This is a genomic window from Bradyrhizobium sp. YR681 (assembly GCF_000282615.1).
Taxonomy (GTDB): Bacteria; Pseudomonadota; Alphaproteobacteria; order Rhizobiales; family Xanthobacteraceae; genus Bradyrhizobium.
Genome location: NZ_AKIY01000242.1, coordinates 1 through 50,700, shown reverse-complemented (window position 1 = coordinate 50,700; position 50,700 = coordinate 1). Strand labels below are relative to the sequence as shown.

Here is a 50,700-nt window from a genome sequence, read left to right as displayed (position 1 = left end):
GGCGGGGGGGAGCCGTACCGGGAATTTTCCCCACGCGCTCACGATCCTGAATCGCAGGACTGCCGCAACAAGCAACATTTGCAGGAGTGCAAAGTCGTCGAGGATCACTCACATGAACGTCGTCATTCAGAAGCTCAATGGCCTATGGCACCTCATCATCGGATCGAGCCAGATCCGAACGCCCTTCCTGGCGACCCAGGAGCGCGCGCTGGTCGTGACTTACGCCCGGCGCGTCTATCCCGGCGCCAGGATCTTCCAGCGCGACTGACGTGAACGGTTGCGCCTAATCGTCGTCCGCCGGACCGCACCAGCCGGGCAGATAGACCGCATCCTTGCTCTTGGCCGCAGCCAGAGCCTTCTCGAGCGCCTTGTCGAAATTGGCATCCACCGCCTTGCGCGTCAGTTTCCGGCGCAGAAAGTCGGCCCAGAGGAATTCAGAGAACGGCGTGGTGTCCTTGGCAAAGCCTCCCATGCGGCGGAGCTCGCCGGCAAGGCTGCGGAACGGATCGTCCTTGAGATCGGCCACCGATTTCGGCAGGTCGCGGAACGGACGCCGCTCCCCCTTGGAATCGTAGGGGTAGACCCAGCGCTTGTTGTCCATCACGCCCCAGAAGGCCTCGCGCTCGACCATCCTGAGGTCGCCGACCACGGTCACCAGCACCTCCTTGACGCCCTCGTCGTGCAGCGCGCGGCCGAGATGATGATGGTCGATCACGTAATAGCGCTGGTCCGGTCCAGACACGACAGGGATCATGTGACTACCGAGCAGCTCCGACTGCTTCTTCTTGCCGTGCTCGCGCCAGCGCTTGCGCTTCTCCTTGACCTCGCGCATGCCGACCGTCATCTGCGTCGGCCGCAGCGACAGGATCGGCACCGGATGCACTCTCGGCTCGCGCGCGTTGGTGGTCATGCTCAAAAGGCCCCTCGGGTGGCTGCAGGTGTGATCCGGGTTCCCGGGATTATGCCACGGGCCCGACGGCGGTAAAATGCGCTCGGCGCGGCGCCGGGATCACAAGGCCGATGGTCGTGTGAACGCATCATGCGCTGCACGGCCGTGCTGCAACGCACCCCCGCCTATTCCTGATACGGGAATGACGGCTGCAGCCGACATCGTTCGCACCCCATGAAAGATAGTGCGAAAGCGCAATGCACGTGCGCGTTGAGAAGATTTCCTGCAACGCTTTCACGACGTATGCTATTTAAAAATTGCTGCTTCGGAGTGATCCTCGCCCCATGAAAACCCAGCGGCCCATAAGCTCGGATGACGAGCACCGGGTGCTCCAGTTCAGGCCGCGCACCTCACCCTCTCCGGCGATCCACCGGGGCAGCGGCACCGTGCAGCCATTGCGTGCCGCGCCCGAGCCGCTCGACCTCTCACGCTACGAGCAGCCCCGCGCCGAGCCGGACGATTTCCGCCACCGCATGCTCGCCAATATCGCCGCGCTCGCCTTCACCATCGCACTGACCGCGGTCGGAATCTGGCTCGCGGTCAGCATCGCCGACCTCAGGCGGACGCAGGATTGCGTGCTGATGGGCCGCCGGGACTGCGTGAAGATCGTGACGCCGCAGATCTAGGGCCGGCCGGCCGCCCGAATGGGTTCAGGCGGGCATCCCCAGCCCTGTCCTTTGACCCGCCCGGCTCCATTGAACTCAGGGCGGCGCTCCGTTATACGGGCTCTCGACCCGGCCAGAGGGGGGTTTGAGGGCGTCATCGGGGCGCGATGCCCACCCACCGTTCCACTCTGGAAAACCTGACAAATACCCGCAATATATCAAAGGCTTAGTGATGTCCTCCACATTCGATCAGGTCGCTACGATCATCGCTGAAACCTGCGACATCCCGCGCGACACGATCACGCCGGATAGCCACGCCATCGATGACCTCGGCATCGACAGCCTCGATTTCCTCGATATCGCCTTTGCCATCGACAAGCAGTTCGGCATCAAGCTGCCGCTGGAAAAGTGGACCCAGGAGGTCAACGACGGCAAGGCGACCACCGAACAGTATTTCGTGCTGAAGAATCTGTGCGCGCGCATCGACGAGCTGGTTGCCGCCAAGGGCGCGAGCGCCTGATCGGGCGGTCATGCAACTCGAATACTTCCACATGATTGATCGCATCGTCGACCTCAAGGTCGACGAGAAGACGATCGTCGTCGAAGCCCTGGTCCCGAAGGAGAGCACCATCTTCGAGGGACACTTCCCGGGCTATCCCCTGATGCCCGGCGTGCTCCTGATCGAATCGATGGCGCAGGCCTCGGGCTTTCTCCTGCTTGGCGTCCTGAAGTTCGAGCGCATGCCGATCCTCGCCGCCGTCAAAGAGGGCAAGGTGCGCGGCTCGGTGTTCCCCGGCGACCTCATGAGCATCGAGGCAAGCCTCACCTATGAGGGCTCGGGCTATGCCATGACCGAAGCCAAGATCAGGGTCGGCGGCAAGCTGCGCGCGAACTCGGCACTCACCTTCACGCTGATCCCCTTCCCCAATGCGGATATGCGCGGGTACATGACGAAGGTCGCCGAGCGCGTCAGCTTTCCGCAACAGGTCGTATCGCCATGACCGACACCGTTTCGAAGTCCGGCCAGACGGAAGTCTGGATTACCGGCATTGGTCTGGCCACCTCGCTCGGCGAGGGCCTCGACGCCAGCTGGGCCGCGCTTCAGGAGAAGCGCATCAATGTCGATGAGAAGGGCTTTGCGCCCTACATCGTGCATCCGCTGATGCCCGTCTCCTTCGACAGCCAGATCCCGAAGAAGGGCGACCAGCGCCAGATGGAAGCCTGGCAGCGCATCGGCACCTATGCCGCGGGGCTTGCGCTCGATTCCGCCGGGATCAAGGGCAACAAGGACATCCTGTCGAAGATCGACATGGTCGTGGCCGCCGGCGGCGGCGAACGCGACCTCAACGTCGACACCGGCGTGCTCACGGCCGAAGCCAAGGGCGCCAACGCGCCGGGCTTCCTCAACGAACGCCTGATGAGCGATCTCAGGCCGACGCTGTTCCTGGCCCAGCTCTCCAATCTCCTCGCCGGCAACATCGCCATCGTCCACGGCATCGGCGGCACCTCGCGCACCTTCATGGGCGAAGAGGTTGCCGGCGCTGATGCGGCTCGCATCGCACTGTCGCGCATCGCCTCGGGCGAGAGCGACATTGCGCTGATCGGCGGCTCGCATAATGGCGAACGCAAGGACCTGATGGTCCTCTACGAATTCGGCGACTTCAATTTGAAGGACAAGTTCGCCCCCGTCTGGGCGCGCAAGGATCACGCCGGCTTCGCGCTGGGATCTGCCGGTGCGTTCCTGGTGCTGGAATCGAAGGCCCACGCGGAATCACGCGGCGCCAAGCCGTTCGCAAAGCTGTCGAGCGTCGTTGCCGACCTCGCCCGCCGCAAGCAACCGGGCGACATGGCCGCGACGCTGGAGAAGCTCTGGGCCCAGCTGCCCAGGCGCGAGGGCAAGGGCGCCATCATCACGGGCGCGACCGGCGCGGAGCCCGCGACCTCCGAGGAGCGCGGCTTCCTGAAAGGCCACGCCGAATTCCCGGTACGCTCGACCGGCACCATGTTCGGCCACACCATGGAAACGCAATTCCCGCTCGGGCTTGCGCTCGCCGCCCTGTCGATCTCGCGCGGCGCGCTGTTCCCGCCGAACGATTCCACGGGGACCGAGATTGAAATGCAGGGGGCGCCTACCCAGATCGTGGTGGTGGGGGCCGGACACTGGCGCGGCGAAGGCATGGCGCTGGTCGAGGCGGTCGGCTGAAGCGCGGCGCGCCTTGGCCGGATGATGCTCTAGCTTGATCGGGGAAACGACATGACTGCACCACGCGACAAACTCGGGCGCCCCGTCGTCGTCGTCACCGGCATGGGCATCATGACCTCGCTCGGTGCCGGCAAGGCCGACAATTGGTCAAAGCTGGTCGCGGGCGAATCCGGCATCCGCACCATCACGCGTTTTCCGATCGACGGCCTCAAGACCACGATGGCCGGCACGGTCGATTTCGTCAGCGTCGATCCGTTCTCCTCCACCGGCCTGTCCGAGCGCATGGCTGAGCTCGTCACGCAGGAAGCGCTGGAGCAGGCCGGCATCGGCGCCAAGGCCGATTTCCCGGGCCCCCTCTTCCTCGCGGTCGCACCGGTCGAAGTCGAGTGGCCGCAGCGCCGCGAGCTCGGCCGCGCCGTCGGTGCGCAGGACTTCACCTATGACGATCTCTTGCGCATCTCCGGTGGCGGCAAGTACAGCGCCTATCATCACCGCTTCATGTTCGGCTCGGTGGCCGCCTACCTCGCCGAGACCTTTGGCACCAAGGGCTCGCCGATCTCGCTGTCGACCGCCTGCGCCTCGGGCGCGACCTCGATCCAGCTCGGCGTCGAGGCGATCCGCCGCGGCGAGACCGATGCTGCGCTGTGCGTCGCGACCGACGGCACCGTGAACCCGGAAGCGCTGGTGCGCTTCTCGCTGCTCTCGGCGCTGTCGACCCAGAACGATCCGCCGCAGGCTGCCTCCCGCCCCTTCTCCAAGAACCGCGACGGTTTTGTCATGGCCGAAGGCGCCGGCGCCCTCGTGCTCGAAAGCTACGAGGCGGCGACCGCGCGCGGCGCAAAGATCCTCGGCGTGATCGCCGGCTGCGGCGAGCTCACCGATTCCTTCCATCGCACCCGCTCCTCGCCCGACGGCAAGCCGATCATCGGCTGCATGAACAAGACGCTGGCCGACGCCGGCATGACGCCGGACCAGATCGACCACATCAACGCGCACGGCACCGCGACGCCCGAGAACGACAAGATGGAGTTCAACACGACGTCGGCCGTGTTCGGCGATCTCGCGCAGAAGATCCCGGTCACCTCCAACAAGTCGATGGTCGGACACACCATCTCGGCCGCGGGCGCGGTCGAGGCGATCTTCTCGCTGCTGACGCTGGAGCATCAGCGCATTCCGCCGACGATCAATTACGAGACCCCGGATCCCACCATCCTGTTCGACGTGGTCGGCAACAAGGCGCGCGATGCCCGCGTCACCGCGGTGATGTCGAACTCGTTCGGCTTCGGCGGCCAGAACGCCTCGCTGATCCTGACCCGCGAACCGGCCTGACCGGACGCATGGCGCTGATTCCTATCAGCACGAAGATTCGCGCGCGGAATGCAGCCAAGTCGATCGGCGGAAGCCTGATCGGCGCGGCCACCGTCGGCATGCTGCGCACCACGCGCTATTTCGATCCGGTCAAGACCTCCGACTTCTTCTCGCGTGCCGTGAAGCTGATCGGCCCGCGCCTGCGCGAGCACCGCATCGGCCACGCCAACCTCACCGCGGCGTTTCCCGAGAAGTCGCCGGAAGAAATCGAAAACATCCTGATGGGCGTGTGGGACAATCTCGGCCGCGTCGGCGCCGAATTCGCCCATATGGACCACGTCTGGGATTACGACCGCGAGCATCCGGAGACCAGCCGGATCGAATTGCCTCAAGCCAGCATCGAACGGTTCGACCGCATCCGCGACGACGGCAAGCCCGCGCTGATCTTCGCAGCCCATCTGGCCAATTGGGAATTGCCCGCACTCGCCGCCGTCGCGCATGGGCTGGATGCGGCGATCCTCTATCGCCGGCCGAACATCGCCTCTGCCGACCGCATCATCCAGGAGATGCGCCAGGTCAACATGGGCACGCTGATCCCGGCGGGCCGCGACGCGCCGCTGCGGCTCGCGCAAGCGCTCAAGGACGGCAAGCACGTCGCCATGCTGGTCGACCAGTATCTCACCGGCGGCGTCGAGGTCACCTTCTTCGGTCGCAAGACCCGCGCCAATCCGATGCTGGCCCGCCTGCTCCGCCAGGTCGAATGCCCGATCCACGGCGTCCGCGTCATCCGCCTGCCCGGCGGCCGCTTCGCTGCGGAGCTGACCGAAGAGGTCCAGCCGGTGCGCGATGCCGACGGCAAGATCGACATCCAGGGCACGACGCAGGCGATCACGAATGTGGTGGAAAGCTGGGTGCGCGAGCATCCCGAGCAGTGGCTTTGGCTGCATCGCAGGTGGCGGTAGGCCAACCTCGCTCATCTGCTTTGTGAATGCGGACCACGAGCATCAAGAGTGATACGGCGTATCTGGATACTCCGGAAAGTCGCGATCTAGCTCTTTAAGCAATTCACCTCGAAGTATACCCCATAGAGCTAAGATTGTGCTGCGAGCAGTGGATGCCTGCGGAGCCGTCACTGCACTACCAAATCCCAACGACGAAACTGTCCCATGAATCTGTTTAAGGGATTCAAACGGGTAAAGTCCAATCTCAGTTCGTTTCGGTAGCTTCTTGAGGGCCGCTATAACATCCTCCAACGACTTAGCCTGTTTGACGGACAAAACGAACGACTTACTCTCTTCAGATAGCCTTGGTTGCCCCTCACCAGGGTTTCTAAATACACCGCGCAAGTCATCTATGCGGCAACTTAGGCTATGCATCACCTTCGCAAAATCGGCTTGCGTGGGACTAGTTAGATGAGTGTATTGAACCGCGTCTTGGATCGTAACCACGATCTTCTGCCAAACGTCGAACAACGCTTTTGTGAAAGCAACTCTACGCTGGACGCAAAACGCCAGCCAACCAGCACCAATCGGAATGAACACGGTCGGTCCAGACCTCAACGCGGCCTGATAATGCTTCTCTGAAGCATAACAACTAAGAGCCAATGATAGAATGGATAGGCAGAGCGCAAGAACAATCGTACCAATTACTTGAAATCTAAAGGTCTTGCCCGTCATCAGCAGCATCCAAAAAAGGGCCAAACGGCGACCCACAACTTGGCATCTAATCTCTTAAATATCAACTATAAGTTGCATATAGTCTAGCAGGATTATTTCCACTTCTTTATTCTGCCGACAGAGATGAGCCGTCTCGCTACCGCCCCGTCTTCACCTTCGTCCACAGCCGGTTGATCACCCGCTGCGTCGCCGGTTCACGCGCCGTGATGACGAACAGTTTTGCGAGCGTCGCCTCGTCCGGATAGATGTTCTTGTCGCCGAGAATCTTCGGATCGACCAGCTTCTGGCTGGCGAGGTTGCCGTTGGCGTAGGACAGGAAGTCCGAGTTCTTGGCGGCGACGTCGGGGCGGTAGAGATAGTTGATCAGCTCGTAGGCTTCCGCGACGTTCTTGGCATCGGCGGGGATCGCCAGATTGTCGAAGAACATCTGCGCGCCCTCCTTCGGGATGGTGTAGCCGATCTCGACGCCGCTCTTGGCCTCGGCCGCGCGGGCGCGGGCCTGCATGATGTCGCCGGACCAGCCGACCACGAAGCAGATCTCGCCGGTGGCCAGCGCGCTCAGATATTCGGAGGAGTGAAACTTTCGCACCGAGGGACGAACCTTGGCGACGATGTCCGCGGCCTTCTCCAAGTCGGCCTGCTTGGTCGAGTTCGGATCGAGCCCGAGATAGCTCAGCGCCGCCGGAAAGATGTCATCGGCGGAGTCGAGCATGTGCACGCCGCAGTCTTTGAATTTTGCGAGGTTCTCCGGCTTGAAGACGATGTCCCAGCTGTCGATCTTAGCGTCGGGTCCGAGGATCTGCTTCACCTTGGCGACGTTGTAGCCGATGCCCGTCGTGCCCCACATGTAGTTGGCGGCGTAGACGTTGCCGGGATCGTAGATGGCGAGCCGCTCGGTCACCACCGGCCAGGCATTGGCAAGGTTCGGCAGCTTCGTCTTGTCGAGCTTCTGGAAGATGCCGACCTTGATCTGGCGCTGGAGGAAATAGGCCGTCGGCACCACGACGTCATAGCCGGACTTGCCGGCCATCAGGCGCGTCTCCAGCGTCTCGTTGGCATCGAACGTGTCGTAGACCACCGTGATGCCGGTCTCCTTGGTGAAGGCCTCCAGGACGTCAGGCGCCATGTAGTTGGACCAGTTGTAGAAGTTGACGACCCGCTCCGCGGCCCCGGCGGGGGCGGAGAGCAATGTCAGCGCTGCGGCGATCGCGAGACCGAAGGGAAACCCCGGGCGGCTGACATTCGTCATCGTCATCTACCTCTTGCGTCCACGCACCGCGTCCGACAGCCGCTCCAGCGCGGTGTCCAGCGTCTCGTCCTTCTTGGCAAAGCAGAAGCGCACCACCGAAGTCACGGGGTCCTGCTCGTAGAACGCCGAGACCGGGATCGCGGCGACCTTGTAGTCTTTCACGATGCGCCAGCAGAACTCGGTATCGCTCTCGTTGAGCCCGAGCGGCGACAGGTCGACGGTGAGGAAGTAGGTGCCCTGCGACTTCAGCACGGGGAAGCCGAGGCTCTCCAGGCCCCTGGTCAGGCGGTCCCTGCTCCGTGTCAGGTCCTTGCGCATCGACAGGAAGTAGTCGTCGGACTTGCCGAGGCCGTAGGCGACAGCCGCTTGCAGGTTCGGCGCGGTGGTGAATGTCAGGAACTGGTGCACCTTGGCGGCGACGCGCAAGAGCGGCGGCGCGGCGCAGACGAAGCCGATCTTCCAGCCCGTCAGCGAGAAGATCTTGCCGGCCGAGCCGACCTTGATGGTCCGGTCGCGCATGCCGGGGATGGTGATCAGCGGGATGTGCTTGTGCTCGTCGAAGGTGACGTGCTCCCAGACCTCGTCGCAGATCGCGATGACGTCGAACTCCTGGCAGTACCGCGCCAGCAGCTCGAGGTCCTCGCGCGGATAGACCACCGCGGACGGATTCAAGGGGTTGTTGAACAGCACCGCCTTGGTCTTTGAATTGAAGACGCTTTTCAGCATGTCCTCATTCAGCCGCCAATGCGGCGGCTCGAGCCGGACGAGGCGCGGAATGCCGCCGGCCTGGCGGATGATCGGCAGATAGGAATCATACACCGGCTGGAAGCAGACCACCTCGTCGCCGGGCTGGACCACAGCGAGGATCGCCGAGGTCAGCGCCTCGGTGCCGCCCGACGTCACCATCACCTCGCTCATCGGATCGAGCTTGAGGCCGTGCCAGTGGCCGTAATGGGTCGCGATGGCCTGGCGCAGCTCCGGCAGGCCCATCATCGAGGGGTACTGGTTGTAGCCGTTCAGCGAGGCCTCGGCGGCGGCGCGACGGATGTCCTCGGGGCCGGGATCGTCGGGAAAGCCCTGGCCGAGATTGATGGCGGCATTGTCGCGCGCGGCCTGCGACATCGCCTCGAAGATGGTGACGGGAAGGTCCGAGAAGACCTTGTTCAGTGACGAGCTTTTTGACATCGGCCCGGTCAGCCACCGACCTTGCTGGGAAGACCGGCCGCCTTCCAGCCCAGCATGCCGCCGGCCAGATGCTTGTCGTAAGGCAGCCCCGCCGCCTGCGCCGCGAGCGAGGCCGTCACCGAGCGTTTTCCGGAGCGGCAGGCGAACACGACCTCCTTGCCCTGGGGATCGGGGATCGCCTTGGGATCGAAGGTCGAGAGCGGCACGACGACGCCGTAGGGATAGGCCTCGGCCTCGACCTCGTTCGGCTCACGGACGTCGACCAGCAGATAGCGCCCTTCCGCGACACCCTTGGAGACCTCGTCCGGGGTCAGATCCTGTACTTGATTTGCCACATCATCCTCCAACGTCGCGGGCCGCTGCCGGGGCGATCCCGGCGGCCGGCAACCTCGCCTCTCGGCAGGCGAAAATCAAGCGCTACAAAGGCTTGAGCCGCATGCCGCAAGTTAAAGCTAAATCGCAGCGACTTGAAGTGCGGCTTTCAGAACCCGCACTCGATGTCATCCCCCGCGAAGGCGGGGGATCCAGTACGCCGCGGCCTCTCGGTTCAATCACTGGTGTCACGGAGTACTAGGTCGCCGGTCAAGCCGGGCGACGACAGCGGAGCTAGATCGTGACCTGGGTGCCGACTTCGACCACGCGGCCGCTCGGGATCTGGAAATAGTCGGTGGCGTCGTTGGCGGATCGACTGAGCGAGATGAACAGCCGATCCTGCCAGCGCGGCATGCCGGAATGGGCGGCGGGCTTCAACGCCCTCCGCGACAGGAAGAACGAGGTCGACATGATGTCGAACTGCCAGCCGAGCTTGCGGGCGATGGCGAGGGCCTTCGGCACGTTGGGCGATTCCATGAAGCCGAACTTCAACGTCACCTTGGAGAAGGTCGGCGAGATCTGCTCGAGCCGCACCCGCTCGGCCGGATCGATGCGCGGGGTCTGCGCGGTCTCGATGGTGAGAATGACGTTCTTCTCGTGGAGCACTTTGTAGTGCTTCAGACTATGCATCAGCGCGGTCGGGGCACTGAGCGGGTCCGAGGTCAGGAACACGGCGGTGCCGGGCACGCGCTGCGGCGGCCGCTTCTCCAGCATCGCCACGAGGTCGGCAAGCGGGAACTCAAGCTTGCGCGACTTCTCGAACAGCAGCCGGCTGCCGCGCCGCCACGTGTACATCAGCATGATCATGAGCGCGCCGAGCGCCAGCGGCACCCAGCCACCCTCGAACACCTTCAGCAGATTGGCGGCGAGGAAGGTCAGGTCGAGGAACAGGAACGGCGCGATCAGCGCGGCGGCCGCGAAGGGCGACCACTTCCAGACCTTCCAGATCACGACGAAGCCCATCATCGCCGTCACCACCATGGTGCCGGTGACGGAGATGCCGTAGGCCGAGGCGAGCGCGCTGGAGGAGCGGAACAGCAGCACCAGCAGCACCACCGCGACCAGCAGCAACTGATTGATGCGCGGGATGAAGATCTGGCCGGAATGGGCTTCAGATGTATGGCGAATTTCAAAGCGCGGCAGCAGGCCAAGCTGAATGGCCTGGCGCGTCAGCGAGTAGGCGCCGGTGATGACGGCCTGGCTGGCGATGACGGTCGCGGCGGTGGCGAGAACGACCATGCAGCCGCGGAAAAAGCCTTGCGGGAAGAGCTGGAAGAACGGGCTGACGATCGCGCCGGGGTCGCCGAGCACGAGCGCCCCCTGCCCCAGATAGTTCAGCGCCAGCGACGGCAGCACGATGAACAGCCAGGCGGTCTGGATCGGCCGCTTGCCGAAATGGCCGAGGTCCGCATAGAGCGCCTCGGCACCGGTGACCGCCAGGAACACCGCGCCCAGCGTCACGAAGCCGATGATGCCGTGGTGGAACATGAAGGACACGGCGTAGAGCGGGTTCAGCGCGAACAGGATCTGCGGCTGTTCGATGATGGGGTGGATCGCCGCGACCGCAATGACCGCGAACCAGACGCACATCACGGGACCGAAGAACGCCGCGACACGGGCGGTACCGCGCGACTGCACGGCGAACAGGCCGACCAGGATGATCACGGTCAGCGGCACAACGTAGGGCTCGAAGTGCAGCGTGACGTCCTTCATGCCTTCGATCGCCGACAGCACCGAGAGCGCCGGCGTGATCACGGCATCGCCGTAGAACAGCGCGCCCGAGATGATGCCGAGCAGCACGATGGTCGCCCCGCCGGTGCCGACCGCGCGCTGGGCCAGCGCCATCAGCGCCAGCGTGCCGCCCTCGCCGTTGTTGTCGGCGCGGAGCAGGATCACGACGTATTTGAGCGTCACCACCACGATGAGCGCCCACAGGATCAGGGAGACCACGCCGAGGATGGCCGCCGGTGTCGGGGCGCCCTCCGCGCCCGAGGCCGCCATCACCGCCTCACGGAAGGCGTAGAGCGGGCTGGTGCCGATGTCGCCATAGACGACGCCGATGCTGCCGAGCGTCAGCGCGCCGAAACCGGCAGTGGTGTGGGCGTCGCCATGCCCATTGGCCGCCGCCGTTTCCGGGGCGGGAACTGCTACGTCACTTGTCATGGGAGAGCCCAGTGGCCTCTAAAAATGCTTCACTGCACAACGGCGGAGGAGCGCGCGGCTTATAGTCCTGCGCTGCCGGCATAGCCTAGCCCGATTTTGGGCCCTCACCATGCAAAATTCGCATAGGTCCGCCGATTGCGTTCAAATGGTAACTTGGGTGCCGACTTCAACCACCCGTCCGGTGGGAATCTGGAAATAGTCGGTGGCGTCGTTGGCCGAGCGGCTCAGTGCGATGAACAAATGGTCCTGCCAGAGCGGCATGCCCGACTGAGCCGAGGCCTTCAGCGAGCGGCGGGACACGAAGAACGAGGTCGACATGATGTCGAACTGCCAGCCCTGCTTGCGGGCGATCGCGAGCGCCTTGGGCACGTTCGGCTGCTCCATGAATCCGAAGCGGAGGCGCACCTTGGAGAACTTGTCGCTGATCTTCTCCATGCGGAACCGGTCGGACAGATCGACCCGCGGCGTGTGCGCGGTCTCGATGGTCAGGACCACGTTGTGCTCGTGCAGCACCTTGTTGTGCTTGAGATTGTGCAGCAGCGCGGTCGGCACGAAGGAGGGATCGCTGGTGAGGAACACCGCGGTGCCCTTGACGACGTGGGGCGGCCGCTTCTCCAGGCTCCGGATCAGATCGTCCAGCGGCACCTCGATCCGGCGCGTCTTCTGAAGCAGGATGCCGGTGCCCTTGCGCCAGGTCCAGATCGTCCCGGCCATGGCCACGCCGAACAGCAGTGGCACCCAGGCGCCCTCAAACAGCTTGAGGAGATTGGCGCTGAAGAAGCTCAGGTCGACGACGACGAACGGCACGATCACGGCGGCCGCCGTCGCGGCGCGCCAGTTCCACAACTTCCAGATCACGACAAAACCCATGATGCCGTCGGCGACCATGGTGGTGGAGACCGCGATGCCGTAGGCCGACGCCAGATTGCTGGGGGTGTGGAACAACAGCACCAGCAGCATCACGCCGATCAGGAGCAGCCGGTTGACGCGCGGCAGATAGATCTGGCCGGCGTGGGTTTCGGAGGTGTAGCGCACCTCGAAGCGCGGCAGGAGGCCGAGCTGCACCGCCTGATAGACCAGCGAATAGGCGCCGGTGATCACCGCCTGGCTCGCGATCACGGTCGCCGCGGTCGCAAGTCCGACCAGCGGCAGCACCAGATACTCGGGCACCATGCGGTAGAAGGAATGCTCGATCGCGCTGGGATCGGACAGCACCAGCGCGCCCTGCCCGAAATAATTGATCAGCAGCGCGGGCAGCACGAAGAACATCCAGGCCGACTGGATCGGCTTGCGGCCGAAATGGCCGAGATCGGCATAAAGCGCCTCGCCGCCGGTCACCGCCAGGAACACCGCGCCCAGCGTCACGAGGCCGATCGTGCCGTGCGACAGCAGGAATTGCAGTGCATAATACGGATTGATCGCAGCCAGCACCGACGGATCGTCGGCAATGTGAACGATGCCGAGCACCGCCAGGACCGTAAACCACACCACCATGACCGGCCCGAAGGCCGAGGCCACCAGCGCAGTCCCCTTGCTCTGCACCGCGAACAGCAGCACCAGGATGATGACGGTGAGTGGCACGACATAGTGCTCGAATGCGGGGGTGACGAGCTTCAGGCCCTCGACCGCCGACAGCACGGAGATGGCCGGCGTGATCATGGAATCGCCGATGAACATGGAGGCACCGACCACGCCGAGCGCGAGCAGGAACCAGCTTCGCCGTCCCAGCGCGCGCTGGCCGAGCGCCATCAGCGAGAGCGTGCCGCCCTCCCCGTTATTGTCGGCGCGCAGCAGCAGCAGGACGTATTTGGCGGTGACGACGATCAGCAGCGCCCACAGGATCAGCGACAGCACGCCGAGCACCATGACCCGCGAAACCGGCTCGCCGTGGGCGGCTCCCCGGACCGCCTCGTGGAAGGCGTAGAGCGGCGAGGTGCCGATGTCGCCGAAAACGACGCCGATGCTCCCGAGCGTCAGGCCCCAGAAACCCGAGGTGACCGGCCCGTCCTGGGTCTCGGCCTGTGTGATGCTCGCCGTCATGAGAAACTGGAAACGCTTCTTCCCGAGAATTGATCCGGCGCCTTTTGACGCTTCCGGCGCGCGTGTCAATCGGCAGCCCACCTTAGCAGGCGCTGAGCCGGATGCTGTGACGGCGCGGCCACGTTCGTCGCCCGCGCGACGACATGCCTCAGGTAAGATGGTAGCGCAAGGGGGTTACGGCTTCAGATTCGGCGGCAGTGGCGGATCTTCGCGCATCAGGGTGATGGTCACGCGCCGGTTGGCGGCGAGCGAGGGATCGTCCGGAAACAGCGGCTGGGTGTCCGCCTTGCCGGCGACGGCGAAGATGTGGGACGGCGGCAGACCCTCGCGCTCGAGAATCTGGCGCACCGCGTTGGCGCGGTCCGCGGACAGGTCGAAGGCGCCGTAGTCGCTGCGGGTCGGCACGAATCCCGCCGCGGTGTGGCCGGCGATGGAGACACGCAGCGGCGTGGCTTTCAGCGGAATCGCAAGCTTCTCGATCAGGCGGCGGGTGCGGTCATACGGCACCTTGGAGCCGTCGGCGAACATCGAGCGCCCGTCCTGGTCGACGATCTCGAGGTTGAGGCCCTGCTTGGTCTCCTCGAACATGATGTGCTTGGACATCTCGGTCAATTCCGGCATGTCCTGCAACGCTTGGCGCAGTGAGGCTGCGGCCAGCGCGAAATTGCGGTCGATCTTCAGCTTCGCGCCCGAGGTGCGGTCGCGATCCTCCTGATCCGGGGTCGGTGTGTTGGAGGAATCCTCGGGCTGGATGTGGTCGACGTTCTTCAGCCGCGGGCGGGTCGGCAGGCCGTCGGACTCGACGATGCCGGCATAGCGCGCTTCGCTCTGTACGCCGAAGGCGTCGCGCATCGAGCCTGCGACGATCTTCAGCTTGTTGGCGTCCTGCGTCGAGAACGCGACGAGCATCACGAAGAAGCTCATCATCAGGCCCATCAAATCGGCGAAGGTCACGAACCAGCCGTGACCGCCACCGTGAGCATCGCCGCGCTTCTTCTTGGCCATCTCTCAAAATCCCGGCGGGCGGCCTCAGGCCGGCACCGGCTCGCCTTCGGCATGGCGATGCTTCTCCGGCAGATAGGCCAGCAGCATTTCGCGCACCAGCGTCGGGCTCTTGGAGTCGCGGATCATCAGGATGCCGTCGATGATCAAGGTGCGGTTGGTTTCCTCGTCCAGCAGCTTGCCGTGCAGCTTGTCGGCGATCGGCAGACAGAACAGGTTCGCAACCAGCGCGCCGTAGAGCGTGGCGAGCAGCGCGGTCGCCATGAACGGGCCGAGCTTGGAGGGGTCGGTCATGTTGGCGAACATCTGCACCATGCCGATCAGGGTGCCGATCATGCCGAATGCCGGGGCGCAGTCGCCGATGGCGCGGTAGATCTTGCTGCCCTCGTCCAGGTGCATCAGGAAGTTGTCGCGGTCGCGCTCGAGATTGTCGCGGATGAAGTCGAGATCGTAGCCGTCGGCGACGTAGCGGATGCCCTTGGCGAGGAACGGCTCGTCGGTCTCGACCTTTTCGAGGCCGACGGGGCCCTGCTTGCGGGCGATCTCGGCGATGCGGGCGAGCTCGTCGACGAGGTCGTGGGCCGACAGCCGGCTCATGGTGAAAGCGAACTTGGCGCCGAGCGGAAGGCCGTGCAGGAGCGCTGAGAGCGGAAAACGGATCATGGTGGCGGAGATCGAGCCGCCGAAGATGATGATCATCGCATGTTCGGAGATGAACATGTGCAGGTCGCCGCCCATGAAGACCATCGCCACGATGACGATAGTGCCCGCGATGAGCCCGACGCTCGTCATAATATCCATGGGATACTCCAACGCGTACGCAACAACGGCCGTCCTGGCCGCTGGCGCGGCCCAACCCCGAACCGCATCGGAAACCCTAGAGCGCCGCCCTTAAAGCCGCGTAAAGGTTAAGTTGAGCCGGCGCGCCCGCGGCGCGCAGCACGCTGAAAGGGGGCCGGCTTTGCCGTCCGCCGACAGGATTTTCAATACTTTGCTAACCATAATTGCGGCGCGTCAGGACGACAGTCCCGTCAGCTTCAGGCTGAGCGCGCGCAGACGCCTGCGCGCATCGGCATCATAGGCCAGCGGATTGGCGCGGGCCTCGTTCATGCCGTTGAAGAACAGGCCGCTCTTGCCCGCAACATCGTCGCCTTCGACCAGGTGCAGGATCGCGCCGCCGCCTTGCTCCACCGTCGAGATCGGCGTGATGCCGCCGGCCCGCACCATCGTGGTGTTCATGTAGGTCGCCGGGTGCAGCGAATTGACGGTGACGCCGGCGCCTTTCAGTTCTTCGGCAAGATCGATCGTAAACATGATCTGCGACAGCTTGCTCTGCGCATAGGCCCGCGAACCGCTGTAGCCCTTGGTGATCATGACGTCGTCGAAATCGATCGGATGCTGTCCGAGCGAAGCGACATTGACGATGCGCGACGGAGCCGCGGCCTTGAGCAGCGGCAGCAACAGGTGCGCCAGCAGGAAGCCCGAGAGATAGTTCACGGCAAAGCGCAGCTCGTGACCGTCAGCGCTGACTTGCCGCTGCGGTCCGTCATTCTGCGAGCCGATGCCGGCATTGCTGACGAAGACATCGAGACGTTGGTGATCGCGGATGACGGCGTCGGCGAGCGCGCGCGTACCCGACATCGACGAGAGGTCGGCCCGATAGAAGGTCGGAGCGGCATGGCCGGCCTTCACGATCTCGTCGCTCAGCGCCTGCGCACGTGCCGGGTCGCGACCATGGATCAGGACTCTGGCGCCTTCTTCAGCCAGCCGGCGCGCGACGTAGCGGCCGACGCCGTCGGTCGAACCCGTGATCAGTACGGTCTTGCCGCTCATCTTCATCGGTGCACCCTCCGGCTGCGGCCCTGCGCCACATCCGCGGCGAGGGACGATGCAGTATTCTGTGGCCGTGCCGCCTGCCCTATCGCAGGAGCGATTTGCAATGTTGACGCTGTTCAGTCTTCTCACCGCGCTGCCGGCGGTGCTGGCGCTCCATCTGCTCGAGCCCGAGCTCGTCCTGCCGGCATTCAGCGTGCTGTTGTTTGCCGAGGCCGGCTGTGCCGTGATCGCAGCGCGATGGGCTCACGTCTCCGATGATGCCGATGACATCACCCTGTGGGATCTCGCCGGCGGCTTCACACTGATCGGATGCGCCGCCGCAGTCTTTGGCGAGCCCGATCAGGCCGCCCTGTTTTTCGCTGAACAAGGCGGCCCTCGGCCGGCATCGCGACCGTAGATCGTCCAGTCGCGCGTTAGTGGATCTCGGCCGAGCGCTTCAGCGCGGCCTTCAGCTTCTCCAGCGAGAAGTCGGGGCTGCGGGCGATCTCCAGGATCGGCGTCTCGCGGCGGCCGCAGAGCTCGGCGGCCTCGGGCAGCTTTGCGGCGATGTCGAGCGGGATCACGATGGCGCCGTGCTGGTCGGCGTGGATCAGGTCGTCCGACTTCACGGTCATGCCGGCGACGCGCACTTCGCCGCCAAAGCTCTCCGCGTGCACCCAGGCATGCGACGGGCCGATCGAGCCGGCCAACGCCTGGAAGCCCGGGGCCCATTGCGGGATGTCGCGGATCGAGCCGTCGGTGATGACGCCGAGGCAGCCGAGGGCCTTGTGCACGTTGCTCTGCACCTCGCCCCAGAATGCGCCGTAGCCGACATCGGGGCCGTCGATGTCCTGGATCACCGAGATGCGCGGACCATGACCGGTGCCGACATATTCGTAATAGTCGATGCGGCGCTTCGACTGCTCTTCGGCCGGCAGCGACGATTTCAGCACCGAGCGGATCGCAACCGTGCGGGCATAGCCGACGATCGGCGGCAGATCGGGGAACGGGCAGACCAGTTGCTTGGTGGTGTAGCCGATCAGCCGGCGCTCGGGCGCCACGATCTCCATGGCGTTGCAGATCGTCGGGGTGTCGTAGCGGCCCAGCGCTTCGAGGACGGAAGCGGGCAGCGGCCCGGTCGCTTTTTCAGTCACGGCGTTCTCTCCCAGATTGGCGGCTGATTGACGCGGTGCCGCCGGCACAGGGCGATATAGCCGAGATCGGGCCTCAACCCAACTCGGGCCGCCTTCATGGCAGATATCCGTTGGAAACGCTCAGTGCAGCCGTCCGGGCCGATCGTCCTCGTGCGGCGGCTCGGACAGGTTTGCCAGCGTCGGCGCCGAGGGCGGCGACGGGACCTCGCCACCACCCGACGATGCGGCGGCTTCCATCGCGCGCGCCTGGTCGCGGTAGGATTTGTAGCCGAGCGGCAGACCAAGCAGATACAGCACCGTGCCGATCGACAGCACGTGCCAGGGATAGGCGATCAGGATCGCGATGAAGACGACCACCGCGACGAAGGCCGGCAGCACCAGCTCGGGCGACACGCGCATGCGCTTGGTCTTGCCGGAGAACACCGGCAGGCGCGACACCATCAGGAACGCGATGAGCAATGTGTAGGCCGCCGTCACCGCCGCGGGCAGCCGGCCGAGGTCGAGGAACGCCAGATAGATCGGCAGCAGCACCGTGATCGCGCCGGCCGGCGCCGGCACGCCGGTAAAGAAATTGGCGGCGAAGGCGGGCTTGTTGGGATCGTCCATGGTGGCGTTGAAGCGCGCCAGACGCAGGCCGCCTGAGATCGCGAACACCATCGCGGCGATCCAGCCGGCATTGCCAAGCTCGTGCAGCTGCCAGAAATACAGCATCAGGCCGGGCGCGACGCCGAAATTGACGAAGTCGGCGAGGCTGTCGAGCTCGGCGCCGAATTTTGACTGGCCCTTGATCATGCGTGCGACGCGGCCATCGATGCCGTCGAGCGCGGCTGCGAACACGATGGCGTAGACCGCGAGCGTCATCCGCCCCTCGATCGACAGGCGGATCGAGGTCAGGCCGGCGCAGATCGCCAGCAGCGTGATGACGTTGGGCACCAGCATCCGCACCGGAATCGGGCGGAACCGCCGGCGGCGGACGTCAGGGTTTTTGAAGTCATAGGGCGTCATGGCTCGTCCTTACCTTAAGGCGAGATATAGCAAGCCCCGTTCCCCTCCGCCATTGCGGCGGAAGGCCTCCACGGACCGACTATTGGTTAATTGGCGCGGTAGGCGCGGCTCGGGTCGTCGCCGGCAAGGTCGGCCAAAATGGTCTCGCCGGCGATCGCGGTCTGGCCTTCCGACACCAGCGCCTTGGTGCCGGCAGGCAGATAGACGTCGAGCCGCGAGCCGAAGCGGATCAGGCCGAACCGCTCGCCGGCGCCGATCGCCTGGCCTTCCCTGACGAAGCAGACGATGCGCTTGGCGATCAGGCCCGCGATCTGGACCACGCCGATCCGCGCATTGGGCGTCGTGATCACGAGCGAGTTGCGCTCATTGTCCTCGCTCGCCTTGTCGAGCTCGGCATTGATGAACAGGCCGGGCCGGTAGGCGATGCGGTCCACCCTGCCCGCTACGGGAGCGCGGTTCACGTGGCAGTTGAACACGCTCATGAACACCGAAATGCGCGGCAGCGGCCGGTCGCCGAGCCCGAGCTCGGCCGGCGGCAGCGCCATGGTGATCATCGAGACGCGGCCGTCGGCCGGCGACACAACGAGGCCCTCGCGCACCGGCGTCACCCGCACGGGGTCGCGGAAGAACAGTGCGCACCACACGGTCAGGATCGTGCCGATCCACCCGAGCGGCGACCACAGCCACATCAGGAAAATGCTCACCGCCGCGAAGATGCCGATGAAGGGGTAGCCCTCCTTGTGGATCGGCGGGATCTGACGCTGAATCGAATCGAGAATGGACATCGCTATTTGCCGATCGGGGTTAATGGCACGGGTGGTCGCGCGGGCTTGTTTAGGCCAGAGTTGGGACCGGAGACAAGGTCACTCCGCCGCCGCAGGCGTCGTCAGGACGTCATCGACCGGCGGCGGCGCCCGGTTGGGCGCCTCGGTGCTGTCGGCCATCTTGGCCAGCTTCTCGCGCGCGGCCTCGGCCTCGCGCTGCCTGTTCCACATGCTGGCATAGAGGCCGCCCTGCCCGAGCAGCTTGGCGTGGGTGCCGCGCTCGGCGATCCGGCCCTGGTCCAGCACAATGATCTCGTCGGCCCCGACGATGGTCGAGAGCCGGTGCGCGATCACCAGCGAGGTGCGATTCTTCGCCACGCGGTCGAGCGCACCCTGGATCTCGTGCTCGGTGTGGGTGTCGAGCGCCGAGGTCGCCTCGTCCAGCACCAGGATCGGCGGCGCCTTGAGCACGGTGCGTGCGATCGCCACGCGCTGCTTCTCGCCGCCGGACAGCTTCAAGCCGCGCTCGCCGACCTGGGTCTCGTAACCCATCGGCGCCATGCGGATGAAATTGTCGATCTGCGCCAGTCGCGCCGCCTCTTCGACCTCGGCATCGCTGGCGTCCCAGCGGCCGTAGCGGATGTTGTAGCGGATGGTGTCGTTGAACAGCACGGTGTCCTGCGGCACCATGCCGATCGACGCGCGCAAGCTGGCCTGCGTGACCTCGCGGATGTCCTGGCCGTCGATCAGGATTTTGCCGCCGGAAATGTCGTAGAGACGGAACAGCAACCGCGAGATGGTCGACTTGCCGGCGCCGGACGGGCCGACGATCGCGACCGTCTTGCCGGCCGGCACCTCGAAGCTGATGCCCTTCAGGATCGGCCGCGTCGGCTCATAGGCAAAGCGCACGTCCTCGAAGCGCACGATGCCGGCGGAAATGACCAGCGGCTGCGCATCGGGCTCGTCCTTGATCTCGGCCTCGCGGCCCAGCACGCCGAACATCTTCTCGATGTCGATGATGGCCTGCTTGATCTCGCGATAGACCATGCCCATGAAATTCAGCGGCTGGTAGAGCTGGATCATCATGGCGTTGACCAGCACGAAATCGCCGACCGTGTTAGTGCCGTTGCGCACGCCGATCGCGCACATCAACATGGTCGCGGTCAGTCCCAGCGTGAAGATCACGGCCTGGCCGGTGTTGAGCACCGCGAGCGACGTATAGGCCTGGACGCTCGACTCCTCGTAGCGCGAAACCGAGCGGTCATAGCGTTGCGCCTCGCGCGCCTCGGCGCTGAAATATTTCACGGTCTCGTAGTTGAGCAGCGAGTCGATCGCCTTGGTGTTCGCCTCGGTGTCGGAATCGTTCATCTTGCGGCGGATGCCGATCCGCCACTCCGTCGCGATGTAGGTGTAGTACATGTAGACCGCGACCGTGATCAGCGTCGCCACGACGTAACGCCAGTCGAACTGCCACAGCAGCACGGCGAGCAGCAGCGAGACCTCGACGATGGTCGGGATCAGCTGCAGGATCACCATGCGCACGATGACCTCGATGCCCTCGCGGCCGCGCTCGAGCACGCGCGTCAGGCCGCCGGTCTTGCGTTCGAGGTGGAAGCGCAGCGACAGCTCGTGCATGTGGATGAAGGTGATGGTGGCAAGCTTGCGCACCGCATGCATGGCGACACGCGCGAACAGGCCGTCGCGCCATTGCGTCAGCACCGCCATCAGGATCCGCGTCGCGCCGTAACTGGCGGTCAGCAGCAGGGGCGAGGCGATCACCCAAAGGTGCCAATTGTCGGCCTGCACCGGCGCGGTGTTCGCCCCGGTCAGCGCGTCGGTCGCCCATTTGAAGCTGAACGGCACCGTCAGCGTGATCAGCTTGGCCGCGAGCAGCAGCACCATCGACCAGACCACGCGCATTTTCAGGTCGAAACGGTCGCCCGGCCAGATATAGGGCCACAGATGCGCCAGCGTGCCCATCAGGGTGGCCCGCTCGAGCCGCCCCCCTGAGGGATCGGACACGTCGGGGACGTCTGGCGAATGAGGTGGACTCATCAAGAAACCTGGAGGCCCGCCGGATGCGGGCACGCTGCGATTAACTGTTTTCGCCCGTCATATAGAAGCTTCCGGAGGCGAGTGCACCCCGCCAGATGGCGAATCTTTGATTGTTTGTCGCCATTTACCGGTAGATTTCCGGGTAGTCCGAATCACCTGAAGGGCTTGACGCCCCTTCGCTGCAATGCATCATGGCACCAATGAGCACGATCAAAACCGTCTGTGTCTATTGCGGCTCCGGCCCCGGAACCAATCCCCGCTTCACCGAAGGCGCAAAAGCGTTCGGCAAGGCGCTCGCCGAGAACAACATCCGCCTGGTCTATGGCGGCGGCTCGCTCGGCCTGATGGGCTCGGTCGCAACCTCCGTGCTGGATCATGGCGGCAGCGTCACCGGCATCATCCCCGAATTCCTGCGCAAGCGCGAGAACGCCCTCACCCGCGTGCAGGAGATGATCGTCACCCCCGACATGCACGAGCGCAAGCGGCTGATGTTCGAACGCTCGGACGCCTTCGTGGCGCTGCCGGGCGGCGTCGGCACGCTGGAGGAGCTGGTCGAGCAGCTGACCTGGAAACAACTGGGCCGTCACGCCAAGCCGGTGCTGCTCGCCAATATCGACAATTTCTGGGAGCCGCTGTTCTCGCTGCTGTCGCACATGCGCCAGACCGAGTTCATCCGCGCCGGCCTCTCGGTCGACATCCTCAAGGCCGATCGCGTCGAGGACATCCTGCCGAAGCTGAAGGCGGCCGTGGCACAGCTCGCCGAGTCGGAAAAGCAGCTCGCTCCGGAAGTGGCGCGCAAGCTCTGACGGTCGGTTCTTTCGATCCGGCCGCGGGCTCCGTCACCTCTCCCGCTTGCGGGAGAGGTCGCCGCGTAGCGGCGGGTGAGGGTTCTCTCCTCATTGGGAATCTCTCTGCGGAAATACCCTCTCCCCAGCCCTCTCCCGCAAGCGGGAGAGGGAGCGCACCTCCGTGGTGGCGACATTAGCCTACTCAATGTCACGCTCTATTCGCTCGGGAACGTCACCGCCTCGATCCGGTTGCCGTCGGGATCGGTGACGAAGGCTGCGTAATAGCGCACGCGATCATGCGGGCGCAGGCCCGGCGCGCCGTCGGAGGCGCCGCCGGTCGCAAGCGCGGCGGCGTGAAACGCATCGACCTCCGCCGTCGTCTTCGCCCGCAGGCAGATATGCACGCCGCTCGAAGGGGCCACCGGCAGCATGCCCTCGCGCAGATTGATCCAGAATTCCGGATAGGCCTTGCCGAAACCGACGGTGCGCGGCCGCGTGACGAGGCGCGTGAGGCCGAGGGTCAAGAGCGTGGCTTCATAGAATTTTGCGGAGCGATCGAGATCGCTGACGCCGACAGAGATGTGGTCGATCATGGGTCGCGCTCCCCTCTCTCAACGTCATTGCGAGCGAAGCGAAGCAATCCAGAAATGCATCCGCGGAAACAGTCTGGATTGCTTCGTCGCTTCGCTTCTCGCAATGACGGCGTTTGTGGCACCGCCGCCGTCCTACATCACCGTCTCTTACGCCGGCGCGCCCGATTTCACGAGCTTGTAGATCACCGAATCCATCAGCGCCTGGAACGAGGCGTCGATGATGTTCGGGGACACGCCGACCGTGGTCCAGCGGTCGCCGTTCTCGTCCTCGCTCTCGATCAGCACGCGCGTCACCGCGCCGGTGCCGCCGTTGAGGATACGCACGCGGTAATCGATCAGCGTGAGCCCCTCGATGTATTTCTGGTACTTGCCGAGGTCCTTGCGCAAGGCGACGTCGAGCGCGTTGACGGGACCGTTGCCTTCGGCCGCCGAGATCAGATGCTCGCCGGCAACGTCGACCTTGACCACCGCGAGCGCCACGGTGACGCGTTCGCCGTGCGAATTGTAGCGCTGCTCGACATTGACGTCGAACTGCTCGACCTCGAAATAATGCGGCACCTTGCCGAGCGTGCGGCGTGCCAGCAGATCGAACGACGCGTCGGCGGACTCATAGGCATAGCCCTGTGCCTCTCGCTGCTTCAATTCCTCCACCAGCCGCGTCAGTTTCGGATCGCTTTTCTCATAGGCGATGCCGGCGCGGTCGAGCTCGGCGATGACATTGGAGCGGCCGGCCTGGTCGGACACCAGCACCTTGCGGTGATTGCCGACCAGCTCCGGCAGCACGTGCTCATAGGTCTGCGGATCCTTCAGCACGGCGGAGGCATGGATGCCGGTCTTGGTGACGAAGGCGCTCTCGCCGACATAGGCCGCATGCCGGTTCGGCACGCGGTTGAGCATGTCGTCGAGCGTGCGCGACACCTTGACGAGCGTCGCGAGCTTCTCAGGCGTCACGCCGATCTCGAAGGCGTCGGAAAACTGCTTCTTCAATTTCAGCGTCGGGATCAGCGAGCAGAGATTGGCATTGCCGCAGCGCTCGCCAAGGCCGTTCAGCGTGCCCTGGATCTGCCGCGCACCGGCGCGCACGGCGGCGAGCGAGTTCGCCACCGCCTGCTCGGTGTCGTTATGGGCGTGGATGCCGACGTGATCGCCGGGGATGTGTTTTGTGACTTCGGTGACGATGGCCTCGATCTCATCGGGCATGGTGCCGCCATTGGTGTCGCACAGCACCACCCAGCGCGCGCCGGCGTCATAGGCAGCTTTCGCACAGGCGAGCGCGAAGCCGGCATCTTCCTTGTAGCCGTCGAAGAAATGCTCGCAGTCGAGCATGACCTCGCGGCCGGCCGCCTTCGCCGCCGCGACGCTGTCGCGGATCGAGGCGAGGTTTTCGTCCTTGGTCGTCTCCAGCGCGACGCGCACCTGATAGGCCGAGGACTTCGCCACGAAGCAGATCGCATCGGCCTTGGCTTCGAGCAACCCGGCGACGCCGGGATCGTTGGAAACCGAGCGACCGGCCCGGCGCGTCATGCCGAAGGCGGTGAAGCGCGCATGCGAAAACTTCGGCCTGGTACCGAAAAACTCGGTGTCGGTCGGATTGGCGCCGGGATAGCCGCCCTCGACATAGTCGATGCCGAGATCGTCGAGCATCGCTGCGATGATCTGCTTGTCGGTCAGGGTGAAATCGACCCCATTGGTCTGCGCGCCGTCGCGCAGCGTGGTGTCGAACAGATAAAGGCGCTCCTTGCTCATTGCGGTGCTCCGAGCGTCTTCTTCATGGTGGTGTTGGCGAGCCACTCGTCGTTGATCGTGATGCTGTTGCGCTGCATGGCGACATAGCCGCGCTTGGCGAAGAAATTCTGCGCGGTGTCGCTGGCATCGACCGACAGGCTGGTCGCGCCGCGGCCGCCGGCCAGCTTCTCCAACGCATCCACCAGCAGCGTCGCAATGCCCTGCCCGCTGACGGCCGGATGCACATAGAGCATGCGGATGTGATCGGCGCCGCGCAGCGAGGCGAAGCCGACGGGCGAGCCTTCCAGCGTCGCGATCAGCGTCAAATCGGCCGCGAGCCGCTTGCCGAACTCCTCGGTTTCCGCCGCCTCCATCCAGGCCTGCTGTTGCGCTTCGTTATAGTCCTCGCCGGTCAGCTCCTCGATGCTGGCGGTGAAGATCGCGGCGAGCAACGGCACGTCATCAGGCAGGAAGGGCCGCAAGCCGGGCTTTGGCAAGGTCTGTCCCATCGTCGTCACCACATCCCATAGAGTTTCAGCACGATCGCCAAGGCGGCCCCGAGCAGCAGGATCTTCAGCGCGATGTAATAGAGCCAGTGCCGCGGGAACGGCGTGTCGGGCCGCTTCATCGCGAGAACTCCCATGTCGTTCCTTCCTTGGAGTCCTTGATCGCGACGCCCATCGCGGCAAGCAGGTCTCGGATGCGGTCGGATTCCTTGAAATCCTTGCGCGCACGCGCGGCCGTCCGTTCCGCGAGGAGGCGTTCGACCTCCTTGGCATCGACGCCGCTCGCCTGCTGCTTGCGGCCTTCCCACTGCGCCGCGCTCTCGGACAGGAATCCAAGCAGCCGCAATGACCCCGCCAGCGCGGCCACATCGCTGTTGCGCAGGCTATGCAGCGCCGCTATCGCCAGCGACGTATTGAGGTCGTCGAGCAGCGGCTCGACCACGGACGCAGCCGGCTCCCCCGGTGTAACGTCGGCCGCGACGCGATACCAGTCGTCAAGCGTCTTGGCGCTCTCCTCCAGCGACTTCATGGTCCAGTCGATCGGCGAGCGATAATGCGTCTTGAGCATGTTCAGGCGCAGCACCTCGCCCGGCCAGTCCGCGAGCAGCTCGCGAATGGTCACGAAGTTGCCGAGCGACTTCGACATCTTCTCGCTCTCGACCTGCAGGAAGCCGTTGTGCATCCAGTAGTTCGCCATCCGCTCCCGGTGGAACGCGCAGCAGGTCTGCGCGACCTCGTTCTCGTGATGCGGAAACACGAGATCGATGCCGCCGCCATGGATGTCGAAGTGCTCGCCGAGATGCTTCCAGGCCATGGCCGAGCACTCGATGTGCCAGCCCGGGCGTCCCTGCGCAGCGATCCCCGCCGGCGACGGCCATGACGGCTCGCCCGGCTTGGACGGCTTCCACAGCACGAAGTCGGTGTTGTCCTTCTTGTAGGGCGCGACGTCGACGCGGGCACCCGCGATCATTTCGTCGAGCGAACGATTGGACAACGCGCCGTAGCGCGGCAGCGAGGAGTTGGCCGCGTTCATCGCCTGCGGCGAGAACAGCACGTGGTCCTCGGCGGCATAGGCAAACCCGCCGGCGATCAGCTTCTCGATGATCTCGCGCATCTCGCCGATATGCTCGGTGGCGCGCGGCTCCACGCTCGGCCTCAGCGCGCCGAGCGCATCGACGTCGGCGTGAAACTGCTGTCCGGTCTGTTCGGTGACCTTGCGTATCGCCTCGTTCAGCGGCAGGCCGGGGAAGTCGCGCGCGGCGCGGTCGTTGATCTTGTCGTCGACGTCGGTGATGTTGCGGACGTATTTCACGTGCGCCTCGCCATAGAGATGGCGCAGCAGCCGAAACAGCACGTCGAACACGATCACCGGCCGCGCATTGCCGATATGGGCGAAGTCATAGACCGTCGGTCCGCAGACATACATGCGGACGTTGTCTGGATCGAGCGGCACGAACGGCCGCTTCTCCTTGGTCAGCGTATCGTAAAGGCGTAATTCCATATGGATACCCGTCGGCTGTTGGCCGGGCGTCCAGTGCTCTCAATGGTTTTGAGAAAAGACGGCTCCAGCCAGCGAATCGCTAGCTCGTAATCTCGCAAATGGTGCAAATGGCGAGGAGACCGTTCATGCGGGAACATATGGGCCACCAGAGGCCCTGACGTCAAGGGAGCCGCGAAAAAGCCGTCTTCCGTCCGCACAGCGCCACCGCCCGCCATAGCGGTTCCATTATCCTTAACCTTTTGAGCCCATTCTGGAACTGGCGGTTCCTTCTATTTGCCCCCCGGTGATTTCATGCGATCTCTGCTCGCGCTCATTGCCAGCGCCTCCATCCTTGCGGCATCCAGCGCTTTCGCCGAGACCCGCGTCTTCATCATCCCAAACCAGGCGGACGGCTACGGCGTCGATCACTGCCTGGCCAAGGGCGACAAATGCGGCGCACAGGTCGCGCGCACCTACTGCCAGTCACGCGATTTTGCCCAGGCATCCAGCTATCGCCGGGTCGATCCCGACGAAATTACCGGCTCTGTCCCCAAAACCGGCGCAAACTGCTCCCATGGCCATTGCGACGAATATGTCGCAATCACCTGCCAGCGCTGAATTCCTTCGGAGCTGGCAGACCTTAGGACCAGTCTTCGGCCCTTGAAACGACGTGACGATGCCGCAGGAAGCGGCTATTGGAGGGCGCGCTTCGGCCCCCCAATGTCACTTGGGCCGTGACCTCGCTAGAATGGCGGATATGCCTGAATTTTTGTCTCTCTCCCGTGCTCGCTTCCTCCTTGCCTGCACCGTGCTCCTCGGCATGGTCGTGCTCACTGGCTCCGCTTTCGCGCAGGCCGGCCCGCCCGGCCCGCCGCCGCAGCCCGGCCAGAACGGGCTCGGGCCGAACCCGATGTGCTCGCGGCTGGAAGGCCAGCTCGCAGCGCTCGATCGCGGCGGCGGCGGTGACCCCGCGCGCGAAGACCAGATCCGCCGCTACCAGGATTCCCAGGCCAAGCAGCAGGCCGAGCTCGACCGCGTCACCATGCAGGCCAAGCGCATGGGCTGCGATTCCTCGGGCTTCTTCTCGCTGTTCAACGGCCAGCAGGCGCAATGCGGTCCGGTCAACACCCAGATCCAGCAGATGCGCGCCAATCTGGACCAGATCACTGGCAATCTCGAACGCCTGCGCGGCGGTGCCGGCGGCTTCAGCCCCGAGCGCGACAACCAGCGCCGCTCGGTGCTGGCGGCGCTCGCGCAAAACAATTGCGGCCCGCAATACGCCAACGCCGCGCAGTCGCAAGGCGGCAACTTCCTGACCAATCTGTTCGGCGGCAACAACCCGAACAATCTGCAAGGCGTGCCGCCCTCCGATCTCGGGCCGCAATCGGGCACCTACCGCACCGTGTGCGTGCGTACCTGCGACGGCGCCTATTTCCCGGTCTCGTTTGCGACCGTCCCGGCGCGCTTCCCCGACGACGAGAAGACCTGCAAGGCGCTGTGCCCGGCCGCGGAAGCCGTGCTCTACACCCATCGCAATCCCGGCGAGGACATGAACTCCGCGGTCTCCACCAGCGGCCAGCCCTACACGGCGCTGCCGACCGCGTTCAAATTCCGCAGCGAGTTCAACCCGTCCTGCTCCTGCAAGGCCGCGGGCCAGACCTGGGCCGACGCGCTGAAATCGGCCGACGACAAGGCCGCCGCCGAGCAGCAGGGCGACATCATCGTCACCGAAGAGAGCGCCAAGAAGATGCAGCAGCAGCGGCTCACCAAGGGCACGCCTGCGACGACGGCAAAGAAGGGTGCGGCTCCGGCGCCGACGACGGCCAGCGCACCGGCCGCGACGCCGCCGGCGGATACCGGCACGGCTGCGACGAGCTCGGAGAACAAGCCGATCCGTTCGGTCGGCCCGACGTTCCTGCCGCAGCAGCAGAAGTAACCCTCGCTGCGACGAGATAAGCGTGTATCGGCTCTAGCCCCTTCTCCCCTTGCGGGAGAAGGTGGCGCGAAGCGCCGGATGAGGGGTTCTATCCGCATGCACATGAGTACGCGGATAGAACCCCTCACCCAAGCGAGTTCGTTTCGACGGCGGTGCTGCCCTCTCCCGCAAGGGGCGAGGGCACAATAACGACCATCTGGCGCGCGGGGAGAGCACGCGCCGCCCCTACCCCTCGAACGCGTCGATCGACGCCCGGCTGCCGCGCGAGACCAGCGTCTCGTCATGCGCCGGCAACGGCTCTCCCTTGTCGCGAAACCGGTTGGTGATGGGATAGCGACGGTCGCGGCCAAAATTCCTGGCCGTCACCTTCACGCCGGGCGCGGCCTGGCGGCGCTTGTATTCGGCGACATTGAGCAGATGGTCGATGCGGGTGACCGTCTCGCGGTCGAAGCCGGCGGCGATGATCGCATCGAGCGGCTCCTCGCGCTCGACCAGTCGTTCGAGGATGGCGTCGAGCACCTCGTAAGGCGGCAGCGAATCCTGGTCGGTCTGGTTCTCGCGCAGCTCTGCCGTCGGCGGACGCGTGATGATATCGGGCGGTATCACCTCGCCCGCCGGCCCGAGCGCGCCCTCCGGCTTCCAGCTGTTGCGCAAGCTTGCCAATCGGAATACCTGCGTCTTGTAGATGTCCTTGATCGGATTGAAGCCGCCGTTCATGTCGCCATAGAGCGTGGCGTAGCCGACCGACATTTCCGACTTGTTGCCCGTCGTCACCACCATCAGGCCGGTCTTGTTGGAGATCGCCATCAGCAGCGTGCCGCGGGTGCGGGCCTGGAGATTTTCCTCGGTGATATCGGGCGGCAGGTTCTTGAAGATGCCTTCGAGGATGGTCTCGAACCCGTTCACGGCTTCGGCGATCGGCAGCACCTCGTAGCGGATGCCGAGATGGCCGGCGAGTTCGCCGGCGTCCGCGATCGAGTGTGCGGCGGTGTAGCGATAAGGCAGCATCACGCCATGGACCTGGTCGGCGCCGAGCGCATCGACGGCGATCGCCGCGCACAGCGCGGAATCGATGCCACCGGAGATGCCGAGCAGCACGCCGGGAAAGCCGTTCTTGGCGACATAGTCGCGCAGGCCCAGCACGCAGGCCGCGTAGTCGGCCTTGTCGCCTTCGACAAGCTCCGCGATCGGCCCGGTGCAGCGCCAGTCGTCACCGTTGCGCGTGAAGCGCAGCGTGGTGACGCTCTCCGCGAACGCCGGCAATTGCGCCGCGAGCGAGAGATCGCCGTTGAGCACGAAGGAGGCGCCGTCGAATACCAGCTCGTCCTGACCGCACACCTGATTGAGATAGACCAGCGGCAAGCCGCTCTCGGTGACGCGCGCCACCGCGACCGACAGGCGCACGTCGTTCTTGTCGCGGGCGTAGGGCGAGCCGTTCGGCACCAGAATGATCTCGGCGCCGGTCTCGGCCAGCGTCTCGACCACGTTCTCGTAGTCGTCGGACTCTTCCAGCCAGATATCCTCGCAGATCGGCACGCCGATGCGCACGCCGCGCACGGTGACGGGCCCGGCTGCGGGCCCGCGCGAAAACAGCCGCTTCTCGTCGAACACGCCGTAATTGGGCAGATTGCATTTGAAGCGCAAGCCGGCGATGCGGCCGCCGTCGAGCAGCGCGCAGGCATTATAGAGCTTGCCCTCCTCGATCCAGGGCGTGCCGACCAGCATGGCCGGGCCGCCATCGGCGGTCTCGCGCGCCAGGCTTTCGATCGCGGCGCGGCAGGCGGCCTGGAAGGCCGGCTTCTGCACCAGATCTTCCGGCGGGTAGCCGGCGATGAACAGTTCCGGAAACAGCACGAGATCGGCGCCGTCGGCGATCGCCTGCACGCGCGCCGCCCGCGCCTTCGCGGCGTTGCCCTCGATGTCGCCCATGACCGGATTGAGCTGGGCGAGCGTGACCGAGAATGTGTTGAGACGTTCGGTCATGGCCGCCTCGTCCAGCTAGAGAAACCCCAATCGCTCGACGATGGCGATGATCCAGAACGCACCGGCCATCAGCAGCGCAACGCCGACCGCGGCCGAGCCCATGTCCTTGACCCGCCCGATCTGCTTGTCGTGATCCAAGGTCAGACGGTCGGCGAGCTTCTCGATCGCGGTGTTGAGGAGCTCGACCGTCAGCACGAACGCAACCGAACACACCAGCTCGACCGCACGCATCGCGGTCGCACCGACGAACCAGGCCAGCGGCACCGCCAGCAGGAGCGCAAAAACCTCCTCGCGGACGGCCTGCTCCGAACGGAACGCAAAGGCCAGACCGTTGCGGGAATTGATCGTGGCCTTCCAGATCCGCAGCAAGGTCTTAGAGCCCCGCTGCGGCCGGCATCGGCCTGGCCTTGCCGGCGCGCTCCTGCTTCAGCAGCTCGGCGACCAGGAAAGCCATGTCGATGGACTGCTCGGCATTGAGGCGGGGATCGCAGACCGTGTGGTAGCGGTCGTTGAGGTCCTCGTCCGTGATCGCGCGGGCGCCGCCGAGACATTCGGTGACGTCCTGCCCGGTCATCTCCAGATGCACGCCGCCGGCATGGGTGCCTTCGGCCGCGTGGATCGCGAAGAACGACTTCACCTCGGACAGGATGCGGTCGAACGGGCGCGTCTTGTAGCCCGACGTCGAGGTGATGGTGTTGCCGTGCATGGGATCGCACGACCAGACCACCACCTTGCCCTCGCGCTTCACGGCGCGGACCATGTTCGGCAGGTGCTCGCCGACCTTGTCGGAGCCGAAGCGGCCGATCAGCGTCAGCCGGCCCGGCTCGTTGTCGGGGTTGAGCACGTCGATCAGCTTCAGGAGTTCATCGGTCTTGAGCGACGGGCCGCACTTCAGGCCGATCGGGTTCTTGATGCCGCGGAAATATTCGATGTGGCCGTGGTCGAGCTGGCGGGTGCGGTCGCCGATCCAGATCATGTGGCCCGAGGTGGCGTACCAGTCGCCGGTCGTGGAATCGACACGGGTCATGGCCTGCTCGTAGCCGAGCAGCAGCGCCTCGTGGCTGGTGTAGAAATCGGTCGAGCGCAGCTCCGGATGGGCCTCGAGATCGAGGCCGCAGGCGCGCATGAAATTGAGTGCGTCCGAGATGCGGTCGGCCAATTCCTTGTAGCGGCGGGACTGCGGTGAATCCTTGAGGAAGCCGAGCATCCATTGATGCACGCTGCCGAGATTGGCGTAGCCGCCGGTGGCGAAGGCGCGCAGCAGGTTCAGCGTCGCGGCCGACTGGCGATAGGCCATCAGCTGGCGCTGCGGATCCGGCACGCGCGCTTCCTTGGTAAAGGCGATGTCGTTGACGATGTCGCCGCGATAGCTCGGCAGCTCGACACCATCAATCTTCTCGGTCGGCGACGAGCGCGGCTTGGCAAACTGCCCGGCGACGCGGCCGACCTTCACCACGGGGACGGCGCCCGCATAGGTCAGCACCACCGCCATCTGGAGCAGCACGCGGAAGAAGTCGCGAATGTTGTTGGCGCCGTGCTCGGCAAAGCTTTCGGCACAGTCGCCGCCCTGAAGCAGGAAGGCCTCGCCGGCCGCAACCCGCCCCAGCGCCTTCTTCAGATTGCGTGCCTCGCCCGCGAACACCAGCGGCGGAAAGCTCGCAAGCTGCGCCTCGACGTCGGCAAGCGCCTTGGCGTCGGGATAATCGGGCACCTGGAGCACCGGCTTGCTGCGCCAGGACTCGGGCGTCCACCGCTCGGACATCGCAATCTCTCCGTGAAGCAAAAAGCACAACCTGATCTAGGGGTTGCGAGGGCCGCCTTATACACAGGCCGGCAAAGGACCGCCAGTTGTAAATCCATTTCGCACTGCAAACCCTTGCAGGAAAAGCAAAATTCGCATTTGCTTGGGAAGGGTTGAGGAAACTGGCAGGACCTGGGCTGCCCATGGATGCGCCGCGCGACGACGTTTTCATCGACGAGATCAGCTTCCCGGCGACCGACGGGTATGCGCTGAGCGGCACCCTGTTCCTGCCGCGCGGGGCCAAGCGCCACGCCGTCCTGATCAATTCGGCCACCGCCGTCCCACGCAAAATCTACCGCGGCTTTGCCTCCTATCTCGCCCATCGCGGCTGCGCGGTGCTCACTTACGACTATCGCGGCATCGGCGACTCCCGCCTGCCGGCGATGGTCGGCTACAACCAGCCGAAATCGCTGGTCGGCTTCAAGGCCTCGATGTCGGACTGGGCCGCGCTCGACGTCACCGCTGCGGTGAGCTGGATGCGCGAGCGCTACACCACCCTGCCCCTTGCCTATGTCGGCCATTCCTTCGGCGGCCAGGCGCTCGGGCTGATCGCCAACAACACCGACATCGCGCGCGCCGCCTTCGTCGCCTCGCAGGCCGCGACCTGGCGACTGATGACCTCGCCGGAAAAATACCGCGTGTTCGCTTTCATGAATTTCGTCGGCGTGCCGCTGGTCCACGCGCTCGGTTACGCCCCGGGCTGGGCCGGCATCGGCGAGGACCTGCCCAAGGGCGTGTTCCTGCAATGGGCCGAGTGGGTCTCGAGCCCGCGCTATCTGTTCGATTCAAAACTGCCGGCGCTGGACAATTTTGCAAAGTTCAGAGGCGAGCTGCGCGCGCTGTGCTTCTCCGACGATCCCTGGGCGACCCGCCCCGCGGTCGAACTGCTCGCGAGCGGATTCACCGCGATCAAGCCTGAGGTGTTGACGGTGAAGCCGTCCGAAATCGGCGCCAAGGGAATAGGCCATTTCGGCTTCTTCCGCCCCGAGCACCGCGACACGCTGTGGCGCGGCGTCGCGGAATGGATTCAGGGGGAGTGAGGCGTCAGCGGATAATCGTCGTCAAAGACGAGTAGCGCCTGTTCGGCTTGGCCTCACCCGGCGCGAACTGCGCAAAGGCTTCGCTGACGCGCACCGCCGGCGGCGTATCGCTCGCGAACCGAAACTCCTTCGGCCGCGGCGCGTAGAAGCTGGCGCTGTAATAGGCGTCGTCGAAGCGTGCGTCGCCGACGCCGAACAATGCGTCGCAGACGAACAGGAGCGCGTAGACTCCCGCGACCGCTGCGACGATCTCCCTGAGAATTGACATGCCGATAGCCCCACCCTTTTGCAGGCAGGATGCAGGTCGGTTCCAAAACTCTGGTTTAAGACGGCGCGCTTCTTGTCCGCAGGGTTTGCCGCCGGTGAGCGGAATGCAGACAATTTTATCGATCGCGAAAAGAGAGCCCGCCTGAACATGCGATCAGGCGGGCTCCAGGCTTGGCCGCTCGGGAGGTATCAGACGGCCAGGTTCATCCACACCGCCTTGGGCTCGGTGAAATTGTCGAGCGCGGCGGTGCCGTGCTCGCGACCGAGGCCGGAGTCGCGCTCGCCGCCCCAGGGCAGGCGCACGTCGGTGTAACCATAGGTGTTCATCCAGACCGTGCCGGCGCGCGCCCGCTTGGCAAAACGCTGGAGCTTGCCGATGTCACGGCTCCAGACCCCAGCGGCGAGGCTGTAGGCCGTGCCGTTGGCGATCCGTAATGCGTCGGCTTCGTCCTTGAACTTGATGACGCTGACGACGGGGCCGAAGATTTCCTCCTGCGAGATCCGCATCTCGTGCGCGACGCCTGCGAACACCGCGGGGCTGATGAAATAACCGCGATCGCCAACCTTCTCGCCGCCGGTGACGAGGCTCGCCCCTTCCTGCCGGCCGATGTCGACATAATCGAGGATCGACTTCATCTGCTTCTCGGAGATGACAGGGCCGAGCGCCGTCTTGCGATCGAGCGGATCGCCAATTCTGATCGACTTCGCGCGCGCCGCCAGACGTTCGACGACCTCGTCATACGCCTTCTCCTGCACCAGCACGCGGGAGCCGGCCGAGCAGACTTGGCCGGCGTTGAAGAAGATGCCGGAAGCCGCAGCCTTGCTTGCTGCTTCGAGATCGGCATCGTCGAAGATGACGTTGGCCGACTTGCCGCCGAGCTCCAGCGAGACGCGCTTGAAGTTGCTCGCCGCGCCCTTCATGATTCCACGGCCCACGCCCGGCGATCCGGTGAAGGTGACCTTGTCGACGTCAGGGTGATTGACCAGCGCGTCGCCGACGATGCGGCCCGGCCCCGTGACGACGTTGAAGACGCCCGCCGGCAGGCCTGCCTCCAGCGCGAGTTCGGCGATGCGCAGCGCCGACAGCGAGGTCAGCTCGGCCGGCTTCATCACGATGGTGCAGCCGCAGGCCAGCGCCGGCGCCAGCTTCCACATGCCGATCATCAGCGGGAAATTCCACGGCACGATCGCCGCGACCACGCCGACCGGCTCGCGCACGGTGTAGGTCAGGGCATCGTCGCGCACCGGCACGACATCGCCGCTGATCTTGTCGGCCCAGCCGGCGTAATAGATCAGTGTGTCGACGGCGGCCGGAAAGTCCTGGCGCGTCGTCGCCGAGATCGGCTTGCCGGCATCGATCGACTCGAGCTCGATGATTTCTTCGGCGTGAGCTTTGAGCAGGTCCGCCCAGCGCAGCAGGATCTGGCCGCGCTCGGAGGCGCGCATCGTGCGCCACGGACCCTCGAACGCCCGGCGCGCGGCGGCCACGGCGTGCGCGACATCGGCCTCGTTGCCCTCGGCGATGGTGGCGATGACCTGCCCGGTGGCGGGATTGAGGGATTTGAAGGTGCGGCCGGAGCTTGCAGGGACGCGGCGGCCGTCGATGAGCAGATGCTGCGGCCGGGCCATGAACTCGGTGGCCGGCGAATGCGCAAAGTCATATGCAACTGACATCATATTTCCTCCTGTTCTGGTATACCAGACTAGGCGCCTGTTACGCGGAGTAAATATGATATGGTGTGCCGATGGGCGCCTATTATATGAAGTACACTTCATAAGGATGATCGATGCTTCAGATCGAGATCGAGGCCGTCTGGCGGTTTCGCCGCGACGGCAATCCGCGCACCGCCGTCATCATGCTCGGCGTCCTCAACGAAATCCGGAAGACCGGGAAGATCACGAGCGCGGCCGCCGACGCGCACCTGTCCTACCGGCACGTCTGGAATCTGATCGAGCAATGGTCGGAGTTCTTCGGCACCCCCCTCGTCGAGACCCAGCGCGGCAAGGGCTCGAAGCTGACGCCGTTCGGCGAGCGGCTGGTGTGGGCGGGCGAGCGCATGCAGGCGCGGCTCGGGCCACAGCTGGAAAACCTGGCGCAGGAGCTGGCGAGCGAGATCAAGCCGTTCCTCGAACAACGGCCCTCCGTGATCCGCGTCCATGCCAGCCACGGCTTTGCGGTGGCAAAGCTGCGCGAATTCCTCGACCGCGAGCCCGGCATCGGCGTCGATCTGCGCTATGTCAGCAACCAGAATTCGCTGGTGTCACTGGCGCAAGGCGCCTGCGATCTCTCCGGGCTGCATCTGCCGCACGGCGCATTGCGCGCGCAAGGCATCAAGGCGGCGCGCGAATGGCTCGATCCGCGCGAGGACCGCATCATCAGCTTCGTCACCCGCGAGATGGGGCTGATGGTCGCGCACGGCAATCCGCTGCGGATCGCCTCTCTGAGTGACCTCACCAATCCAAAAGTCCGCTTCGTCAACCGCGATCATGATTCCGGCACGCGCCTGCTGTTCGACCAGTTGCTCGCGGCAAGCGGCATCGATGAAAGCAGGATCAACGGTGCGCAGCAGATCGAGTTCACCCACGCCGCCGTCGCGGCCTATGTCGCGAGCGGCATGGCCGATGCGAGCTTTGGCGTCGAGGCGGCCGCCCGCCATTTCGGCCTCGACTTCATCCGCCTCCTCACCGAGGATTATTTCTTCGTCTGCAAGCGCGCCTTCCTCGATACCGGGCCGATGCAGCGCATCCTCGAAATCATCCGCAGCGCCGATTTTCGCGCGGCCGTCGCCACCCTGCCCGGCTACGTGCCGTCGGATACGGGCAGCGTGACCGGCGTGAAGGCGTTTCTGGAGATGCACGCCGTGCGATGATGAATGACGACTCGCTCACCTTGTCGGTCGCGGGCAAGAGTGGCAATCTCGCCGGCGAACAGAGCAAGAGACCCCGTCATGTCGCGCGCGAGCGCCAAATCGCTTCCCCAGCTCAGCCTTCGCATCGACCTCGACGGCGAGGATCGGATCGGGCCCGGCAAGATCGAGCTTCTGGAGCAGATTCGCGAGCAAGGGTCGATTTCGGCGGCCGGCCGCGCCATGGACATGTCCTACAAGCGCGCCTGGGATCTCGTGGACGAGATCAACCGCATCTGCGGACATCCCGTGGTCGAGCCGCAAGCCGGCGGCAAGAACGGCGGCGGCGCGCTGCTCACGCCATTCGGTGAGAAACTCGTTGCGCGCTACCGCAAGATCGAGCGCGACGCCGCGCGCGCGGTGCACAAGGAGCTGGAAGCGCTCAGGAGCGACATCGCCCGTTCGCGGAAATCGTGAGCGGCGCGCGCGTGGACGAGCCCCTGGTCATTCGAGCCGCGGCGCCCTCGGACCTGCCGCAGCTTCTCGCGCTCTACCGGCACCTCGATCCCCAGGACGAAAATCCGTCGCTCGACCTCGCTGCAGAGCGTCTCGCGCGGTTGCACAATCTTCGCGTAAGCGCGGTCCTGATCGGGCTCTCCGAAAATTCCGTCGTTGCATCCTGCACGCTGGTCGTGATTCCCAATCTGACGCGTGCCGGCCGCCCCTATGGCCTGATCGAGAACGTCGTCACGAACGCCGCATTCAGGGGCTGCGGCTACGGCAAGCAGATGCTGGAGGCGGCCGTCGCCGCCGCGTGGCAGGCCGATTGCTACAAGGTCATGCTGATGACGGGCTCGAAGAAGCCGTCGACCCTGGCCTTCTACGCCTCGGCGGGATTCGAGCAGAGCAAGACCGGCTTTCAGATCCGGCGGCTGCCGCCGAGGTCAGAGACAGCCGACTAACACCGCCACTGAAAACACTGGCCGTTAATTGTCTCGTGATCAGGTAGGGCTTTGAAGATGCAATCGGCCCGGATCGGCCGGCTCAAGCTGCCCCGGAGCCTCGACCATGGAACCTACGCCGCCAGCCCACGGACAGCATGACCGGGTCACGCTTGCCGAGCTTCTGGGTGCCCTCAGCCACGCGCTCGATCTGACCGAGGGGCAGCCGGCCGGACATTGCGTGCGATGCAGCCGCATCGGCGTCGAGATCGGCAAGGACGTCGGCCTTGGCGAGGATGAGATCACCGAACTTTACTACGTGCTGCTGCTGAAGGATCTCGGTTGCAGCAGCAATGCGGCCCGCATCTGCGAGCTGTATCTGACCGATGATCTCACCTTCAAGCAGGACTTCAAGCTGATCGACGGCAGCCTGCCCCAAGCACTACGCTTCGTGCTCAGCCATACCGGCCTGAAGGCCGGACTTGCCGAACGGTTCCGCGCGATCGTCAACATCTTCCAGAACGGCGGCGAGATCGCGCGCGAGCTGATCGAGACGCGCTGCCATCGCGGCGCGGATATCGCCCGCAGGATGCGCTTCTCCGAGCCCGTGGCCGAAGGCATCAAGAATCTGGATGAGCATTGGGATGGTGGCGGCAAGCCGCTTGGCTTGTCCGGCACGGCCATCCCGATCTATTCGCGCATCGCTCTGCTGGCACAGGTCATCGATGTATTCCATATCTCGAACGGCCCTGAGGCGGCGTTGCGCGAAGCGAAGAACCGATCGGGGACCTGGTTCGATCCAGACCTCGTCGCTGCCTTCGAGCGCATCGCAATCCGGCCTACGTTCTGGGACATGCTCCGCACCGGCGACGAGCATGAATCGGCCATTCGCCAGGCACCGGAACAGGCGAGCCTGCCGATCGACGAGGACTATCTCGACGACATCGCAGCCGCCTTCGCGCAGGTGGTGGATTCCAAGAGCCCCTACACCAGCGGTCACAGCGAACGCGTAACGTTGTTCACCGACATGATCGCCGAGGAGCTGGCGTTCAGCGCCGAGCAGCGGCGCAGGCTCAAACGTGCGGCACTGCTGCACGACATCGGCAAGCTGGGCGTCAGCAACGCCATCCTGGACAAACCGGGCAAGCTCGACGACGCCGAATGGGAGGTCATGCGGATGCATTCCGCGCATTCCGAGGCCATCCTGTCCCGCATCGGCGCCTTCAGTAAACTCGCCCCGATCGCGGGCGCGCATCACGAGCGGCTGGACGGCAAGGGTTATCCGCGCGGCCTCGCAGGAGACCAGATCTGCCTGGAAACGCGCATGATCACCACCGCAGACATATTCGACGCGCTCACCGCCGATCGTCCGTATCGCGCCGCGATGACGATCACGAAAGCGATGGCGATCATGTCCGGAATGGTCGGGAGCCAGATCGACGCGGACTGCTTTGCGGCGCTTCAGAGAGCGCTGGGACGCATCCACGGCACGCTGGCGGCTTGACCAGCCGCGAGGCTCGCCCCAGTTCGGCCAGCGCGATCGCGCCGTCGCCACGGGTCGCCCTTCGAGGCCGGCTTGCTATCGCATCCAGCTTGGCACCGGCAGGTTTTTCTGGCGCAAGGATTCCGGATTGAACAGCTTGGATTGATAGCGCTGACCGCCATCCGCGAGGATGGTGACGATGGTCTTGCCGGGACCGAGGTCGCGCGCAAGCCGCATGGCCCCGACGATGTTGATCGCGCTCGAGCCGCCCAGCACCAGGCCCTCATGCGCGATCAGGTCGAACAGAACAGGCAAGGCTTCCTCGTCCGTGATCTGATAGGCCATATCGATAGGCGTGCCTTCCAGGTTCCTGGTGACACGGATTTGCCCGATCCCTTCGGTGATGGAGTCGCCTGCCGTCGTCAGCTCGCCTTTGGTGAACCAGTTGTAGAGCGGCTCCCATGGGATCGCTGAGCGCAATCTTGATGCCTGGATTTCGCTCTTTGAGCGCACGCCCAGGCCGCTAGTTCGGCCGCACCGTCATTCCGGGCATCGGCTGCGTCAGGGCCTCGCCAAGCAGGCTCTGCTCGTCCCTCGGGATCGAGAAGCGGACCTTGAAGCCGTCCTCGGTCTGAAGCGTGATGATGCGCTGGGTCGTGTCGGTCGACTGCTCCAGCACCCAGGACGCCAGCGGATAGGCATAGCGCAGGCTCTGGTCGCCATAGCGGGCCTTCAGCGCCGTCTCCAGCAATCCCGGAAGCGTCATGATCAGGACGCCGACCTGGTTCAGCGAGACGCTGACGGCGGCGGCATTGCCCGTCACGTCCTCGAAGCCCAGCGAGATCGCACCGCCGTCGGCCGCGACCTCGCAGGTCGTGAGCTGCCTCACCTTGATTTCCATCGCCAGTCCCGGAACGCAGTTCGCTATATCCGATACGATATATCGATAGGTCCGCCCGCGTCCAGCCCTGCTTTTCTGGAATTGATCGAGCGGCTACTCGTCCTTCAGCGCCGATACCACCTGCTCGCCGCGGTCGGTCAGGCGATAGGTCACCAGCGGACGGCTCGACGGCGGCTTGCGGTCGATCTCGACGATGTAGCCGCGCACCATCAGCGCTTCGAAGCTGCCGTAGTAACCATACATGCTCAGCTCGTTCTGCTTGAGCAGCTTGAACTCGCGCAGCAGGCGGATCTCGTTGCCGGAGAGCAGCGACCGGCGCACGCGCTGCACGAACCGCGCGCGCTGCTCGAACCAGGCTTGATCTGGTAATTCGTGCGCGACCGGCGCCGGATCCCGCTCGCAAGGGCGCGCCTCCGGCGCGGCCTCGACCATGACAGACGGCAGGCACGGCATGCTGCCGACGACCGCGTCCTTGGCGACGTCGAGCAATCCGATCGGCCAGCGCCGCTTGTTGTCCACCATGACGGGCGGCGGCACGACGTTGTCGCGCACCAATTGCTCGAAGCGCCCGGCAGTCACGCCGACATAGGCGGCCGCACGACGGCGATCGACCAGACGGGTGTCGGGCCCGTGCTCCAGCTCGCAAGCGATGTTCTCGTTCACCCCGAAATTCCCCTGGCGCGTCGTTGCGCGAGGCCTGACCGGGCCCATTGGGACCCGGCCGAGCCGGCGGCGAACCTAGGGGGGAGCAGTGATCTCGAAAAGCAGAGAATTTCGTACAGGTTGATGCCGTTTCGGCAACGGCTATAGTTCTTCCCGGGGGACCCATGCGCTTTCACTCACCGGCCATCCAGTACTTCCACGCCGTCCGCCGCACCGGATCGATCCGGGCCGCGGCGCGCGTCCTGAACGTTGCCTCCTCGGCCGTCAGTCGCCAGATTCTCAAGCTGGAACAAGAGGTTGGATCGCCTCTGTTCGAGCGCAATGCGCGCGGCCTGACGCTGACGACGGTCGGCGAGATGCTGGCCCGGCATGTCATGAACGTGCTCCAGGACCTCGACCGCTTCCGCTCCGACGTCGCGTCCCTGTCGGGCAATTGGCGCGGCTCCATCAGCATCGCCTGCATCGAGTCGCTGACGGAATCGGTGCTGCCGGAGCTGATCGCCTCGCATCGCGGCCGCGCCCGCCGCGTCAGCTTCACCCTCGAGGTGAAGGGATCGGCGGACGTGCTGGAGGCGCTCAGCCGCGGCGAGGCCGACATCGGCATCGCCATGGCGCTGCGCCATCCGCCGGATCTGCGCCAGGTCGCCTTGAAGCGGTTTCGCCTCGGCGCCGTGGTCGCGCGCGAGCATCCGCTGGCACGCCGCAAGACGGTGACGCTGGAGCAATGTCTCGCCTTCCCCGTCATCAACGCGCTGCCGGAGCTGTCGATCTATCATCTGCTCCAGCCGCTGATCGCCCAGCTCTCCGAGACGCCGGAGCCGGCGATCCAGGCCAACTCGATCGATCTGATGCGCGAGCTCGCCGCGCGCGGCGTCGGCGTCGCCTTCCAGACCCAGCTCGGCATCGGCCGGCTGTCGCGCGACAGCCAGCTCGTGTTCCTGCCGCTCGACAATGCCGGTAGCCCGGTCTGGTCCGACCTCGGCATCTATGTCCGCGCCGAGCGCACCCTGCCCGCCTACACGGAATCTTTCCTCCAGGAGCTGGTGCGCGAGCTGGGCGAACGCGAGCGGCGCGAGAACGCGGCTTATCCGCAGACCTCTTAGCGTCTCGGGACGGCACGGCGGCGATCGTGCCCCGTGGTCTTGCGGACTTGCGTGAAGCACGGTTGCTCCGGCAACGTTTCCGGCCGATGTCGCACGCGCGAGGTCGAGGACGCGCCGGCACATGCCGAACGCCGCAAATCACTGAGGCCCCGAGATGCCGGTACGTTGGCTCAAGCCGTCGCGAGTGCTGAGCGTCGAGCACTACAGCGACTTCGAGTCGTTTCGTCCGAGCGAAGTGCTGGGCGGCGGCACCAGCACGCCGCTCGAGCCGCGCCAGTTCTCGCTGCACCGCGCCATCCTGCCGCTCCGGGACGGTCTCTTCGTGCTCCAGCGCACGTTCGCCCGGCGCCTTCAGGCCAATGTCGGCACCGACCACGGCGTCGGCCTCGTCATCCCGCTCGCCTGTCATTCCACCGCCAACGGGCGCGAGATCGACAATTCGATGATCGGGGTCGTGCGCGGCAAGGTCGCCACCGAGGCGGTCGAGCATCATCCCAACACCTATCTGATGCTGCGCTTCAACTCCGACATGCGCCATCGCGGCTGGGCGGATTACGAGACCGGGCTGGAGTTCACGCGTCTCGACGACGATGCGATGGCACGCCTGCGCGCCACCATTCTCGACATGTTCTGCCTGGCCTCGCAGTGCAACGATCCCAGGCAGTTCGAAGCCATCGACCGGCCGATCCAGGAAAGGCTTCTCGCGACCCTCGATGACGCCCTCGCCCCCGTCGATGCGCAAGATCTCCGGCGCGGCTCGTTCGACAAGCATCGCAAGCTGGTTGCGCAGCTGGACGAGGCGGCCGCGCTGTCCGGCAGCAGCCCGCTCTACAGCGGCGATCTTGCAAATGCGCTCGGCGTCTCCGTCCGCACGCTGCAGAGCGCGACGCAGGCGGTGCACGGCGTCAGCCTGCACCACCATCTCAGGCTGAAGCGGCTGTGGTCGACCCGCACGCAGCTGATGACCGGAGGTAACGGAATGACCGTGAAAGCCGCGGCGCTCGCCAACGGCTTCTGGCACATGGGCGAATTCTCGAAACTCTACAAGACGACGTTCGGCGAGATGCCGTCGGGAACGCTGGCGCAAGCCCGTGATTTTGCGGATGTGAGCGCGCACCTGTGACAGGGCTCCGGTCAAACACGGGCGCGTTGCCCGTTTCCGACCGCCGCCTGCACGCTCCGTTAATGACGCCGCGAATTGCGCGCCTGCGCATCGGCCGAAATTAGCGAGTCGGCAACGCCGCCTGACGATCGTGACCGGGATCAAACCGGAACTGCGCGATGCCGTCGAAACGTCTTCATGCTGAGATCCAGCACCACCCGACCATGGTCATATGGGCCTTCGTCGTGCTCATGAGCGCATGCGTGCTCGGGCTCGTGGCATGGAAGGCGACGCTCGGCCGCAACACGGCGCTGACGCGCAACGAGGAAGACGTCCAGAACCTCGTGCATTCGCTCACCCAGCATGCGGTGCATTCGTTCCAGGCGCCCGACGTCGCGATGAGCGGCATCGTGGATCTCCTGAAATACCGCAAGCCCGAAAGCGCGGCGCGCCTCACCGCCCATCTGGCGAGCACCGTGCGGTCGCTGCCCCAGCTCCGCGAGCTCAAGGTGCTCGATCGCAACGGCGAGGCGATCTATTCGAGTGCACCGACGCTTGCGCCCCACAACAATGCCGACCGCGACTATTTCCTGTTTCACCGCGACAACCCGGATACCGGCCTGCACATCAGCGGCCCCCAGGTTTCGCGAACCACGGGACAGCCGACCATCGCACTGTCGAAACGGATCAGCGACGCCGTGACCGGGGAGTTCTCCGGCATCGTCGTGGCGGCGATCCCGTGCGACTATTTCCGCGAATTCTATCGCTCGTTCTGGGTCGGCGAGGACGGCGCCATCAGCCTGATCACCAGCGAGGGCACGGTGCTGGTCCGCTCGCCGTCGGGCTCCGCCGGCCGCGACCTCTCCGGCACGCCGCTGTTCCAGACCCGGCTGAAGCAGACCAACGCCGGCTACTACAGGATCACCTCGCCCTTCGACGGGATCGGCAAGTATTTCGGCTACGAACAGAGCGTGCGCTATCCCATCGTCGTCACCGTCGCGCGATCGGAGGCGCAGATCCTCGGCGCATGGCACCAGAACCTGCGTTGGGACGCCCTGGTGGCCCTGTTCTTCCTGCTCGTGGTCGCCGGGACCGCGGTGCTGCTGGCGCGCCAATTCCGCTATCGCTCGCATCTCGAGCAATCGCTGCGCGAGCGCGAGGAACGCTATCGCCTGCTCGCCGACAACATCGCCGACATCGTCGTCGTGCTCGATGCCGAAGGGATTTGCCGCTACGTCTCGCAATCGGTCCATACCGCGCTCGGCATGACCGAGGACATGGTGGTCGGCCGCTCCTGCCTGGCGCTCGTCCACCCCGACGACCGCGAGATGGTGGCAAGGAGCAACCAGCTCTTCGATGGCAGCGGGGCCACACGCACGATCAGCTTCCGCGTCCAGCGGCCGGACGGCGCAGTGGTATGGCTTGAATCCAACTTCCGGCCTGCCGAGGGGCTCGGCACCGGTGGGCGCGAGACCGTCGCGGTTCTGCGTGACGTGACGCAGCGCAAGCTGCTCGAAGACGAGCTGTCGACGGCGAACCGGCGTCTCGCGCAGCTTGCCACGACCGACGGCCTCACTCGGCTCGCCAATCGCCGCAGCTTCGACGGTTTCCTGCGCGATGCCTACGCGCACAATTCGCTGCTCTCGGTGCTGATGATCGACATCGACCATTTCAAGGGCTTCAACGACACGCTCGGCCACCAGGCCGGCGACGCCTGCCTGCGTCAGATCGCCGGCGTGATCGAGAGCGTCACCGCCAATACCGGCGGCCAGGCCGCGCGATATGGCGGCGAGGAGTTCGCGATCGTGCTTCCCGGCATGACCGAGGCGGGCGCGATGGAGGTCGCCGAACAATTGCGGCAATCGATCCAGAAGCTCGACATTCGCCATCCGGCCGCGCCGCGCGGCCGTGTCAGCATCAGCATCGGCGTGGCCGACAAGCACGCGGCCTGCGCCAACGACATCGCCCTATTGCGCGATGCCGACATCGCGCTCTACCACGCCAAGGACACCGGCCGGAATCGTGCGGTGGCAAGCAGCTCGCTCCGCGCGAGGGAAACCGTCTCGCCGCCGCTCGCCGACCTGGATCTGGCCGGCCAGGTCAGGCGCGGCCCTCAGCCGTGACCTGCTGCCTTGCGGTGCCCGGTCTCGCCGAGACGGTCGACCCAGGCGATGCCGATCGCGGAGACAATGAAGGTCAGGTGGATCAGCACCTGCCACATCACGCCACTCTCGGTGAAATTGCTGCGCGTGGTGCCGAGATTGCCTGCCTCGATGAAGGTTCTGAGCAGCGAGATCGAGGAGATGCCGATGATCGCCATCGCGAGCTTGATCTTGAGCACGCTGGCATTGACGTGGCTGAGCCATTCGGGCTCGTCCGGATGGCCGCTCAGGTTCAGGCGCGAGACGAAGGTCTCGTAGCCGCCGACGATCACCATGATCAGAAGGTTCGAGATCATCACGACGTCGATCAGCCCGAGCACGACCAGCATGATCTGCTGCTCGCTGGCGTCGAACGAGTGCAGGACCAGGTGCCAGAGCTCTTTCAGGAACAGCAGCACGTAGACGGCTTGCGCAATGATGAGGCCGACATAGAGCGGCACCTGCAGCCAGCGCGAGCCGAAGATGACCTGGGCGAACAGGCCGATCGGCGGCGGCACGGGCGCCACCGAAGGTGCTTTGGGTTCAGGCGTCATGGATCACTCCGGAGTGCGGGCAGGAAACGTCACCTCAGAGACTCGCGATGACAGGCGCGAGCTCGAGCGAGCCGCGATAGATCATTTCGAAGGCGACGTAAATGATGATGGCCAGACCGACATAGGCGATCCAGCGCTGCTTCTGGAGCACCCGGCCGAGCAGGTCGGCGGCGACGCCCATCAACGCGACCGACAGCAGCAGGCCGAACGCCAGGATGTAGGGATGCTCGCGCGCAGCACCCGCGACCGCGAGCACGTTGTCCAGCGACATCGAGACGTCGGCGGCGACGATCTGGGCCGCGGCCTGCCCGAAAGTCTTGCGCGGCGGCGCGGCCGCGCTTGCGCCACCGCCATGGCTGAACGCAAGCTCGCTCGCGTGTGCGGACTGCTCGCGCAGCTCGCGCCACATCTTCCAGCACACCCAGAGCAGCAGCACGCCACCGGCGAGCAGGAGGCCGATCACCTGCAGAAGCTGGGTCGCGACGCCGGCGAAGACAATGCGCAGGGCGGTGGCGGCGACGATGCCGACGACGATGGCGCGCCGACGCTGCTCGGCCGGGAGGCCCGCTGCGGCAAGGCCGATGACGACGGCGTTGTCGCCGGCGAGAACGAGGTCGATCAGGACGACCTGAAGCAGCGCGGACAGCGCGTCGGCGGTGATGAATTCAGTCATGATCGATCATTTTTTCGGTGCGGACGGATCGAGCCATTGCGGCTTCTTCCGCTCGATCCAGTCGAAGACCTTTGAACGGGAGGAGCGCAGCGCCGGCACATCCTCGGCCAGCAGCGCAAGGCCGAGCGGCAGCATCCAGACGCCGAGCACCGGCAGGAAGGACAACACGCCGCCGACGACGAGCAGCGCGCCCGAGGGGATTCTCACCCAGCGGCTGGACGGCTTGAGCAGATAGGTGACGGTGTCGCCGATGCGCGGCGGCAGGCGATGGACGAGCTTGTCGAGGCGCGGGTCACCGCCGGCCATCTGGCCGGAGGCGCCCTCGGTTCCGGTCGTACGCTCGTCCGATGCAGCGCTCATGCTCACTCCTTTGGGGCGGTGCTGTCAGCACCGGGCCCGACCTGTTTTGCGCGCGGCAACACCAGCGTCAAAAGCCGCAGCAGCTTGATCGCCTGCACCTCATGGGGATGCACGTCCTCATCCGCGGCCGCGACGCGCTCCGACAGCTCCATCAGATGGGACGAGAGCGGCATGTTCGAAACCGGCCGCAGCGTGTCGATCACCACATTGGCAAAGTCCGGCTCCTCCAATCGTTCCGCCAGTTCGTCGAACATCGCGAACAGCCGTTCGTCGCCGACATGCGGCGCCAATCCGCGATCCCGGATGAAGCGGATCACCTCGTCGCGCTCCACCGGCGAGACCTGCCGGTCGGCGACCGCGACGAGCGCGCCGGCGATCACCAGGGCCGCCGCAGCCTGCTCGTTCAGGCGGGACGGGTCGGTGATCTCGATCTCGATCGGATTTGCGTATTTGGCGTCAGACATCGATGCTCCTCAACGTTGCGAAATGGCCGCGCGGAGCTGCGATGGGGACGATTGGGTCGGAGGGAACTCAAGAAGGCCCGACGATCGGCCAATCCATCGCATTCGCGCGGGACAGGTCATCCGACATCGCGAGGTTTTGCCGACATCTGTCGGCGTCCTCGCCAGAGGGGCCCGGATTCTTGTTCTCCCAGACATAAAGACGGGCCTGTCGGAATCAAGGCGAGCAGACTGCGACCAGCCGCCGCATCAGTTCCATGTTGCGGTTTGAGCTGCTCAGCGCCCTGTCGTCGGTTCCGTCATCCTGAGGTGCGAGCTGCGCGGTGCAAAGCACCGTGCAGGGAGCCTCGAAGGATGAACGGCCGGGGATGCAGCCGGGCCGTCGCCCTTCGAGGCTCGCCTGGCGGCGCGATTGCGCCGCAAGGCTCGCGCCTCAGGGTGACGGGTGATCGATTGGTGGCGACACTTCCTGACGCTACCCCACAAGCTCCACCAGATGCGCGCGCGACGGCGACGGATCGAACCGGTCGCCGAAATATTGCGTCTCGTGCGCGACGAGTCCCTCGCGAAACTCCATGATGCTGACCACGTAGGACGGCACCCCGTCATAGCTCAGCACGAACTCGCTGACCCAGAGATCGCCGCCGCCGATGATGCGCCGAACCGCAAAACGCTTCCTGTTCGGCTGCACGAAGCGACTTTCCTGAATGTTCCGGCGGCCATGAATCCGCTCGCCCGATTGCGGATATTCCAGCACGGCATCATCGCGATAGATCTCGTGCTCGGCCTCGAAATCATTCGCGTCGGAAGCCTCCCAATGGCGCCGAAGCGCCGCAAGTGTCGCCTGATCATCCATCGCGCCTCTCCGATCTGCCGTCTCCGCGTTTCAAATCGGAGCCCGGGCGTCCCGTAGCAAGACACTCTAGCAACGTCTAACAACCACTAACGGGCAAAACATCCGATCTGGATGCAGATTGACGGTGCGGTAATCTGGAATCCGCCGGGTTATGCATCTGCGCTGGTTACGTCGGGAACATCCATGGCCCATCTGCTCTCCGTCAATGTCGGCCTGCCGCGCGACGTCGCCTGGCAAGGCAGGACCGTGCACACCGGCATCTGGAAGGCCCCCATCACGGGCCCGCGCAGGGTGCGCCGGCTCAACATCGACGGCGACGGCCAGGGCGACACGGCAGGGCACGGCGGCGAGCAGCGCGCCGTCTACGTCTACCAGCAGGAGTCCTATCGCTACTGGCAGGAACGACTGGGGCGAGCGAACCTCGTCCCCGGTCAATTCGGCGAGAATTTCACCGTCGACGGCCTCTCCGACACGAAGGTGTGTATCGGTGACCGCTACAGGATCGGCTCGGCCCTGTTCGAGGTGACGCAGCCCCGCGTCACCTGTTACCGGCTCGGCATTCGCATGGAGGAGCCCGACATGGCCGCGCTGCTGGTCAGGCACGGCCGGCCCGGTTTCTATCTTCGCGTGATCGAGGAAGGCGACGTCGAGGCCGGCGACGAGATCACGCAGGTCGCAAGCGGCCCTGAAGGCATGAGCGTGTGCGAGATCAACGCGCTCCTTTACCTGCCCCCTCACCCGCGCGAGCGCCTCGAGCGCGCGCTGAAAATTCCGGCGCTGAGCCGCGGCTGGCACCATTCCTTCGTGGCGCTGCTCGCGCAGACCGACCAGCCGGCCGGAGGAAACGCCGGGCTCGGTCCGGCCGCAAGCCCGCCTCCGGCCTGGCGCGGCTTCCGGCCGTTTCGGGTCGCGCGCAAGATCGCCGAAAGCAGCAGCGTGACGTCGCTGATCCTCGAACCCGCAGACGAAGGCACGGTCGCCACCGCCCTGCCCGGCCAGTTCGTCGTCGTGCGGCTCGGGCCATCCGCGATGACGCGCAGCTATTCGCTGTCGCGCCGCACCGACGCGGCATCCTATCGCATCAGCGTCAAGCGGGAGACGCACGGCGCGGCGAGCGGCTATGTCGCCGACCAACTTGAAACCGGCGAAATCGTCGAGCTCGGCGCACCCCGCGGCAGCTTCACGCTCCGGCAGGATGCGCGGCCGGTCGTGCTGCTCAGTGCCGGCATCGGCGTGACGCCGGTGCTCGCCATGCTCCACGCACTCGCCGCGGACGGCACAACGCAGGAGGTCTGGTGGCTGCACGGCACCCGCAACGGCCGCGAGCATCCGTTCGCTGCCGAGGCGCGTGAGCTGCTCGCGGGGCTCGCTCACCATCACAGCCATATCTGCTTCAGCGCGCCCGACCCGACCGATCGTCCGGGAGCGGATTTCGACAGCGCCGGACATTTAAATCAGCACCTGCTCGAACAGCTCAACGTGCCACGCGACGGCGATTTCTATCTCTGCGGACCGGCCGCCTTCACGGGCGATCTCACAGCGGGCCTCCTGGCGTTGGGAGTCGCCTCCGATCGCATCCACACCGAGCTGTTCGGCAGCAAGCCCTCGCTGACACCCGGCATCGCCGCCGCGCCGAAGGTGCAAGTCCATAAGCCGGCCGGCGCACCCGGCCCCGGTCCGATGGTGTCGTTCGCCCGCAGCGGCCTCAATGTTTGCTGGGGAGCCGCCTATGCCAGCCTGCTCGAGCTGGCCGAAGCGTGCGATGTCCCCGTGCGCTGGTCGTGCCGCACGGGCGTCTGCCACAACTGCGAGAGCGGGCTCGTCGCCGGAGCAGTCGCCTACGCCCCCGATCCGCTCGACCCGCCGGCGGACGGCAACGTTCTGATCTGCTGCGCACGCCCGCAAGGCGATGTCGTCATCGATCTGTAAAATCATCGGCACATTTGCCGGACATGGGAGCGTTCAATGCGAAGCGACATGATGCCGGGAGTAACTTTCCCCGATTACGAACTCAGCGACCACACCGGCAAGCACCGCAAGCTCTCCGAGCTGCAGGGTGGCGATCCCATGATCGTCGTGCTCGGCCGCGGCGGCTTCTGTCCAAAGGATCGCCGCCAGACCGAAGGGCTGGTTCAACTGCATCGGGAGATGGAAGTGGGCTATTGCCGCCTGGTCACGATCACCACCGACAACATCACCCAGACCAACGAATATCGCAGCGGCGCGGGCGCGCACTGGCCATTCCTCTCGGATTCCAGGCGGATCATCCAGAAGGACCTCGACATCGCCGAGTACACCGATCCCCTCCACAATCCGATGATCCCGCATGTCGTCGTGCTGGAGCCCAACCTCCGCATCCACAAGATCTACAACGGCTACTGGTTCTTCGGACGCCCAACCATCGAAGAACTCCGCCAGGATTTGCGCGCCGTCAGCATGAATTGCCGTCCGGACTGGGACATCACGGCGCCGGGCCTGAAGGCGCTCTGGGACCAGGGCCGCAAGGAGTATTTTTATCCCTACGGCAAGGCTTACGTCGAAACTCTCGGCGAACGGGATTAGAACCACATTCTTGCATCGTCCATGCGGACGAAGCCCGCCTCGAATGTGGATGATCGGGATGAAGACGACGACCGGGCGCCGTTCCAGCCGCATGGGCGCGCGCGAGATCTACGAGGCGTTGCGCGATCAGATCATGGCGCTCGTGTACGGGACGGACGGCCTGCTGCCGTCCTCCCGCGCGCTCGCCGGCGAGATGGGCGTCGCGCGCTCGACGGTGACGGTGGCCTACGAGCAACTCGCGGCCGAAGGCTTTATCGAGACGCGCCACGGTGCACGCCCGCGCGTGGCCCGCGCCGTCGTCGCGCGCGGACGCACGCGTGCCTCCTCCCGCCCGCCGGCGCGCAGGATGCGGCTGTCGGCCTTCGGCGAGCGGCTGCGGCAGAACCCGCC

The 50,700-nt window shown here is 65.1% G+C and carries 52 protein-coding genes and 1 pseudogene; 22 read left to right on the top strand and 31 right to left on the bottom strand.

Annotated elements, in window-relative coordinates:
- The first annotated feature begins 112 nt into the window (after positions 1-112).
- Positions 113-268, top strand: coding sequence for a hypothetical protein (locus tag PMI42_RS40125; RefSeq protein ID WP_008139654.1), 156 nt, complete (start codon positions 113-115; stop codon positions 266-268).
- Positions 269-283: 15 nt separating this feature from the next.
- On the opposite strand, the gene PMI42_RS26135 is transcribed toward PMI42_RS40125, so the two are convergent.
- Positions 284-910, bottom strand: coding sequence for a ParB-like protein (locus PMI42_RS26135; protein ID WP_008139653.1), 627 nt, complete (start codon positions 908-910; stop codon positions 284-286).
- A gap of 323 nt (positions 911-1,233) precedes the next feature.
- Here PMI42_RS26135 and PMI42_RS26130 point away from each other — a divergent pair, with 323 nt between their 5' ends.
- From PMI42_RS26130 to PMI42_RS26105, 6 genes are all read left to right on the top strand, one after another.
- Entirely contained in the window at positions 1,234-1,575 is a 342-nt protein-coding gene (locus PMI42_RS26130) for a hypothetical protein (protein ID WP_008139652.1), read from the top strand.
- A 211-nt stretch (positions 1,576-1,786) separates the two neighbouring features.
- A complete protein-coding gene (locus PMI42_RS26125; protein ID WP_007592476.1) occupies positions 1,787-2,074 on the top strand; it encodes an acyl carrier protein in 288 nt (95 codons plus the stop codon).
- Between the two features lie 10 nt (positions 2,075-2,084).
- Complete coding sequence (locus PMI42_RS26120) at positions 2,085-2,555, top strand: 3-hydroxyacyl-ACP dehydratase FabZ family protein (protein WP_008139651.1); 471 nt, start codon at positions 2,085-2,087, stop codon at positions 2,553-2,555.
- The gene (locus PMI42_RS26115) at positions 2,552-3,757 is read left to right on the top strand and encodes a beta-ketoacyl-ACP synthase (RefSeq protein ID WP_008139650.1); all 1,206 of its coding nucleotides are present in this window, start codon (positions 2,552-2,554) and stop codon (positions 3,755-3,757) included. Before PMI42_RS26120 ends, PMI42_RS26115 begins: the two co-directional genes overlap by 4 nt.
- Positions 3,758-3,808: 51 nt before the next feature.
- Positions 3,809-5,086, top strand: coding sequence for a beta-ketoacyl-ACP synthase (locus PMI42_RS26110; protein WP_008139649.1), 1,278 nt, complete (start codon positions 3,809-3,811; stop codon positions 5,084-5,086).
- Between the two features lie 8 nt (positions 5,087-5,094).
- Entirely contained in the window at positions 5,095-6,027 is a 933-nt protein-coding gene (locus PMI42_RS26105) for a lipid A biosynthesis lauroyl acyltransferase (protein WP_008139648.1), read from the top strand.
- Between the two features lie 42 nt (positions 6,028-6,069).
- Here the strand turns inward: PMI42_RS26105 and PMI42_RS39395 are convergent, their stop codons facing one another.
- The 9 genes from PMI42_RS39395 to PMI42_RS26065 all read right to left on the bottom strand — a co-directional run bounded on the left by PMI42_RS39395 (position 6,070) and on the right by PMI42_RS26065 (position 16,591).
- Positions 6,070-6,741, bottom strand: a complete 672-nt coding sequence (locus PMI42_RS39395; RefSeq protein WP_008139647.1) for a hypothetical protein — start codon at positions 6,739-6,741, stop codon at positions 6,070-6,072.
- A gap of 136 nt (positions 6,742-6,877) precedes the next feature.
- Positions 6,878-7,990, bottom strand: coding sequence for a polyamine ABC transporter substrate-binding protein (locus PMI42_RS26100; protein WP_008139646.1), 1,113 nt, complete (start codon positions 7,988-7,990; stop codon positions 6,878-6,880).
- Between the two features lie 6 nt (positions 7,991-7,996).
- Positions 7,997-9,175 carry an aminotransferase gene (locus tag PMI42_RS26095; protein ID WP_008139645.1) on the bottom strand — a complete coding sequence of 393 codons (1,179 nt, stop codon included), beginning with the start codon at positions 9,173-9,175 and terminating at the stop codon, positions 7,997-7,999.
- Between the two features lie 8 nt (positions 9,176-9,183).
- Positions 9,184-9,510: a rhodanese-like domain-containing protein gene (locus PMI42_RS26090; RefSeq protein ID WP_008139644.1), complete on the bottom strand. Its 327-nt coding sequence runs from the start codon at positions 9,508-9,510 to the stop codon at positions 9,184-9,186.
- 271 nt (positions 9,511-9,781) lie between these two features.
- A complete protein-coding gene (locus PMI42_RS26085) occupies positions 9,782-11,710 on the bottom strand; it encodes a potassium transporter Kup (RefSeq protein ID WP_008139643.1) in 1,929 nt (642 codons plus the stop codon).
- Between the two features lie 141 nt (positions 11,711-11,851).
- A complete protein-coding gene (locus PMI42_RS26080) occupies positions 11,852-13,750 on the bottom strand; it encodes a potassium transporter Kup (RefSeq protein WP_008139642.1) in 1,899 nt (632 codons plus the stop codon).
- A 174-nt stretch (positions 13,751-13,924) separates the two neighbouring features.
- Entirely contained in the window at positions 13,925-14,755 is an 831-nt protein-coding gene (locus PMI42_RS26075; RefSeq protein ID WP_008139641.1) for an OmpA/MotB family protein, read from the bottom strand.
- Positions 14,756-14,779: 24 nt separating this feature from the next.
- Positions 14,780-15,553: a motility protein A gene (locus PMI42_RS26070; protein WP_008139640.1), complete on the bottom strand. Its 774-nt coding sequence runs from the start codon at positions 15,551-15,553 to the stop codon at positions 14,780-14,782.
- Between the two features lie 213 nt (positions 15,554-15,766).
- A complete protein-coding gene (locus PMI42_RS26065) occupies positions 15,767-16,591 on the bottom strand; it encodes an SDR family NAD(P)-dependent oxidoreductase (protein ID WP_008139639.1) in 825 nt (274 codons plus the stop codon).
- A 100-nt stretch (positions 16,592-16,691) separates the two neighbouring features.
- Here PMI42_RS26065 and PMI42_RS26060 point away from each other — a divergent pair, with 100 nt between their 5' ends.
- Positions 16,692-16,985 carry a hypothetical protein gene (locus PMI42_RS26060; protein ID WP_008139638.1) on the top strand — a complete coding sequence of 98 codons (294 nt, stop codon included), beginning with the start codon at positions 16,692-16,694 and terminating at the stop codon, positions 16,983-16,985.
- A gap of 16 nt (positions 16,986-17,001) precedes the next feature.
- Here the strand turns inward: PMI42_RS26060 and PMI42_RS26055 are convergent, their stop codons facing one another.
- From PMI42_RS26055 to PMI42_RS26040, 4 genes are all read right to left on the bottom strand, one after another.
- Positions 17,002-17,721 (bottom strand): RraA family protein, encoded by a 720-nt coding sequence (locus tag PMI42_RS26055; RefSeq protein WP_008139637.1) that lies wholly within the window; start codon positions 17,719-17,721, stop codon positions 17,002-17,004.
- Between the two features lie 120 nt (positions 17,722-17,841).
- On the bottom strand, positions 17,842-18,726 hold the full coding sequence (locus tag PMI42_RS26050) for a CDP-alcohol phosphatidyltransferase family protein (protein WP_008139636.1): 885 nt from the start codon (positions 18,724-18,726) through the stop codon (positions 17,842-17,844).
- Positions 18,727-18,812: 86 nt separating this feature from the next.
- Positions 18,813-19,517: a phosphatidylserine decarboxylase gene (locus PMI42_RS26045; protein WP_283805804.1), complete on the bottom strand. Its 705-nt coding sequence runs from the start codon at positions 19,515-19,517 to the stop codon at positions 18,813-18,815.
- Positions 19,518-19,589: 72 nt separating this feature from the next.
- Complete coding sequence (locus tag PMI42_RS26040) at positions 19,590-21,545, bottom strand: ABCB family ABC transporter ATP-binding protein/permease (RefSeq protein ID WP_008139634.1); 1,956 nt, start codon at positions 21,543-21,545, stop codon at positions 19,590-19,592.
- Between the two features lie 200 nt (positions 21,546-21,745).
- On the opposite strand from PMI42_RS26040, the gene PMI42_RS26035 reads away from it, so the two are divergent.
- Positions 21,746-22,351 (top strand): LOG family protein, encoded by a 606-nt coding sequence (locus tag PMI42_RS26035; protein WP_008139633.1) that lies wholly within the window; start codon positions 21,746-21,748, stop codon positions 22,349-22,351.
- Between the two features lie 197 nt (positions 22,352-22,548).
- Here PMI42_RS26035 and PMI42_RS26030 read toward each other — a convergent pair whose 3' ends face one another.
- The 4 genes from PMI42_RS26030 to cysS all read right to left on the bottom strand — a co-directional run bounded on the left by PMI42_RS26030 (position 22,549) and on the right by cysS (position 26,658).
- A complete protein-coding gene (locus tag PMI42_RS26030) occupies positions 22,549-22,926 on the bottom strand; it encodes a VOC family protein (RefSeq protein WP_008139632.1) in 378 nt (125 codons plus the stop codon).
- 147 nt (positions 22,927-23,073) lie between these two features.
- Positions 23,074-24,672 (bottom strand): citramalate synthase, encoded by a 1,599-nt coding sequence (gene cimA / locus PMI42_RS26025; RefSeq protein WP_008139631.1) that lies wholly within the window; start codon positions 24,670-24,672, stop codon positions 23,074-23,076.
- Positions 24,669-25,160, bottom strand: coding sequence for a GNAT family N-acetyltransferase (locus tag PMI42_RS26020; protein ID WP_008139630.1), 492 nt, complete (start codon positions 25,158-25,160; stop codon positions 24,669-24,671). Before PMI42_RS26020 ends, cimA begins: the two co-directional genes overlap by 4 nt.
- Positions 25,161-25,275: 115 nt before the next feature.
- A complete protein-coding gene (gene cysS / locus PMI42_RS26015; RefSeq protein WP_008139628.1) occupies positions 25,276-26,658 on the bottom strand; it encodes a cysteine--tRNA ligase in 1,383 nt (460 codons plus the stop codon).
- A 291-nt stretch (positions 26,659-26,949) separates the two neighbouring features.
- On the opposite strand from cysS, the gene PMI42_RS26010 reads away from it, so the two are divergent.
- On the top strand, positions 26,950-27,255 hold the full coding sequence (locus PMI42_RS26010; RefSeq protein ID WP_008139627.1) for a hypothetical protein: 306 nt from the start codon (positions 26,950-26,952) through the stop codon (positions 27,253-27,255).
- A 130-nt stretch (positions 27,256-27,385) separates the two neighbouring features.
- The gene (locus PMI42_RS26005) at positions 27,386-28,573 is read left to right on the top strand and encodes a DUF2865 domain-containing protein (RefSeq protein ID WP_008139626.1); all 1,188 of its coding nucleotides are present in this window, start codon (positions 27,386-27,388) and stop codon (positions 28,571-28,573) included.
- A gap of 225 nt (positions 28,574-28,798) precedes the next feature.
- Here the strand turns inward: PMI42_RS26005 and PMI42_RS26000 are convergent, their stop codons facing one another.
- From PMI42_RS26000 to PMI42_RS25990, 3 genes are read right to left on the bottom strand one after another with little or no spacing between them, the layout of a single operon-like run.
- Positions 28,799-30,556, bottom strand: coding sequence for an NAD+ synthase (locus PMI42_RS26000; RefSeq protein WP_008139625.1), 1,758 nt, complete (start codon positions 30,554-30,556; stop codon positions 28,799-28,801).
- A gap of 15 nt (positions 30,557-30,571) precedes the next feature.
- Positions 30,572-30,925: a diacylglycerol kinase gene (locus tag PMI42_RS25995; protein WP_008139624.1), complete on the bottom strand. Its 354-nt coding sequence runs from the start codon at positions 30,923-30,925 to the stop codon at positions 30,572-30,574.
- 4 nt (positions 30,926-30,929) lie between these two features.
- Complete coding sequence (locus tag PMI42_RS25990; protein WP_008139623.1) at positions 30,930-32,318, bottom strand: class II 3-deoxy-7-phosphoheptulonate synthase; 1,389 nt, start codon at positions 32,316-32,318, stop codon at positions 30,930-30,932.
- Positions 32,319-32,500: 182 nt separating this feature from the next.
- Here PMI42_RS25990 and PMI42_RS25985 point away from each other — a divergent pair, with 182 nt between their 5' ends.
- Positions 32,501-33,397 carry an alpha/beta hydrolase family protein gene (locus tag PMI42_RS25985; protein ID WP_008139622.1) on the top strand — a complete coding sequence of 299 codons (897 nt, stop codon included), beginning with the start codon at positions 32,501-32,503 and terminating at the stop codon, positions 33,395-33,397.
- A gap of 4 nt (positions 33,398-33,401) precedes the next feature.
- Here PMI42_RS25985 and PMI42_RS25980 read toward each other — a convergent pair whose 3' ends face one another.
- Positions 33,402-33,665: a hypothetical protein gene (locus PMI42_RS25980; RefSeq protein ID WP_008139621.1), complete on the bottom strand. Its 264-nt coding sequence runs from the start codon at positions 33,663-33,665 to the stop codon at positions 33,402-33,404.
- Between the two features lie 188 nt (positions 33,666-33,853).
- Positions 33,854-35,338 carry an aldehyde dehydrogenase family protein gene (locus PMI42_RS25975; RefSeq protein ID WP_008139620.1) on the bottom strand — a complete coding sequence of 495 codons (1,485 nt, stop codon included), beginning with the start codon at positions 35,336-35,338 and terminating at the stop codon, positions 33,854-33,856.
- Positions 35,339-35,451: 113 nt separating this feature from the next.
- Here PMI42_RS25975 and PMI42_RS25970 point away from each other — a divergent pair, with 113 nt between their 5' ends.
- The 4 genes from PMI42_RS25970 to PMI42_RS25955 all read left to right on the top strand — a co-directional run bounded on the left by PMI42_RS25970 (position 35,452) and on the right by PMI42_RS25955 (position 38,955).
- The gene (locus PMI42_RS25970) at positions 35,452-36,534 is read left to right on the top strand and encodes a substrate-binding domain-containing protein (protein WP_008139618.1); all 1,083 of its coding nucleotides are present in this window, start codon (positions 35,452-35,454) and stop codon (positions 36,532-36,534) included.
- 78 nt (positions 36,535-36,612) lie between these two features.
- Positions 36,613-36,987 carry a winged helix-turn-helix domain-containing protein gene (locus PMI42_RS25965; RefSeq protein WP_008139616.1) on the top strand — a complete coding sequence of 125 codons (375 nt, stop codon included), beginning with the start codon at positions 36,613-36,615 and terminating at the stop codon, positions 36,985-36,987.
- A gap of 11 nt (positions 36,988-36,998) precedes the next feature.
- Positions 36,999-37,472: a GNAT family N-acetyltransferase gene (locus PMI42_RS25960; protein ID WP_008139615.1), complete on the top strand. Its 474-nt coding sequence runs from the start codon at positions 36,999-37,001 to the stop codon at positions 37,470-37,472.
- A gap of 106 nt (positions 37,473-37,578) precedes the next feature.
- Positions 37,579-38,955: an HD-GYP domain-containing protein gene (locus PMI42_RS25955; RefSeq protein ID WP_008139613.1), complete on the top strand. Its 1,377-nt coding sequence runs from the start codon at positions 37,579-37,581 to the stop codon at positions 38,953-38,955.
- A gap of 75 nt (positions 38,956-39,030) precedes the next feature.
- On the opposite strand, the pseudogene PMI42_RS25950 reads toward PMI42_RS25955, so the two are convergent.
- The 3 genes and pseudogenes from PMI42_RS25950 to PMI42_RS25940 form a co-directional block, all read right to left on the bottom strand.
- Positions 39,031-39,451: pseudogene (locus PMI42_RS25950) on the bottom strand (pyridoxal-phosphate dependent enzyme); the annotation flags it as partial.
- Between the two features lie 6 nt (positions 39,452-39,457).
- Positions 39,458-39,835 carry a hypothetical protein gene (locus PMI42_RS25945; protein ID WP_008139609.1) on the bottom strand — a complete coding sequence of 126 codons (378 nt, stop codon included), beginning with the start codon at positions 39,833-39,835 and terminating at the stop codon, positions 39,458-39,460.
- A gap of 93 nt (positions 39,836-39,928) precedes the next feature.
- Positions 39,929-40,498: a hypothetical protein gene (locus tag PMI42_RS25940; RefSeq protein WP_035966647.1), complete on the bottom strand. Its 570-nt coding sequence runs from the start codon at positions 40,496-40,498 to the stop codon at positions 39,929-39,931.
- Positions 40,499-40,662: 164 nt separating this feature from the next.
- On the opposite strand from PMI42_RS25940, the gene PMI42_RS25935 reads away from it, so the two are divergent.
- From PMI42_RS25935 to PMI42_RS25925, 3 genes are all read left to right on the top strand, one after another.
- Positions 40,663-41,601 (top strand): LysR substrate-binding domain-containing protein, encoded by a 939-nt coding sequence (locus PMI42_RS25935; RefSeq protein ID WP_008139605.1) that lies wholly within the window; start codon positions 40,663-40,665, stop codon positions 41,599-41,601.
- A gap of 154 nt (positions 41,602-41,755) precedes the next feature.
- The gene (locus PMI42_RS25930) at positions 41,756-42,724 is read left to right on the top strand and encodes an AraC family transcriptional regulator (protein WP_008139603.1); all 969 of its coding nucleotides are present in this window, start codon (positions 41,756-41,758) and stop codon (positions 42,722-42,724) included.
- 158 nt (positions 42,725-42,882) lie between these two features.
- Entirely contained in the window at positions 42,883-44,826 is a 1,944-nt protein-coding gene (locus PMI42_RS25925; protein ID WP_008139601.1) for a diguanylate cyclase, read from the top strand.
- On the opposite strand, the gene PMI42_RS25920 is transcribed toward PMI42_RS25925, so the two are convergent.
- The 5 genes from PMI42_RS25920 to PMI42_RS25895 all read right to left on the bottom strand — a co-directional run bounded on the left by PMI42_RS25920 (position 44,817) and on the right by PMI42_RS25895 (position 47,748).
- Complete coding sequence (locus PMI42_RS25920; RefSeq protein WP_008139599.1) at positions 44,817-45,398, bottom strand: TIGR00645 family protein; 582 nt, start codon at positions 45,396-45,398, stop codon at positions 44,817-44,819. The two genes, PMI42_RS25925 and PMI42_RS25920, sit on opposite strands and share 10 nt — an antisense overlap.
- A gap of 34 nt (positions 45,399-45,432) precedes the next feature.
- Entirely contained in the window at positions 45,433-46,071 is a 639-nt protein-coding gene (locus tag PMI42_RS25915; RefSeq protein WP_008139597.1) for a TerC family protein, read from the bottom strand.
- A gap of 6 nt (positions 46,072-46,077) precedes the next feature.
- Positions 46,078-46,431, bottom strand: a complete 354-nt coding sequence (locus tag PMI42_RS25910; protein ID WP_008139594.1) for a hypothetical protein — start codon at positions 46,429-46,431, stop codon at positions 46,078-46,080.
- A 2-nt stretch (positions 46,432-46,433) separates the two neighbouring features.
- Positions 46,434-46,895: a tellurite resistance TerB family protein gene (locus PMI42_RS25905; RefSeq protein WP_008139592.1), complete on the bottom strand. Its 462-nt coding sequence runs from the start codon at positions 46,893-46,895 to the stop codon at positions 46,434-46,436.
- Between the two features lie 472 nt (positions 46,896-47,367).
- Complete coding sequence (locus tag PMI42_RS25895) at positions 47,368-47,748, bottom strand: nuclear transport factor 2 family protein (protein ID WP_008139589.1); 381 nt, start codon at positions 47,746-47,748, stop codon at positions 47,368-47,370.
- A gap of 183 nt (positions 47,749-47,931) precedes the next feature.
- Here PMI42_RS25895 and PMI42_RS25890 point away from each other — a divergent pair, with 183 nt between their 5' ends.
- The 3 genes from PMI42_RS25890 to PMI42_RS25880 form a co-directional block, all read left to right on the top strand.
- Entirely contained in the window at positions 47,932-49,677 is a 1,746-nt protein-coding gene (locus PMI42_RS25890) for an MOSC and FAD-binding oxidoreductase domain-containing protein (RefSeq protein ID WP_008139587.1), read from the top strand.
- A 36-nt stretch (positions 49,678-49,713) separates the two neighbouring features.
- Positions 49,714-50,310, top strand: a complete 597-nt coding sequence (locus PMI42_RS25885) for a redoxin domain-containing protein (RefSeq protein ID WP_008139585.1) — start codon at positions 49,714-49,716, stop codon at positions 50,308-50,310.
- Positions 50,311-50,359: 49 nt separating this feature from the next.
- Positions 50,360-50,700, top strand: a 341-nt coding sequence (locus tag PMI42_RS25880; protein WP_157195825.1) for a winged helix-turn-helix domain-containing protein, incomplete at its 3' end; no start/stop codon positions are given.

What these genes read in the sequence shown, in the direction of transcription:
- PMI42_RS40125 (WP_008139654.1), top strand. Translation starts at nt 113, where the DNA reads ATGAACGTCGTCATTCAGAAGCTCAATGGCCTATGGCACCTCATCATC.
- PMI42_RS26135 (WP_008139653.1), bottom strand. Translation starts at nt 910, where the DNA reads ATGACCACCAACGCGCGCGAGCCGAGAGTGCATCCGGTGCCGATCCTG.
- PMI42_RS26130 (WP_008139652.1), top strand. Translation starts at nt 1,234, where the DNA reads ATGAAAACCCAGCGGCCCATAAGCTCGGATGACGAGCACCGGGTGCTC.
- PMI42_RS26125 (WP_007592476.1), top strand. Translation starts at nt 1,787, where the DNA reads ATGTCCTCCACATTCGATCAGGTCGCTACGATCATCGCTGAAACCTGC.
- PMI42_RS26120 (WP_008139651.1), top strand. Translation starts at nt 2,085, where the DNA reads ATGCAACTCGAATACTTCCACATGATTGATCGCATCGTCGACCTCAAG.
- PMI42_RS26115 (WP_008139650.1), top strand. Translation starts at nt 2,552, where the DNA reads ATGACCGACACCGTTTCGAAGTCCGGCCAGACGGAAGTCTGGATTACC.
- PMI42_RS26110 (WP_008139649.1), top strand. Translation starts at nt 3,809, where the DNA reads ATGACTGCACCACGCGACAAACTCGGGCGCCCCGTCGTCGTCGTCACC.
- PMI42_RS26105 (WP_008139648.1), top strand. Translation starts at nt 5,095, where the DNA reads ATGGCGCTGATTCCTATCAGCACGAAGATTCGCGCGCGGAATGCAGCC.
- PMI42_RS39395 (WP_008139647.1), bottom strand. Translation starts at nt 6,741, where the DNA reads ATGACGGGCAAGACCTTTAGATTTCAAGTAATTGGTACGATTGTTCTT.
- PMI42_RS26100 (WP_008139646.1), bottom strand. Translation starts at nt 7,990, where the DNA reads ATGACGAATGTCAGCCGCCCGGGGTTTCCCTTCGGTCTCGCGATCGCC.
- PMI42_RS26095 (WP_008139645.1), bottom strand. Translation starts at nt 9,175, where the DNA reads ATGTCAAAAAGCTCGTCACTGAACAAGGTCTTCTCGGACCTTCCCGTC.
- PMI42_RS26085 (WP_008139643.1), bottom strand. Translation starts at nt 11,710, where the DNA reads ATGACAAGTGACGTAGCAGTTCCCGCCCCGGAAACGGCGGCGGCCAAT.
- PMI42_RS26080 (WP_008139642.1), bottom strand. Translation starts at nt 13,750, where the DNA reads ATGACGGCGAGCATCACACAGGCCGAGACCCAGGACGGGCCGGTCACC.
- PMI42_RS26075 (WP_008139641.1), bottom strand. Translation starts at nt 14,755, where the DNA reads ATGGCCAAGAAGAAGCGCGGCGATGCTCACGGTGGCGGTCACGGCTGG.
- PMI42_RS26070 (WP_008139640.1), bottom strand. Translation starts at nt 15,553, where the DNA reads ATGGATATTATGACGAGCGTCGGGCTCATCGCGGGCACTATCGTCATC.
- PMI42_RS26065 (WP_008139639.1), bottom strand. Translation starts at nt 16,591, where the DNA reads ATGAAGATGAGCGGCAAGACCGTACTGATCACGGGTTCGACCGACGGC.
- PMI42_RS26060 (WP_008139638.1), top strand. Translation starts at nt 16,692, where the DNA reads ATGTTGACGCTGTTCAGTCTTCTCACCGCGCTGCCGGCGGTGCTGGCG.
- PMI42_RS26050 (WP_008139636.1), bottom strand. Translation starts at nt 18,726, where the DNA reads ATGACGCCCTATGACTTCAAAAACCCTGACGTCCGCCGCCGGCGGTTC.
- PMI42_RS26040 (WP_008139634.1), bottom strand. Translation starts at nt 21,545, where the DNA reads ATGAGTCCACCTCATTCGCCAGACGTCCCCGACGTGTCCGATCCCTCA.
- PMI42_RS26035 (WP_008139633.1), top strand. Translation starts at nt 21,746, where the DNA reads ATGAGCACGATCAAAACCGTCTGTGTCTATTGCGGCTCCGGCCCCGGA.
- PMI42_RS26030 (WP_008139632.1), bottom strand. Translation starts at nt 22,926, where the DNA reads ATGATCGACCACATCTCTGTCGGCGTCAGCGATCTCGATCGCTCCGCA.
- cimA (WP_008139631.1), bottom strand. Translation starts at nt 24,672, where the DNA reads ATGAGCAAGGAGCGCCTTTATCTGTTCGACACCACGCTGCGCGACGGC.
- PMI42_RS26020 (WP_008139630.1), bottom strand. Translation starts at nt 25,160, where the DNA reads ATGGGACAGACCTTGCCAAAGCCCGGCTTGCGGCCCTTCCTGCCTGAT.
- cysS (WP_008139628.1), bottom strand. Translation starts at nt 26,658, where the DNA reads ATGGAATTACGCCTTTACGATACGCTGACCAAGGAGAAGCGGCCGTTC.
- PMI42_RS26010 (WP_008139627.1), top strand. Translation starts at nt 26,950, where the DNA reads ATGCGATCTCTGCTCGCGCTCATTGCCAGCGCCTCCATCCTTGCGGCA.
- PMI42_RS26005 (WP_008139626.1), top strand. Translation starts at nt 27,386, where the DNA reads ATGGCGGATATGCCTGAATTTTTGTCTCTCTCCCGTGCTCGCTTCCTC.
- PMI42_RS26000 (WP_008139625.1), bottom strand. Translation starts at nt 30,556, where the DNA reads ATGACCGAACGTCTCAACACATTCTCGGTCACGCTCGCCCAGCTCAAT.
- PMI42_RS25990 (WP_008139623.1), bottom strand. Translation starts at nt 32,318, where the DNA reads ATGTCCGAGCGGTGGACGCCCGAGTCCTGGCGCAGCAAGCCGGTGCTC.
- PMI42_RS25985 (WP_008139622.1), top strand. Translation starts at nt 32,501, where the DNA reads ATGGATGCGCCGCGCGACGACGTTTTCATCGACGAGATCAGCTTCCCG.
- PMI42_RS25980 (WP_008139621.1), bottom strand. Translation starts at nt 33,665, where the DNA reads ATGTCAATTCTCAGGGAGATCGTCGCAGCGGTCGCGGGAGTCTACGCG.
- PMI42_RS25975 (WP_008139620.1), bottom strand. Translation starts at nt 35,338, where the DNA reads ATGTCAGTTGCATATGACTTTGCGCATTCGCCGGCCACCGAGTTCATG.
- PMI42_RS25970 (WP_008139618.1), top strand. Translation starts at nt 35,452, where the DNA reads ATGCTTCAGATCGAGATCGAGGCCGTCTGGCGGTTTCGCCGCGACGGC.
- PMI42_RS25965 (WP_008139616.1), top strand. Translation starts at nt 36,613, where the DNA reads ATGTCGCGCGCGAGCGCCAAATCGCTTCCCCAGCTCAGCCTTCGCATC.
- PMI42_RS25955 (WP_008139613.1), top strand. Translation starts at nt 37,579, where the DNA reads ATGGAACCTACGCCGCCAGCCCACGGACAGCATGACCGGGTCACGCTT.
- PMI42_RS25945 (WP_008139609.1), bottom strand. Translation starts at nt 39,835, where the DNA reads ATGGAAATCAAGGTGAGGCAGCTCACGACCTGCGAGGTCGCGGCCGAC.
- PMI42_RS25935 (WP_008139605.1), top strand. Translation starts at nt 40,663, where the DNA reads ATGCGCTTTCACTCACCGGCCATCCAGTACTTCCACGCCGTCCGCCGC.
- PMI42_RS25930 (WP_008139603.1), top strand. Translation starts at nt 41,756, where the DNA reads ATGCCGGTACGTTGGCTCAAGCCGTCGCGAGTGCTGAGCGTCGAGCAC.
- PMI42_RS25925 (WP_008139601.1), top strand. Translation starts at nt 42,883, where the DNA reads ATGCCGTCGAAACGTCTTCATGCTGAGATCCAGCACCACCCGACCATG.
- PMI42_RS25920 (WP_008139599.1), bottom strand. Translation starts at nt 45,398, where the DNA reads ATGACGCCTGAACCCAAAGCACCTTCGGTGGCGCCCGTGCCGCCGCCG.
- PMI42_RS25915 (WP_008139597.1), bottom strand. Translation starts at nt 46,071, where the DNA reads ATGACTGAATTCATCACCGCCGACGCGCTGTCCGCGCTGCTTCAGGTC.
- PMI42_RS25910 (WP_008139594.1), bottom strand. Translation starts at nt 46,431, where the DNA reads ATGAGCGCTGCATCGGACGAGCGTACGACCGGAACCGAGGGCGCCTCC.
- PMI42_RS25905 (WP_008139592.1), bottom strand. Translation starts at nt 46,895, where the DNA reads ATGTCTGACGCCAAATACGCAAATCCGATCGAGATCGAGATCACCGAC.
- PMI42_RS25895 (WP_008139589.1), bottom strand. Translation starts at nt 47,748, where the DNA reads ATGGATGATCAGGCGACACTTGCGGCGCTTCGGCGCCATTGGGAGGCT.
- PMI42_RS25890 (WP_008139587.1), top strand. Translation starts at nt 47,932, where the DNA reads ATGGCCCATCTGCTCTCCGTCAATGTCGGCCTGCCGCGCGACGTCGCC.
- PMI42_RS25885 (WP_008139585.1), top strand. Translation starts at nt 49,714, where the DNA reads ATGCGAAGCGACATGATGCCGGGAGTAACTTTCCCCGATTACGAACTC.